Origin of the sequence: uncultured Marivirga sp. (genome assembly GCF_963974845.1) — a bacterium.
Taxonomy (GTDB): domain Bacteria; phylum Bacteroidota; class Bacteroidia; order Cytophagales; family Cyclobacteriaceae; genus Marivirga; species Marivirga harenae.
In genome coordinates this window covers 230686-288356 of the sequence record NZ_CAXBEQ010000004.1, presented here as the reverse complement: position 1 = coordinate 288356, position 57671 = coordinate 230686, and the positions used below count along the sequence as shown (strand labels likewise).

Genomic DNA, 57671 nt, shown 5'->3' with positions numbered 1-57671 from the left:
CCCGCTGATTATTATAGGATTATTAGTAGGCCCAATTTCTACTTTTTTCACTCCTGAAGGCACTAAGCTAATTGATGGTGACAGCATTTTTTCAGGTGATTTGCTATTCTCATTTGTATCCCTATCGGTAGGCGTGATTCTATTTGAAGGGGGATTAACTCTAAATTTGAAAGAAGTACGAACTGTTGCAAGTACAGTAAGAAACCTTTTGATTGTGGGGGTAATTATCACATTTATAGGGGGTACAATAGCAGCTGTGGCAATACTAGACTTAAGTCTATCGATGGCTTTGCTTTTCGGTGGTTTGATAATTGTGTCGGGTCCTACAGTGGTTTTACCCATTTTGAGAAACGTGAGACCAAATGCAAAAATCAATACTATACTTAAATGGGAAGGTATTCTGATCGATCCTTTAGGCGCATTAATTGCAGTCCTGGTTTATGAATTCATCAAAAGCTCGTCCAACGGTGAATACTACACTGTTGAAGCTTTAAAGGATTTCGTTACTACGATTTCAGTAGGTTTCTTTATTGGTGGTTTTGGAGCCGTTTTAATCTGGTATATCATCAGTAAAAATAAAATACCTGATTATTTAAGGAATGTAATAACCTTAGGGACTGTAATTTTGGTTTTTTCACTTTCTGATATGCTACAAAAAGAAGCAGGGCTTCTAGCAACTACCATTATGGGAATTGTTCTTGCCAATTTAAAGCTTGATGACTTTAAGAAAATCTTGTCTTTCAAAGAAGATATCAGTCTAATATTAGTCACTCTGCTTTTTATTTTACTTTCTAGTAGAATCAACATTGATCAAATAGAACAATTAGGAACAAGAAGCCTTGTTCTATTTGCTGTAGTTATTTTCGTGCTCAGACCGTTGGGAGTTTGGTTAAGTTCTATAGGATCTACCCTTCGTTGGCAAGAAAAAATCTTTATTTCATGGATTGGCCCGCGAGGAATCGTTGCGGCAGCTGTAGCTTCATTATTTTCTTTGGATTTACTCAGCTCTGAAACTACTAGCGCTGCGATAAAATCTGAAGCAGAACTGTTGTTACCACTTGTATTTTTAGTAATAGTGGGAACTGTTATAATTCAGGGAACCAGTGCCAAATACGTTGGTAAATGGCTCGGAGTTTTGAGAAAAGAACCGCAGGGAGTATTATTTGTAGGTGCTAACGAAATTGCTAAAAAACTGGCTTTATTTCTAAAAAAGGAAGGTTTTTACGTATTATTAGCAGACACAGCAAAGCATAATGTCAATGAAGCCAGAAAGCTAAACCTTCCCGTCTACGAAGGGAATATTCTTTCTGAAGAAATTTTTGAAGAGGTTGATCTTTCTCAAATTGGAAAAATGATGGCAGTTACTAGTAACTCAGGCATTAACTCTCTAGCCTTGAGCTGGTTCGACAATGAATTAGGAATGGAAAATACATACCGAATTGTAAGTAAGGAAGAAGCTGAAAATGAAAATCTGCCTTTACCAAAGAATGTTCTATTCAAATCAAGATTGGATTACTTAAGTTTAAATCACTTACTAAGACAAAACAGTGAAATCTCAGAGGTAAAGTTCTATGGAGAATCTGAATATGAAGAATTTCTAGAAGAAAAAGGAAAAACCATTATTCCGTTGTTTATTATCACCTCTGAAAAGAAACTACAGATCATCTCTGGGTATCCAGAAGAGGTAGGGAAAGATGATCGATTAATCTTCTTGAAGAATAAGAATTATAATATGGTAAGCAATGAAAACGACTGATTTATAGCTAAATAGGGCCAATCCTTACCGATCATAAAAAATACAGCATCTTTTTTCTTAAATGTTTAGGATTTCTTTTGAAAACTAACCGGTTAGTTTTATATTGATGTTTTTAAACTAAATAATAGGGAAAATTATGCAAACACTAACCAGAGCAGAGGAACAAATCATGCAAAAGCTATGGGAATTAAAAAAAGCTTATGTTAAAGAAGTTTTAGAAACTTTACCTGCGCCAAAACCCGCTTACAACACCGTAAGTACAATTATTCGAATCTTAGAAAGAAAAGGAGTAGTTGGACATGAAAAAACTGGAAAAAGCTATTTGTATTATCCTCTTATAAAAAAGGATGAATACAGAAAATTCAGCATTAAAAAACTTATCCACGGTTACTTTGATGGATCATTTGCTAACATGGCTTCATTTTTCGCTAAAGAAGAAGATCTTAGCGCGGAAGAACTAGATGAAGTTATGAATCATTTGAAAAACAAGTAACTAAAAATGGATACCTTAATTTACATTTTAAAAGCCCATGTATTATTTACGGTTTTAGGTGGAATCTATCATTTTATATTAAAAGATGAGAAAAGCTTTTCCTTTAACCGATTTTACCTCCTAGCAATTTATGGGGTGAGTTTAATCATCCCTTTGCTAGAAATTAAAATCTTCAAAAATGTGACTTTTATCAATCAAGCTTTTTTGTCAAATGAATCAGCAGCAACAGCTTCGGGAGGTAATTCGTCAATGTTGGAAAGTAATTTATTCACATTAGAAACAGGACTACCATTACTTTACGGAATTTTAGTGTTTATATCTATTTTCATATTCATTATTAAATTTATCAAAAGCTATCACAAATTTAAGCTGATACAACGAACTGCATATTTTGATTATAAACAGCAAATATATTGGGTATCTGATGAAATCCCGCCATTTACTTTCTTAAACAAAACGCTTCTACCTAAAAAATTACAAACTGATGATAACAAAGATGTTATCATAAAGCATGAAGAGGTACATAGGAAAACATTACATTTTTTTGACATAATATGGGTTGAAGTTATGTCTTCGCTACTGATATTCAATCCTTTAAATCAGAAAATAAAAAAGCATATTGTCGAAAACCACGAATTTTTAGCTGATGAATATGCTTGCATGGGTGTTGAAAAAACTAGTTATGCAGAGCTCCTAATTCAGCAGACACTCAAGCAAAACCAGTTTCAATTTGTCAGCTATTTTGCTAAACCAACCATCTTAAACAGACTTAACATGTTAACAAGCAATAAAAAATCTACAAAAAAACCATTCCTTGTTGCTTTTCTCTTGATTTTATTCAGCTTTATTTTTTCATGTGATTTAAACCCAGAGGAGGAAATTATTCTTAAACCTAAAAATGAAAATACTACGACTTCTAATATCTCATCAAACGATTTGATTGATGAAAACACCATCTTTAATATTGTAGAGAAGCAAGCTGAACCACCTGGTGGCATTCAAGATTTCTATAATCATTTATCAAAAGATTTGGAAGGAAAGTATCCCCAACAAGCCATCAGAATGGGGATTGAAGGAGTTGTGTATTTACAGTTTGTTATTGAAAGAGATGGTAGCCTCAGTAATATACAACCGGTCAAAGGTATTGGTGCAGGCTGTGATGAACTTGCTGTTAAATTACTTAAAAACCAAGGCAATTGGGTACCTGGCAAACAGAAAGGCAAAACTGTACGAAGTAGACGAGTAATCCCAATTAGATTTGTATTAAACTAAAATTCATTAGAAGGTACCTCCCCTATAAAAAGGATAGATATCAAGGGTAATTTTTCACAAGTTTTAATTATATTTATTAAATAATTGATAAAAGCACATGAATTATTTAGCTATCCTATTTTTTGTATTATCTGTTGGTGTTACAACTGATAATATTGGACAAAGTAAACAGGAAGAAGTTTTACAATCTGTTTTTAATATTGAGGAATTCCAGGAATACCTTGCCTATTCACCTCGTTTTGTAAGTACAAATGCAAAGCAAGAGGTATTAATGATGAAATTTCCTGAGCTAGAAAATCAGACTTTGGAGCTTAACATTCGTAATAAATCGGTTAGGATTGTTTCAGAAAAAGAATTGTCTGAGTTAAAACATAAATTTTTCATCAAGATAGATGAATTTGTAGTAGATGGTTCAAACGCCAAGGTTGTCCTATCCTACCAAAATGCAAGACTATACTATGAAAAAGGTCAAAAAATACTGTTAGAATCTCAACTTGAAAAAACTAAAAATGACCAGTGGCAAGTTTCAAAATACAAACTAAATACTGTGGAAATTAGTACTTCCTATTGAGTATTTCAGCATAAACGATTGCCTTTTTAGCACTTTCAGGATCAGACAAGCCCTCACGAATTTCCTTGGCAAAAAGATTTTCACCCTTCTCCACTTCAAATCCTCTGAATCTGTCACTTTGGGTTGAAACTTCCTCTATATCTACCAACTCATCAATACTTTTTAGCTTCTCCCCTTTTTTGTATAATTCTTTGAGTGTTTCATCGGCATTTTCAAAGTCCTCTTGGCTTATCTCCTGGTGCATCGGCCTTTCCTCAACTTGATCAGAAAGAGGTTTAATATTTTCACTGTCGGTTAGAATTTCATCATCTTTAGATCTCTTGGACCTTTCCTCTGGCTCTTGACTTTCACCACTTAATTCTGCAAGCAGCTCTTCAAAAGATTTTGGCCTTCTCTTTTCATTTGAACTTTGATCTGCCTCCTGAGCATCTGTTCTTTTTCGAGTAACGGGTTTTTTCTTTTTCCCTCTTCCTTTAAATAAGAAGTATAGAATTGACAGAACAATATAGATGAGAATTTTGTAATCTTCCATATAATAAAATTACGAAAACTTTGCAGAATATAGACAACCTTTTAGCAGGAAAAAGAAAATTAAAAGCTATTGAAGCCTAAAGCCGATCAAGAGCACATCATCCGTTTGACTATAACCGCGCTTCCAATCCTCAAATCGTTTCTTCAGGATATGAATTTGGTCATTCATATCTTTCTCAGCAGTCTCTTGGAGGAGTTTACGGAAGTTTCTCACCATAAATTTCTTATCCTTAGGACCTCCAAATTGATCCTGATAACCATCTGAAAATATATAAAAGGTATGATTGGGGTTGTACTCGATCGAATGGGTAGTGAATCCTCCTCCATTTTCAATCTTTCTTTTACCTCCAATAGACATCTTATCTCCTTTGATCACCTCAACTTCTCTATTTTCCTTAACAATAATCAAAGGATTTTTGGCCCCTGCAAAAGTCATTATTTTATTTTGTTCATCTATTATTACGATAGACGCATCCATGCCGTCTTGATTTTCAGTCTGGGACTGCTTTAGGTAGCTATTGACCCCATCATGAAGCCTATTGAGAATTTCCGCAGGATCAATAGTTCCTTCTTGCAGCACAATTTGATTCATATTGGTATCCCCTACTAACGACATAAAAGCACCTGGCACTCCGTGTCCTGTACAATCGATAGCAGCAATCACTTTTTTCCCATCAACTTCAGCCATCCAATAGAAATCTCCGGATACAATATCTCTCGGAATAAACATTACAAATGAATTTGGCAATAGTTGTTTGATATAATCATCGGTAGGAAGCATTGCAGATTGAATTCTTTGTGCATAACGGATACTACCAATTATATCTCTATTCTGCTTTTCAATAAACTCTTTCTGAGATTGCATCGCGTCCCTCTGCGAGAGAATTTCCTCCTTCTGCATCTTTAACTCTTCATTTTGCTCTGAAATTTGGTCACTCTTAAATCGTAAATCTTTTTGAGCTTTAATTAAACTCTGATTTCTTTCTTGTAATTCAAAATGTGCTTCCTGCAGAGCGACCCTGTGCATGAAATTATTTTTCATGATGTAATATCTAAATGCGGCCATCGAAAAAGCTGCAATCCCTACAACTATCAAAATATTGACCCCTTTCATCATGAAATAATCTAGTATTCCTGCGTCACAGAAGAAAGTATGAACTATAATTTGAATCAGAAAAACTGCAAAAAAATTAAGAATGAAATAGAAAGGCCTTAATATAACCAAAACCGCACTCGTAATAAATACGGTAACCATAGATATCATATAAGTCATCCAATCTGCACAATCTACCATATAAGCCGCAGAAGTAAACAAACAGAATGCAATGATTTCAAATAAAAGCTCGTGACTAAACTTAAATTTTTGATGAAGTAAAAACACAACTCCCACTACAACTGATGGACCGTATCTGAATATATACCATAAATTGATATTAGGCTTCTCTATTGCAAGCTCCGGTATTGTACTAAGAGGAAACAAGAAAATAACTAAGAGCGCACCCCATCTTGCATAAAGGTGACCCACCCTCTTGTATTCTTCCTTCCAGGCTTCATTTAAATTGATACCAAAACTTTCTGCAATATTGAATTTCATCTATTTTGAATAAAAAAAGTTATGCGAGATTAACATACTTATGGTAAAAATAAAAATCATTTATCGAAAATGAGGATAAACATGATCCTTCATCAAAGATTGTACTTTTTTACGTAACCATCTACGTCTTATATGTTTAATTTGCTCCTCATAATCTTGTTTTATATCAATTTTGTAATCAGGAATACTTACCCCTGAAGCTTCCTTAACCCAAACGGAATGTATCGTAAATGCAAACTGCAATTCATCGTGATCGAGCTTTGCTATGGGGCCTTTATGTAAATCAGACGCATCAAACACCCATATCTCAGAAAAGTAAGAACTTATCTGATTTATATTATCGTTTTCACCTATTACAGTACATAAAATATAACCATTCAAAGATTCTGGAATATCACTTTTTGGAGATTTTGAAGGTACAAATTGTAGAGACCACATATAAGTAGCCTTCGGAAAACTGTAGTGGTCGATAACTTTCATCGAATCAGTTTCAACAGTCTCTAAAATGAATGGAGCACCTTTTTTTGTAAATTCAAGCATTTGCTCAGCACTGTATACCCTATTTCTGTGTGGATCTTTGTACAATCTGTACATAAAATCAGTGAGTAATTGATCATTTAGTCCATACGCTTGCCAAAAAATATGTTTTATCTCTCCAACATTTTGATCAGGTGATAGCATATCTCGATAAGTATACAAGCCCACTCCCCAGGTATGTGGACCTGGATCTTTCTCGCCCGGATTTCCTTCTAGGTGTAAGAATACCGTTTTATCTTCTAGATTGTCTCTATTTTTTACATCTATAACGATCTTCCCGATTTTACCAATATCCATCTCTCCAACTGCAAGCATTCCTATCTTTTGGGGATCAATAGGCGAACCACTCACTTTACATTCGTCATAATAACGCACCCATTCAGCTGGGCAAGCACTGCAATTGTGTGCCGCATGTAATGTCACGACACCTTCCGGATTATCATAATTAGCAGAAAAGTGAACAGTCTCTAATGGCAATACAACCTTGTGTGCCCTAACTTCTTTAGCATTTGGAACTAAATCTTTTCTATGAACAATATAAAGAGTAGAATAATCATTTTGAGCACCATCCAGCAATTCCCTTAAAAATGAATCAATTTTCTCATTATTAGGAAATGGATTATTCAACATCACATCCAATGTGAATTTGAAATTAGTATCGGCTAAAAGCACATAATCCCGGGTAAATCCGAGTTGGTGCATATTATGTTGAATCTGGATATTTGACCCATTTTCATTCACAATCTTATAAGACTTAGGATTCTTAGAGCCTGTCCACTGCACCAAATAAACAGCATCCTCATTAGAAAAATGTCTTCCAATCAATTTCCAATACCAGCCTTTGAGCTTATCCCAAATTGATTTAGGCTCTTCTTCAGATGCTTCTTCATAAAAGAAATCGTTCACCTCTTTTACCACCTGCTCTTTATCTTCAATTTGTTCCCACCTACTGATTTTTTCTTCTAACCTCTTTTCAATCTCTTCTTCGCTACTAAATATCAAATGGAAAATTTCAGTAGCACTTAAAAGGTTTTTGGTGGTTTTAGTAAAATTCACACTGAATACTTCCTTGGTTTCAGGATCATAAACGGGATGTGCCGAAGTTAACACCATCGGAAAAGGATTATTCAAGAATGGAGGAGTTCCCGCCCGCCAAAACTTATTCTCTCCAATGGGAGTAATCAGTTCCAAACTCTTTGGATCAAACTCAAAAGGTCTACCCGCATCAAAAGTTGCTAATAATCGTGATTGATGATCTCCTGGCTTTTTGAATGGAGTAATAGCAGTATTCAACTGATTTCTGGTACCTAATTTCATTGACATCCTTGCCAAGCCTCTGTTTTTAAAGGCAATATCTGCAAATGGATTACTTGGATTCAACACCGGGCTTGAGGCAATATCCGCATAAAAACAAGGTGTCTTCAATAAACGGGTTCTAAGCTTCACTTTACCAGGATCGGTGAAATCAAAGCGATACATATAACCGTCTCCATTAATCACAGGTGAACCAAATTCCTGATTGAATTCACCATTGGGAAGTTTCCTTTCGTATGGAAGTCCACCACTATTGACGGTTCCTGCACCGGAATTTATAAACACGAACCCAGTTAAATCCTCTGGGATTTTTCCTTCTTTTACTTTAAGTTCTACATCAAGTGGTTCACGAGTTGAGGTCAGCAGATTGGGATGACTCATAGTTTTGGTATAGTTTAATTGATACTTTTACGGACACATAAATAATAAAAATTCAACTAAAAATTGAGTAATTACAATATTATTTACATATAAATCTTTTGCTTGAACAGAATAAGCAAGCTCAAATACATATGGTTGTCAGTAGTTCCTCGATTTTTAAAGAGAACATTCAATTAGATTACCCACTTCTCCAAATAAATTATAAATTTGTTATCCGCTTTTTCTAAGCGTTGATTTTTTTCAGTAAGAAATATGCAGCTAACCAAACTTGAAATAAAAGGATTTAAAAGCTTTGGTGACCGAATGGTCATTAATTTTGACAAAGGTATAACCGGAATTGTCGGTCCAAATGGATGTGGAAAATCCAATGTGGTGGATGCCATAAGGTGGGTTTTAGGAGAACAGAAATCTCGAATGCTTCGCTCTGACAAGATGGAAAATGTTATTTTCAATGGAACAAAAAAGCGTAAACAAAGTAATCTAGCAGAAGTATCTCTTACTTTCAACAATACTAAAAATCTACTACCAACTGAATATTCGAATGTTACAATCACGAGGAGATACTATCGGACGGGTGAAAGTGAATATTTACTGAATGGTGTTAGTTGCCGACTAAAAGATATTACCAACCTATTTATGGATACTGGCATTAGCTCTAACAGCTATGCCATCATTGAATTGAAAATGGTCGATGACATCTTAACTGATAAAGATAATTCTAGACGAGGCTTGTTTGAAGAAGCAGCAGGCATTAGTAAATTCAAAATCAGGAAGAAAGAAACTTTAAAGAAATTAAGCGATACTGATGCTGATTTAGAAAGAGTTGAAGATTTACTATTTGAAATAGAAAAGAATCTCAAATCTTTAGAAAAACAAGCCAAACAAGCTGAAAAATATTATCAATATAAAGGAGAATATAAAGAAAAAAGCATTCTGCTAGCTAAAAAGACCGTGGCTGATAAAAGGGAAGTTTTTCTTAACTTAACAAAGCAAGTTGAGGCTGAAAATGATAAAAAACTAAGCTTAAATCGGCAATTAGCAGAACAAGAGGCTGCCTTGGAAAAAGGAAAATCGGAGTTGCTTCAAAAAGAGAAATTGCTTGCTAGTCGCCAAAAAGCACTTAACGAACACGTCAATAAAATTCGGCAATACGAAAGTGAAAAGAAAATTAAAAATGAAAGATTACGCTTTTTGCAGGATAAAAGTGATAGCCTAAAAAATCAAATTGAACAGGATAAACAAAGTAATGAACGCGCAGGCTTTAGCATCAAAAGTTTAGAACAAGAAAAAACCTCTGCAGAAAAAATATTCTTTGAAACTGAGCAAAGAGTAGAGGTTTTAAAAGCTGAATACGAAGAGCAAAAAAATAAAACTGCCGCTATTCGCGAAGAGGTTAACATCTTAAACCAACAGCAAAAAGGCTTACAGAATGAGGTTTATCAGTTAAACAAATCACTTGAAATTAAGGAAATTCAGCTTTCTTCAATCAAACAAGAATTAGAGAAAAGCAGCACAGACACTACTGAACAGTCTGCCAGTTTGGAGGAGTTTGATACCAAACTGGAAGAATTATCTAAACTTTTAAAAGAGAAAAATGAATACCTTTCGAATCTTAAAAACAAGGAGGATCACCTTAATAAACAAATAGAAGACCATAAAAACACAATAGAATTAATCAGGGAAGAGTTGACACAGTCTTCACGTAAGCTTGATGCACGTGAAAACGAATACAACCTAACAAAGTCATTAGTAGATAACCTGGAAGGATTCCCAGAGGCAATAAAATTCTTAAAAAAGAGTTCAAAATGGGGTAAAAATGCGCCTCTCCTATCAGATGTTTTGACCTGCTCTGAAGATTACCGCATTACAATAGAAAATTTTTTGGAGCCCTACATGAATTACTACATTGTAGAAACTGAGGCTCAAGCTTTTGAAGCAGTAAATTTATTAAGTGACGCAAGCAAAGGTAAAGCTCACTTTTTTATTTTAGATAATTTTGAAAAATTCAAGCCAAGTGATTCAAAGTTATTTGACCAAGCAGTCGCAGCCACAGAAATTGTAGAATATGATGCCAAATACAAAAAATTAATAGGCTTTATTCTTGACAATGTATATGTAGTAAAAGGTGATTACAATTCCATCCCAGAGGATAAGGACAGTATTTTCATCACTCAAAGTGGTAAAGTAACTAAAAGAAAATTTAGTATGTCTGGAGGGTCAGTAGGTCTTTTTGAAGGGAAAAGAATAGGTCGCGCCAAAAACTTGGAAAAACTTCAAGTCGAAATTAAAGACTTGAATAAAAAAATCAGCCAGATCAAAGAGAGCTTGGAAAGCAGGCAAAACGATCTAGACAATCTTAAAGATCATAGTTACAAAGAAAATATAGAGATTTTACAAACAGAAATCAATGAGGTGAACTCTGAATATGTTTCTGTGCGAACTAAACAAGAGCAATTTGCTCAAATGCTTAACTCGGCAGCTAACAAGCGAGAAGGATTAGAACAACAAAGAGAGACTTTGACGGAAGAAATTGAGACTATAAAACCTGACGCAAAAGAGAAATCTGAGAAATTACAAGAAATAGAACAGAGGCTTTCAATTATTAGTGAAGACCTCAGTGTACAGGATGATATTCTAAGTCAGAAATCATCATCTTTCAATCAGGAAAATATAGAATTTCACCAACAGCAAAACAGAGTCAACAGCCTTGAACAGGAAATCGGATACAAAAAAACTGCGTTTGATAGTAGCAAAGAGCGATTAGAAAAAAACCAGCAGGAATTAAAAGACAATGAAGAAGCAATTAAAGGCTTGATAGATACTGCTGAGTCAAGTGATGATGAGCTATTGGGAATGTATGAGGAAAAAGAGCAGATTGAGCTAGGAGTTAATGAAGTGGAAAAAAACTATTATTCAGCTCGTGGTCAGATCGATGAGATTGAAAAAGAGAGCAGAAATATCCAAAGAAATAAAGACCAGGTAGATGAGCTCTTGATGCAGATTCAAAATAATTTGAACGAAACCAAGCTAGAACTTAATAGTGTAAAAGAAAGACTTTCAGTGGAGTTTGATATTGATTTAGATAAAATCATGAATAGTGAAGAGCCGGAAGTCGAGACCAATGAAAGCGCAGACGACTTGCGAACAGACGTAAATAAATTGAAGGAAAGAATGGATCGAATAGGGCCAATTAACCCTATGGCCATGGAAGCATATGAAGAAATAAAGGAAAGAAATGACTTTATCCTGACGCAAAGAGAAGACTTGCGAAATGCCAAAGAATCCTTACTTAATACAATTACTGAAATTGATGAAGTTGCACGAACCAATTTTATTGAAGCATACGAAAAAATAAAAGAGAATTTCCAAAAGGTATTCCGTACATTATTTACGCATGAAGATGAGTGCGATTTACAATTATCTGATCCTGATAATCCGTTGGAATCCAAAATTGAAATTATGGCCAAGCCAAAAGGAAAACGTCCATTGACCATCAATCAATTATCAGGAGGCGAAAAAACATTAACCGCCACTTCCCTTCTCTTTGCTATTTATCTACTTAAACCAGCTCCATTCTGTATTTTTGATGAGGTTGATGCTCCTCTTGACGATGCCAACATTGATAAATTCAACAATATAATTAGAGAATTCTCCAAAGAATCTCAATTTATTATTGTCACCCACAATAAGAGAACCATGTCAAGTACCGATGTAATCTATGGCGTTACTATGGTTGAATTAGGAATTTCAAGAGTTGTTCCTGTGGACCTCAGGGAATTAGAAGATACATTGGAATAATTAAGAACTAGGATATTGAAAAAATATGAATAAAACTTTTCTCCTTAGGATTGGAATCACGGCTTTAGTATTTTGGATTTTGGATGCTACCGTGATGTATTTGATTGAAGAAAATAGCTTCAGTTCTCAAATCCAAGAATCCTTCTTTAAAGCTATTCTATTTTCTATCATATTTGGTTTAATTATGCGGAAGAAGTGGATTAAAAATAAAAATGATTAAAAAAGGCTGCCTCTTGTAGAAATACAAAAGACAGCCCAAAATGAAAAATAATAAATCTAGAAACTAGACCTAATTATTCTATTTAGAAATTCTCTCAATCAGATCCGCAGCTCTGTTTGAATAACCAGCTTCATTGTCATACCAACCAACAACTTTCGCCAATTTCCCTGAAACAGAAGTCAAAGCAGAATCAAAAATACATGAATGAGTATTACCTACAATATCAATTGAAACAATTGGGTCTTCAGTATACTCCAATACACCTTTCATACTTCCTTCAGAAGCTTTTTTCATAGCTGCATTAACTTCTTCTTTTGTTGCTTCTTTTTTCAACTCTAAAGTAAAATCAGTTAATGAACCATCAGGAATTGGAACCCTCATGGCAATACCATCCAATTTTCCTTGTAAATGAGGAAGGACTAATCCTACTGCTTTGGCAGCACCTGTAGAAGTAGGTACAATTGAGTACGCTGCAGCTCTCGCTCTTCTTAAGTCCTTGTGTGGACCATCTTGTAAATTCTGATCAGCAGTATAGGCATGAACAGTAGTGATATAACCTTTTTCGATTCCGAAAGTGTCATCCAATACTTTAGCCATTGGCGCTAAACAATTGGTTGTACAAGAAGCATTTGAAAGGATAGTTTCATCACCTGTCATGGTATCATCATTAACACCTAAAACAACGGTAGGAACATTACCTTTAGCTGGTGCAGAAATCACTACCTTTTTAGCTCCTGCTTTAATATGTTTACCGGCATTTTCTTCATCAACAAAAAGACCAGTAGATTCTAATACAATTTCTACTCCCATTTTTCCCCAAGGAAGATTTGCGGGATCTCTTTCTGCAGACACAGCAATGCTTTTCCCATTTACAATTATTGAATTGTCTGTATGAGAAACCTCTCCAGGAAATTTACCATGAACTGAATCATATTTTAGTAAGTGAGCCAAAGTTTTAGTATCAGTTAGATCATTGATACCTACAACCTCAACATTATTTTTTTGCAGCAAGGCTCTGAAAGTCAATCTTCCAATTCGCCCGAATCCGTTAATTCCAACTTTTACGTTTGACATGTTGATATATTTATTTAGTTAAGTTAAATGAAGAAGCAAATATAAACTTACTTGTCAGGATAATCAAATTAGAAGCCTAAAGGTTTAATCATGAAAATATTTTTACATTTTTTCAGGGCAGAGGTTTGTTATTAAAAAACAGCCTTCTATATTTGCATCTCCATTTGCAAATGGCCCGTTCATCTAGGGGTTAGGATATCAGGTTTTCATCCTGGAAACAGGGGTTCGATTCCCCTACGGGCTACTACAAAGCACTTAATAAAGTCGTTATTAAGTCATTGGTTTTAATTGAATTACCTTTTTTTGATCTACTTTTTTCTAGTAAAAAAGTGAAGGACGGCCCGTTCATCTAGGGGTTAGGATATCAGGTTTTCATCCTGGAAACAGGGGTTCGATTCCCCTACGGGCTACAAAGGTTACCAGAAATGGTAGCCTTTTTTTTTGCAAAAAAGATTTTATAAAGCAGGACAAATTTACTTTTCCTTTTTTTCAGAACGAATGACGCTTCGAAATCTATTTAGAGCATTTTTTAGACTGCACTTTTTAATTATTGATCACTTTAGTTTTCAAAATTAATGGGCTATAACCTCTGTCTCAACATCCTCTACTTTCATCAATCCGTCAGAATTTAATCCAGTCAAGCTAACTTTCTTCAGTTCATTAATCAAAATCGGATCATATTTGGCAACAACTCTAACATAATTATCAGTAAAGCCCTCCATCAAACCATTGTGAATATCATTTTCAAATAACACCACTTCTTCTCTACCTACATTCTCTTCGTAGAAAACTCGTTTCTTCTTTTCTGATAAGCTCCTCAACATTTTGGATCGTTCATTTCTTACTTTCATCGGAACCACATCGCCCATTTCATCAGCATCCGTATTGGGTCTTTCTGAATAGGTAAACACGTGCAAATAAGAAACTGGTAAATCTTTCAGGAAGTGATAGCTATCTAAAAAGTCTTCGTCAGTTTCCCCTGGGAAACCGACAATCACATCCACTCCTATACAACAGTTTGGCATCAATTGCTTTATTTTTGCCACTCGATCTTCATAAAGTTCGCGTAAGTAACGCCTTCTCATTTTTCTCAAGATCTTGTTGCTTCCACTTTGAAGTGGCACATGGAAATGAGGCACAAACCTTTTGGATTGGCTAACAAAATCTATAATCTCATTAGTTAATAAATTGGGCTCTATACTAGAAATCCTAAATCTCTCAATGCCCTCAACCTCGTCCAATTCTTTCACCAAATCAACAAAGCGTTCTTTTCTTTTACCATCCTGAATACCAAAGTCCCCTGTGTTTACTCCAGTTAATACAATTTCTTTGACATCTTCGCTAGCGATCTGTTTAGCGCTTTTTACTATATTTTCAATGGTATCACTTCTACTTTTACCTCTAGCTAAAGGAATAGTGCAAAATGCACAATGGTAATTACAGCCGTCTTGGACTTTTAGGAATGTTCTAGTTCTATCGTTTATTGAAAATGCATTATTAAAGCCTTTAGCTTCTTTAATATCTGAGGCCAAAACCTGCGGCTTGTCCTTCTTAGTAAAGCCGTCCAATTTATCAATTAATTGAAACTTCTCTGCAGCACCTAAAACAGCATCTACTCCTTTGATTTCAGAGATTTCTTTAGGTTTTAGCTGAGCGTAACACCCGATAATCGTCACAAAAGCATCTGGATTGATTTTCTTAGCTTCTTTTACAACCTTCTTACATTTTTTATCAGCATTTTCTGTCACAGAGCACGTATTGATAATGAATATATCAGGATTTGCCTGAAAATCCACTTTTTCATAGCCTCTGTTTTCAAACATCCTCGAAATAGAGGAAGTCTCTGAAAAATTCAGTTTACAACCGAGCGTATAAAATGCTACCTTTTTGTTCATACCGAGTATTTTGCAAAATGAGCTGCAAAGTTAAGGCTAAAATTCCTGAATCTAAATTTTTTTGATAAATAGCAGATGCAAGAATCTAGGAAACATTACTAATTCAATTTCATAAGCTTTCAGCTCCCTAACTCACATATTTACAGACATTTTCGCTATTTCACCTAAAAAAAGAGTGGAAACAAACTAAAAACTAGTATTTGGTTTACATTTTAGGGTCAAAAACAGTGTTTTATACAAACATTACTGCTTTTTAAATAAATTTTAAACCTCAATTCATTTATTTCACAAATATTTACCTAAATTTGGTTCGAATTTAAACCAATATTCATAAAAATGGCTCATTTAAGATTTAATGCCCTTGATATTGTTTCAAAAAGAACAACAGATAGAATCGAGGCACCCTCTAACAAGATTTCAGACTACTTTGCAAAGGATGTATTTACATTGGACGAAATGAAAGCTTCGCTAGCTCCAAATGTGTTTAAAAAAGTTAGCAGCGCCATCGATAAAGGCAAAAAAATTGATATGGAAACAGCAGATCAAATTGCATCTGCAGTAAAATCTTGGGCAATAGAAAAAGGCGTAACCCATTACACACACTGGTTTCAGCCTTTAACTGGATCAACAGCCGAAAAACATGATTCTTTCTTTAATGCACAAAAAGGACTTGAAGTATTCGCAGGCTCTATGTTGGTTCAACAAGAACCAGATGCTTCTTCTTTTCCCAATGGAGGTTTAAGAACTACATTTGAAGCTCGAGGCTATACAGCATGGGATCCATCTTCTCCAATGTTTATTTTCGGAAGAACACTTTGTATCCCAACTATATTTGTAGCCTATACAGGTGAGGCATTAGATCATAAAGCGCCCTTACTTAAAGCTGTAGAAGCTGTTGATCAGGCCGCAACTAAAGTGGTACAATTATTTGACAGAAACGTAAATAGAGTAAACGCATCCTTAGGTTGTGAGCAGGAATATTTTGTAGTAGATAAAGCGCTATTCAATGCAAGACCTGATTTATTAATGTCTGGAAGGACTCTTTTTGGACATAATCCTGCAAGAGGTCAGCAGTTAGACGATCACTACTTTGGTTCTATTCCAAGTAGAATCTATAATTATATGAAAGAATTTGAAATTGAATGCTTAAAACTAGGTATTCCAATTTCAACACGCCACAATGAAGTAGCCCCAAGCCAATTTGAGGCTGCTCCTTTATTTGAAGACATCAATGTAGCGACTGACCACAATAGTTTGATGATGGATGTAATGAGAAGAGTAGCTGCCAGACATGATTTGGAAGTACTTTTCCATGAGAAACCATTCGCAGGATTAAACGGAAGTGGAAAACACAATAACTGGTCGTTAATTACCAATACCGGAGTTAACCTTTTCCAACCAAGCAATAGTGCAAGAGAAAATTTACTATTCTTAGTTTTCTTAGTCAATACAATCAAAGCAGTAGCTGAAAATGGAGAACTTTTAAGAGCCTCCATTGCCTCTGCAAGTAATGATCACAGATTGGGTGCAAATGAAGCACCACCGGCAGTGATGTCCGTTTTTATTGGCTCGCAGCTCACCGCAGTATTAGATGAATTAGAGGAAAAAGGTAATATCAAAATTGATAAAGGGGATAATATGTACATGAAATTGGGCATAGACAAAATCCCTCAAATTATTTTGGATAATACGGATAGAAATAGAACCTCGCCCTTTGCTTTCACAGGAAACAAATTTGAATTCAGAGCAGTAGGTTCAGATCAAAATGTGGCACAGCCAATGTCCATTTTGAATTTGATTATGGCAGAGCAATTGAACGAATTCCATGCTGCAGTTAAAGCTGAAATGGGTAAAGGAACCGACAAGAAAATAGCCATTGTCAATATCCTGAGAAAGTATATCAAGGAATCGAAAAAAGTAAGATTCGAAGGAGATGGCTACTCGGACGATTGGGAAAAAGAAGCAGAGAAAAGAGGTCTTCCTAATGTAAAAAACACACCAAGAGCATTGGAATCTTTTGTTACTGATAAAGCCAAAAAACTTTTTGCTAGGCATAATGTAATGACTCCAGAGGAGCTAGAAGCTAGAAATGAAATCTATTTGGAGAATTACATCATGAAAATCCAAATTGAGTCTAGGTTAATGGGAGATATTGCGTTGAATCAGATCATCCCTACTGCTGTAAAGTATCAAAACACATTGGCACAAAATGCTAAGAACCTAAGCGCTTTAAAATTAGATAATTCTGAAATCTTGAAAAATATTGAATTGATTTCAGGATATACTAAAGATTTGAGAAGCTTAGTACATGAAATGATCGAAAAAAGAAAGGAGCTTAATCAAATCGAAGATACTACTCAAAGAGCTACCAAGTATTGTGACGATGTAAAAGAAGCCTATTTTGATAAAATCAGGTATGCTGCCGACAAATTAGAGCTATATGTAGACGATGAGCTATGGCCGTTACCAAAATATAGAGAATTGTTATTTTTGAGATAGTATATTAACCTAAACAACTATTCACTAGAAAGCCGTTCTGTAAAAACAGAGCGGTTTTTTTATGCACTCATTTGTTTAGTTTTCAAAAAAGGCATCCACTTCTCATCTATTTGTCCAGAAAAATCTCGAATAAACATCACGTAATTAGGTTTGAAGGGCGGCCTTTTCAATTTCAATTCGCTTTCTTCTGGGGTATTATTTCCCTTTCTGGCATTACATCGCTTACAAGCAGTCACCAAATTAGTCCATTTAGATTTACCTCCTTTCGAGCGTGGAATCAAATGATCTAAAGTAAGATCTTTAGATGTACCGCAATATTGGCATTCATGGCCATCTCTTTTAAAAACATTTTGACGGGTTAACATAACGCCTTTATAGGGCATATTTACGTAATTGGTTAAGCGAATTACGGACGGAAAAGGAAAAGAGCGATCGACTGAACGAAGTTGGTGTTTTTCGTCCTTTTCAATCAGTTCAGCTTTTTGCAAAAACAACAATAAAAAAGCCTTAGGAATACTACAAACTGTTATAGGACTATAATCCTGATTTAAAACTAATGCGCGCTTGGAACCAATCTTCATGCTTTTCAAAGTTTGAATAAAGCATGAAAAGCATTTAATCAGTTTTTCATGCTAAAACCATATTTCTTTTTATAGAATAATATGTACATCCTTTTTGTTCAGCGTTGAAGATACCAATTTCATGGAGAAAATCAATTTTTACTTGTGATGAAAAATATATAAGCATCTGATTTTCAATTAAAACCTATCCTTTTCAACTAAGAATACTCATTTAAAGCCATCCTCATTTCCAAATGATCGGCAGGTGCTAAATAATTCATACATAAGATAGACTGCTATTTTGTAGATTGGTCATAAAAATTATTATACAATGATTCAACCAACCATTTTTCAGGAATAAAAAAAACAAGCAAAAAAAAACCGGCAAGCTTGCCGGTTTAAAATTGTTTAAATATAATACTCTTAGTTGGTAGGAGTTCCCGTAACGGTCATTGTTATATCTAAAGTTAGGTCATATCTCACAGGCGCGCCAAACGATTCAATAGTCCATTGAATGATAGCCTCTGGATTATCTAACAAGTATTGTTCGTATATCGGAGCTAGCGCATCAGAAATATCTAGTAAACCTATGGTTCTTCCTTCGTCTTCCTTAATAACTGTATTGGTAAATGTAAAAGGATCCATCCCTGAATCTTTTAAGCCAAATGTAACCTTCAAAGGCCATTCCTCTGGATTCTCTATTTTATCATAGGTAATATTTAACGCATTAAGTTCTACTTCCGAGATGTCAATACCTTTATAGGTAGTACTAAAACTTTCTTCTTTTACATAAATTAATTCATCACCCTCTTCTAATATAAAAGAATAGGATTTTGATTGTTCAATTGGGCCTTCGATTTTTAATAATTCATCGATTTGATCATCATCTAAAGGACAAGCAGTCAACAAAAACACTGATGACAAAATCGAAAGGAATGCAAATAACTTGGTTTTCATAATAATTGTTTTAGTGAATATTTTAAGGATAGATTTATCTACTTCTTTTCTATCTTATACAAAGTTAGCATTAATTCATTCGGTTATAGCAAAAAAAAAACCTTATTCGTTGAACCTTTAAATTCTGGACCCTAATGACAATATTTATTCTATGAAGTATATTTTTTCTGAGATAAATAACATATTATTATGTCCTTCTTGGTTTTCCAGATGGTATTTTCAGCCCAAAGGCTTAAGCTATTACCCTACGTATATCCGTTAAATAATGAGTATAGCCTTTTTGTTCTGCATTGAAAATTCCATTTTCATCTAAAAAATCAATTTTCACTTTGCCCGAAGCATGGATAATCTCTTGATTTTCAAGTAAAATGCCCACGTGTGTTACCTTTTTATGCTCATTTCTAAAAAAAGCTAAATCTCCAGGCAGCGCATCTTCCAATTTTTCCACAGTTTTTCCTTGCTCCACTTGTTGAGATGAATCACGTTTCAAACTATATCCACATATTTTAAAAACCATTTGCGTAAAACCAGAACAATCGATACCGAAAGGTGACTTCCCTCCCCATAAATAGGGTGCATTTAAATATCTTTTTGCAATGCCATTAAGAAATTCAAAGTCTCTCCTCGCACTTAAAGATTTGGACTCTCCGTTAAAACCAAGATGTTCCTCCACTTTAAAAATCTCATTAGTGGAAATAGGGATAATCGCGCCCATTGTGACAGGCAATAAATTTTTATGATATAAAATCGATGCGGTTAAATCAGTGCAGATCTTATAATCAGAATTATTGATTTGTTCAAAATATTCATCGGTAATGTAGTGAAACTGCTTCGCATCGATCCAACCTTGATAACCGTCAAAATAGACCTCTATTTTAATCCACTTAGACTCTTTTTTTACATCTAAGACTGTATAATGATCTCCAAACAATAATTGGTCAATCAATTCCGATGAATCAGAAGCTTCCGCCCGTACCGGAACAATGCTTAACCTACTAATACCTTTATCCCCTATTGATATCATGGATTAAAATTTCATTTTTGATAGTTCACGCTTCATATCTTTATCCTTGATACTATCTCTTTTGTCGTGTATTTTTTTACCTTTTGCCAAGGCTATTTCTAATTTAGCTAATCCTCTATTATTAATAAAAAGTTTGGTCGGAATAAGCGTTAAGCCCTTTTCTTCCATCCTTTTCCTTATTTTTCCAATCTCTTGCTTCTTCAAAAGCAATTTCCGTTCTCGCTTTTCCTCATGGTTATAGTGAGTTCCTAACTCATAATGACCAATATGCATTCCTTTTACAAAAACCTCTCCTCTGTGAATATAGCAATATGCTTCCTGCAAACTTACTTTATGCAAGCGAATAGCTTTTATTTCAGTTCCTTGTAAAACGATGCCTGTCAGGTAGGTATCCAACCATTCATACTCAAATCGAGCTTTCTTATTCTTGACGGTAACCGAAGTACTAAACTCTTTTTTATCACTCATATTTCACAATTCTAACAAAAATTAATACTTTATTTTGAAAGTTGATCGAAAATCTTGGCTAATTTTTCCTTTTGGAGGATTTTTTGACCCGTTGTGCCTTTCGCAACTATTCTATCTCCTACTTTAACCTCAAACTCACAAATTATTTCCCTTTCTTCTATACCGGCATATTCCGCTACAATAATAACCTCATCTCCTAGTAAAGCAGGAGACAAATGTTCAATTGTTAAATGTGTTCCGATTCCCTCCTCTCCTTCTTCTAACATATCCAAAACAAATAAACGAGAAGCCCATTCAATTTCTCTAGCTAAAGTAAAGGTAGCGCATACATCGTGTACGGCTTGTTGTTCAAAATGTGCCACATCTTGAACTTTAACTTGGAAAGGATGTTCCTTTTTATCTCCTATTTTGAAAAACTCCCTCATTTATTTTTATCAGCTGAAAATTTCATTCGTGGTATTGGCGCTGCATCCATACCTAAAAACTCTTGATTCTGATATTTAAAATGTGCTGTCATCGCAATCATGCCTGCGTTATCTGTACAATATTCAAACTTAGGAATATAGGTATTCCACATGAACTCTTCTCCTGTTTCGGCTAACATTTTTCTTAAATAGGAATTTGCAGAAACCCCTCCCGCAATCGCTATTTCTTTTATTCCAGTATGATTTGAAGCTTTTTTTAATTTCTGCAACAAAGTCATAATCAATCGATGCTGAACACTAGCACAAATATCATCCAGATTATCCGCAACGAAATTAGCATCTTTTTGACTATTGTTTTGCAAAAAATACAATACCGCTGTTTTAATTCCGCTAAAAGAATAATTAAAGCCTGGCATTTCAGTTTCAGGAAATTGATATGCATCCTGATTACCATTTTTAGCATGCTTGTCGATCATTGGCCCACCTGGATAAGGCAATCCGATTATTTTAGCAATTTTATCAAATGCCTCTCCTACCGCATCATCTTTAGTTTCACCTAAAATCTCCATATCCAAATAGTCATTTACTTTCACGATTTGGGTATGACCGCCACTTACCGTCAAACACAAAAACGGAAATTTGGGCTTTGGTTCTTCAATAAAGTGTGCTAAAATATGAGCTTGCATGTGATTGACACCAATTAATGGTATTTTCAAAGCAGAAGATAAAGACTTCGCAAAACTGCTACCCACTAATAATGCTCCCAAAAGTCCGGGTCCTTGAGTAAAAGCTACTGCTTTTAAATCCTTCTTGCTTATATTTGCATCGGAAAGTGCTTGTTCTACTACTGGTACTATATGCTGTTGATGTGCACGGGAAGCCAATTCGGGAACTACGCCTCCATATTTCTCGTGAACAGATTGAGTAGCAATAATATTATTAAGTACTTTCCCGTTTTGAACTACTGCTGCTGATGTTTCATCACAAGAAGACTCGATGGCTAAAATATTGATATCCATAAAATTTGAAAGAAGAGCAAAATATAACGCAAGGTATTAAAAAAGGTATTGCAAAAGCAATTTTATGGCTTTTCCTTATCCTATTTTTTTCACTAAGTGTTATTGTTTTAGCAATGCAATCTTCTTCCATCCAAACTAAAGTAGCACAATATGGCAGTGAATATTTCAGCAAAAAATTAGGATTCCATATCACCATCGAGAAAATCAATATTGAATGGTTTGATCAAATAATGTTATCCGGACTGTATGTTCAAAATAAAGATAGTAGCACCTTTATCGATATTAAATCTCTGCTGGTCAATTATGATATAAAACAGCTCATCAATGATGAAAGTGTCCTTTTCGATAACCTCAAATTGGAAGACGGAAGAGTGATGCTGATCCGAGATAAAGGTGATAACTATTTCAACATTGATTATTTGGTTGAAGCTATACGGAATTTATCTTCTCCAAGCACTGACACTTCCGTTAGAACTGCCAAAAATTTACTAATTAGAAAAGCCTCCCTTTCAAATATTATTTTGGGTGTTGCAAATTTGGATACAGACAGTATTAAAGAAGGATTTAATTACAATCAGTTTGTCTTACATGATTTGAATGCAGACCTAGAGAATTTCAGGAGTCGTGCAGACACCATTCAAATGCAGGTTCAACAGCTATCTGCTGTTGATTCAGTTACTGGTATGAAAATACATAAATTGAAATCATTATTTGAAATCTCTCAAACAAGGCTTTCTTTAACTGACCTCAATTTGGAAGTGAATAAAAGCACAATCGCAGATTCAATTGTCTTTAATTATAATAGCATTAGCGACCTGTCTTACATCATCGATTCAGTAAACATCAATGCGAACTTTAAAAACTCCATCATTTTTACCGAAGATCTAGCGTTATTTGCGCCCTATGTCGGTAATTATGAAGACAAAATAAATGTATCCGGCAACTTTAACGGAAAAATAAAGCGCTTTAAAGCCAATAATTTAAACTTAAAATTTGGCGCTTCTAGTTTCATTAATGGGGACATAAAAATTGATGGGCTTCCTTATTTCCAAGAATCATTTATAAATCTCGACTTAACTAATTCTTCCTTATTGCCCTCTGATTTAAAGCAATACATAAATGACAGCATTGCTTTTGAAAGAATTCAAAATTTTGGTGTCACTACTTTTACAGGCAGTTTCATAGGTTTCCCCACTGACTTTGTTGCAGATGGAGTATTTACTTCCCCGCTTGGAAGAGTTGAATCTGACTTAAATCTAAAAATTGCAAAGAATTCAAGATTATCGACCTATAAAGGCAGTCTTTCAACTTATAATTTTGATTTAGGTAAATTCTTGGATGCAGATTCTATTTTTCAAAAGGTTCAAATGACGGGAAATATTCAAGGCAGCGGCTTTACACTTCAAAACGCAAAACTTAATTTGAATGCCAATATTAGCTTTCTCGGTTTAAATGGATATGAATATCAAAACATTACAACTAATGCGGAATTGGCATCAGAGTTTTTTAACGGTAAACTCAAAATAAACGACCCATTATTAAAATTTCAAATGGATGGTTCAATTGACCTACGAAATAATAAAAACTTAATAAATATTGAGGCAGATTTAGATACAATCAATTTTAAAGACTTAAATATTACCAAGGAAGATTTTATTTTAACAGCAAAAGGTAAATTGAATGGAAAAGGTATTGTGCTAGATAGTATTGAGGGCAGTACTTCATTGCAAAAAATTTATGCTGCTTACCATGGAAACTCTCTACAATTAGATTCATTGGTAATTAACACTTCAAAGAATAATAATTTTAGAAAATTAAGCATCAACTCTGATTTATTTAGAGCTTCAATTGATGGAGATTACGTTTTCTCTCAACTGCAAAAAGACTTATTTAGAACTGCTAAAGAGTATCAGCTTAATATTGAAAATGATAAGAGTAAAATAGAAGATTATTACAGCAATATTGATTCAACAGCCAATTTGGATAACTATTTAGTAGATTTCAACTTTCGCATAAAGGAGATTAACCCACTGATAAGTTTATTCATACCTAAACTCTATGTAAAAAAAGGTGCTATCATCAAGGGTCAGTATCAAAATGGTAAAAATAGTAATATATATATTGAATCTATTTTTGACTCAGTCAACTATGACAATCATGCGTTTTCAAAAAATAAAATAGATTTTAATTTCAGTAAATATCATCTAAGTCAAGATGTTTTGGGCATTGGCTTTATCAATTCCGAAAATCAAAAACTTGATAACAATATTCAAAGTGAGAATCTGAGGCTAGAGCTGTATTGGACTGGTAGAGAAGTAAACTTTAGTACCGAAATTGACCAAGTTGAAAGTGAAAATCATGTTAATATCAGCGGGAATTTAAAGTTTTTAGAAGATAGTCTCAGTCTTAATATTGAAAGATCGGATATCAAATTTTTATCAAAAAACTGGAACTTCGTTGACAATAATAATTTAAGAATCAGCAATCAAACCTATGAATTTAAAAATTTCGGGATTTTCGCTGACGATGAACGCATCACAGCCAATGGAGAAATATCTCAGGATTCTACCAAATCCTTACTGATTGAAATCGATAGTTTCAATATTGAAAACATCAATGAATTAGTAGAAGAACATGATTTTAAAGGAGCGGCCAATGGCTTTGTTGAAATTCAAAATTTCGATAATGAATTTATCTTGAATACAGAACTCAGTATTTATCAGTTTTATCTTGATGAATTCCTAATTGGAAACATCAATGGTTATTCTAATTGGCAACCTAATGATAGAAAGTTGATGATGGATTACATCGTTACTAGAAAAAACCAAGACATCATAGAATTAGATGGTAGCTATACACCAGCAAGCGAAGAGAATTCATTAGATCTTAGTGCTAGTCTAAGTAAAACCAATTTAGTGATTGTAGAGCCTTTTATTAACGACATATTCTCAGAAATGAAAGGTGAGGTAGACGGAGTATTTCAAATTACTGGAAATTTAAACAGGCCTGTGGTAAACGGAACTGGTACAATTTCTAATGGTGGCATTAAGGTCAATTACTTAAACACCTATTACGATTATACCGGAAACATAAAATTTGATCAAGATAAAGTTACTTTTAATAACATCCAATTAATTGATGATCAAGGCAATAACGGATACCTCAACGGTGACCTATTACATGACGGCTTTACCGATCTTAGATTAGATTTGTATGGCAGAATGAATGAATTTAAAGTACTCAATACTTCCGCAAAAGACAATGAATTGTATTATGGAACAGCATTTGTCAGCGGAACCGTAGCATTCACAGGTAGTGTAGGAAACTTAACTATAGATGCTCAGGCAAAATCGGAAAAAGGCACTAGGATTTTCATACCAGTGGAAAGCACTTCTTCTGTACAGCAGGAAGAATATATCCACTTTATAAATATCAAAGACACTGCGAATAATAAGACCATTAATGTTGGTAAAGTGAAGGGAGTTGATATTAAAGGAGTAACAATGAATTTTGACTTAGAACTAACTCCTGATGCTTATGCTGAAATAATATTTGATATTAAATCAGGAGATATAATTAGAGGAAGGGGAAATGGAAAGCTTAGCATGAACATTGATACTAATGGAGCTTTCTCTATGATTGGAGATTATACACTCACAGAAGGTGGATACAATTTCACTCTTTATAATATCATCAATAAAGAATTTAGCATCCAGGCTGGAAGTCAAATTACATGGGACGGAGATCCATACGGAGCAAATCTTGACATTCAGGCAGTTTATGAACAAAATGTTTCATTATTGCCTATCGTAGATATTGGGCAAGATTCAACACTTGCTAATGCACCTGAGCTAAAAAGAAGATATCCTGCAAAAGTCTTATTGGACTTAAAGGGAGATTTGATGCAACCGGAGGTTGACTTTGATATTACTTTTATTAATTATCCTGATCAGATCTACACTGAATCAAGAGTAAGTTTCCCATTAAGAACAAGTGTTACTGCGTTTGAAGCAGAATTGGATGCAGATGAACAAGAATTAAAACGTCAGGTATTTAGCTTGATTATCTTACGGAGACTATCTCCACGTGCCTCATTTGCTGTAAGTGGTTCCGTTGGCAATTCCGTAAGCGAATTTCTATCTAATCAATTAAGCTATTGGGTCACACAGATTGACGAAAACCTTGAAATCGATGTTGATTTAGGTTCATTTGATGAAGACCAATTCAATACCTTTCAATTAAGATTATCTTACAGCTTTTTAGGTGGAAGACTTAGAGTAACTCGTGACGGTGGTTTTACTCAAGGTGAAACAGATGATGTAAACCAAGAAATTCTCGGGATACTTGGAGACTGGTCAGTAGAATATCTATTGACACCAGATGGAAAATTGAGAGCCAAAATATATAATAGGACTAACTTCAATACATTCGACAGAATAAATAATACAGCCTCTACAAGTACTGGTGTCAGCCTAGTGCATGTCACCAGTTTTGACCAATTAAAAGAAATTTTTCAAAGAAAGAAGAAACAGAATAAGGAAGATGAAAAAGAAAAAAATACCGCCCCCGAAGAAATCAATTCTGACGCGGTGAGAAGAGAAGAGGATGAAAATTCAAAGTAAACAAAACTAATCATTATTTGATTGGTTAACTTTCCAAAACAATATTGCTGTGGATAAAATTTCAATTTTTTGGTTCCGGAGAGATTTAAGGTTATATGATAATACCGCATTGTATTACTCACTTCAAGAAGAGTATCCTGTACTACCCATATTTATATTCGATTCTGAAATACTAGATGACTTAAAGGATAAGTCAGATGCAAGGGTAAGTTTTATTCATGACGAACTAACGAAAATCAATCAACAACTCGAAAAGATTGGTTCTGGTGTTTTAATAAAGCACGGTACGCCTGAAGAAGTCTTTAAATCATTAATTGATCAATATGATATTGACGCTGTGTTTACCAACCGAGATTATGAACCGTACGCTCTAGCGAGAGACCAGAAAATTGACAACATATTAAGAAATCAAGGTATTGGATTTTATGATTTCAAAGACCATGTGATCTTCGAAAAAGATGAAATTCTGACGGGGGATAATCAACCATATAAGGTCTTCACTCCGTTCAAAAATAAATGGCTCGAAAAACTGGAAACGGGACATACTTATCCTTTCAAAATAAGTTTAGAAAAAGAGAGCTTTTACCAATTTAAACCAGAAATACCTAGTCTTAACGAAATCGGTTTTAAGAAATCAGATGTTCCTATTCCTGAAAAAAACTATAATGAAGATAAAATTGAGAACTATGATCAAGATCGTGATTTCCCTGCCAAGAATGGAACAAGCAGATTAGGAATTCATTTGAGATTTGGGACTGTCAGCATTAGAGAAGCCGTAAGCCATGCGCAAAAACTTAATGATACCTGGCTCAACGAATTGATCTGGAGGGATTTCTATAGCATGATCTTAGCTAATTATCCGCATGTTGTTAATAACGCATTCAAACCAAAATATGAAGCCATCCCTTGGAGAAACAGCAAAGAGGATTTTCAAAAATGGTGTGAAGGCAAAACAGGCTACCCAATTGTAGATGCTGGAATGAGGGAACTCAACAAAACTGGATATATGCACAACCGGGTTAGAATGATTACTGCCAGTTTTTTGACAAAACATTTGCTGATTGATTGGCGATGGGGAGAAGCCTATTTTGCCGAAAAGCTACTCGATTACGAACTAGCCTCTAACAATGGAGGGTGGCAGTGGGCTGCTGGAACTGGAACTGATGCTCAACCCTATTTCCGAATTTTTAATCCTTACAGCCAAACCGATAAATTCGATAATAATAAAAGCTATATTAAAAAATGGGTACCAGAATACAACACGGCCAAGTACCCAGAACCTATTGTAGATCATAAAAAGGCACGGCAAAGAGCTTTGGACACTTATAAATCTGCTTTAGACAATGTTTAACAGCTAAATATCTTTAATTTTGAATGATGAGGATATTTCTATTTGTCTTTTTAATTCAATGTAGTTTTCAAACGCACGGTCAAGCTCAAAATCAAGAAGATAGCATTAACACAAATAAAATACGAAAGATAATTTTAACTGAAAGCGCAGTTTACACTGCAGGGATGACAGGCTTAGGTTTGCTTTGGTATAAGGATACGGAAGCGCAATCGTTTCAATTTTTCAATGACAATAAGCAATGGCTTCAAATGGATAAAATTGGGCATGCTTATACCGCTTTTCATCTCACTAATATCAATTATCAGTTATTTAAAGCATCAGGAATGACACCTCAAAAAGCTATGCTTTACAGTAGTTTAAGTTCTACAGCCATGATGCTTCCCATCGAAATATTTGATGGTTTCTCTGCAGCTTATGGGGCATCTTGGGGAGATGCCCTAAGCAATACAATTGGAGCATTTCTTCCCTATCAGCAATTTCTGTTTGATCAAACATATATTTATCCTAAATTCTCATTTTCAGCAAGCCCTTACGCTCACTTGAGGCCTAATACACTAGGAAGTAACTTTATAGAACAAGTTATAAAAGATTACAATGGGCAAACTTATTGGTTGAGCACTGATTTCAATATTTTAAGTAAAAAAAATAAATTCCCCGCTTGGTTACAGTTCTCAATAGGTTACAGCGGAAATGAGATGGTTTATGGCAGTCCTATAGACAATTCAAAAAATGGCTTTGAAGCAAATAGACAATGGCTTCTAAGTTTAGATATAAATACCAGCAAAATTGAGGTGGAGCAAAGATGGTTAGAAATAATGCTCAGAATAATCAATAAGGTTAAAATTCCGTTCCCAACGATAGAATGGCAAGGAAAAAATGTAGTTTTGCATCCATTATATTTTTAAAATAGTATAAAATGAAAATTGGCGACAGAGTAAGATTAATGAAAGGCACTGAAGAAGGCATTGTGGTCAGGATGCTGGATAAATCTTTAGTAGAAGTCGAAATAGAAGATGGTTTCGCTATCCCTGTTTTACAATCTGAATTGGTAGTAGTATCTTCTGATGAAAGCACAGCATTTGACACACCAAAATACGAAAGCCAAAAGCCTTCAAAACAAAAGACTATACATGAACAACCAAACAAGCTAAAAGGCTTCCATTTGGCCATTATTCCATTAAATGACCAACTTCTTAGCATTTATTTCTTAAACCCGTCCAGTGAAGATATCCTTTTAATGGCAAATGAATTAAATGGAAAAAGCGAAGAAAAAACCATACTATCTGAGAAAATATTTGCAGAAAAGTTCAGCAAAATAACTGAACGAAACATGGATCATCTCAACACCTGGCCTTCACTATCATTTACAATTTTAATTGAAAATACTAAATGGTCAATTCCAATTCGACCAGAGAAAATCACAGTAAAAATTAAATCAAAACATTTTCAAAAGGATAAAACTGAGATTCCTCTACTGCAGAAAAAAGGTTATCTAATCCCATTGAATCAATCTTCCAAAGAAACTATAGAACCGGAAAAAATTGATCCCGAAAAGTTAAGAAATAGTTTTTTTAAAGGGGAAGAAGAAGGGACAGCGATTAAGAATACTATTAGGAACAATTCTCAGATCCCCGAAATTGATTTACATATAGAAAGCATAGATTCCAACTATGAAAAATTACCGAAAGAAGATATTCTACGAATTCAATTGGCCATGTTTGAAAAGAAACTAAATGAGGCTTTAGTAGCAGGCCTTGATGAGTTGATTTTTATTCATGGAGTTGGTAATGGAGTTTTGAGAAATCATATTCATAAGCAATTATCGCAACATGAAAACGTACAGTTTTTCAAAGATACTCATAAAGAAAAATTTGGATATGGAGCAACATTGGTAAAGATTAAATAAAATTTTATCTAAATTTTATGCAATAATTTACTAAATTTGTTATTATATGCATTTCCTTCATTAAGGAATCATAAAATATAACTAAGAAAACTTTATAATGATTGTCTTATGAATTTTAATGAATTTATGGAATCATACGCCAATGAAATAGGCGGGCAATTTCAAGAGTATGACACAAATAAATCTGTAGTCATTTATCCATTGGGTGGAAATAGATATCAAGCTGTTTTAGGTACGTTAAAAAAGAGCGACATTACGAACAAACCAAGTATTGAATTCACGTCTAAAGTTTGTGAATTTAGTACCTCCATTAACTTAGAAAACCTTATTCGAGCTAATGCAACTTTTTGTTCAGCTAGATTTGTATTGGTTGATGATTACATAAGAGTTGAAGCTGCTATACTGGAAGAAAGTGCAACAGAAGCAGTTTTAAAAGATATTATTGAAGAAGTAGCAACGGTTGCTGATGCATGGGAGCATAAATTAACAGGTCAGGACGTACATTAAATCTAAGCTCTCAACTTATTTATTTCAACTTAAAGCCTTCGTACCCTCCTAAATCCATATTTTGGTCTTATTTTTGTTTTAAGAAATTTATAAAAGATTGCAAGCTGTCCTATCGCTTCCTGTTTTTGACAGGGGGAGGAAAGTCCGGGCAACAAAGAGCACCGAACCTTGAGAAACCAAGGGGCTTAATGTAAAAGTTAAGAACAGATAGTGCCACAGAAAATAGGTAGCCTTGATGAATTTGCTTGTCAAGTTCTTCAGGGTCATAGTGAAAAGGTGGGGTAAGAGCCCACCGTATCGAACAGTAATGCTCGATTGCACGGTAAACCTTTCGGGTTGTAAGGTCACATACATTTTTGCTCCCGAAGTTTTCGAACTTCGGGATAAGGGCTGCTCGTCCGAAAATCCTATCAAGGATGGCGAAAAGGGGTAGACTGCGTTAGATAAATGATAGGAACTTGTCCTAGGACAGGAACAGAACCCGGCTTATAGGCTTGCAATTTTTTATTTTAGATTGATGATTTTCAAAAAAAATAAATATGTCAAAAATATTATTGATTGATGATGAAGCCAGTATAAGACAAACTTTAAAAGAGATACTGGAATATGAAAAATATCAAGTAGAGGAAGTTGGTAATGGTGCCGATGGTTTAAAAAAAATTGAAAGCGAACATTTCGATCTTGTACTTTGTGATATCAAAATGCCCAAAATGGATGGCATGGAACTGCTTAATGCCGTATTTGATAAAGGAATTGAGATTCCGTTTATTATGATTTCAGCCCATGGAACCATCGACAACGCAGTGGAAGCCACCAAAAAAGGTGCTTTTGACTTTATCTCCAAGCCACCAGATTTGAACCGCTTATTGGTTTCAGTAAGAAATGCCTTGGACAAATCCAGTTTAATGGCCGAGACGAAGACACTTAGAAAAAAGGTATCCAAAAAGTATGAGATGATTGGCTCATCAAAACAGTTGGAAGAGGTTAAAGATACGATTTCTAAAGTTGCACAAACCGATGCACGAGTACTGATCATTGGAGAAAACGGAACGGGAAAAGAGTTAGTAGCTCGTCAAATTCATGAGCAGAGTGAAAGAGCTAAAGCACCAATGATAGAAGTCAATTGCGCAGCTATTCCTTCCGAACTGATTGAAAGCGAACTATTCGGTCACGAAAAAGGAGCATTTACCTCTGCCATTAAGCAACGAATAGGAAAATTTGAGCAAGCTAACGGGGGTACTTTATTTCTAGATGAAATTGGTGATATGCCTTTAGCCGCTCAGGCAAAAGTATTACGTGCTTTACAAGAAAACAGAATTAACAGAGTAGGTGGTGATAAGGACATCAAAGTTGATGTGAGGATCATTGCTGCAACTAATAAAAATTTAAAGGAAGCAATTGAAAACAATGACTTCCGGGAAGATTTATTTCACAGGCTTAGTGTAATAAGAATAAATGTTCCACCATTAAAGGATAGAAAGGACGATATTCCGGAATTAGTAGAGAAGTTTTTGGGTGATATTGCTGAAGAGCAAGGCGCAAAGAAGAAGTCTATTGATAAAGATGCCTTAAATCAACTAGAAGAGTACAATTGGAGTGGAAATATTCGTGAGTTAAGAAATGTAGTAGAAAGATTGATAATCTTGGGAGCTGAGAAAATAAGTGCTCAAGATGTGAAGAAATATATTGATTAATGCTTTTTTAAAATCAAACAGTCTGTTCTTCCAGGACGGTTTCTTGGTCTGTATTCAAATCATTAAATGAATATGTTGGACAAGTTTTTTGGGCACACGCTCCAATAAATAATGCAGAAATAATAACCAATAAAAATCTTTTCATGTCGAAAGCGTTTAAATATCTTACATTCAAATATAACTGCATTAATCTAAAATTTAAAATCTATTATTAAATTAATTACATTATTAGATAAAATTTAAACTATTTCTTCTAAAATAAATCATAAATACAACTATAAAGAACCTGCCAGAACCGCTTAAAAGGGGTATTTAGATAAATTGTCTGATAGTAAAAATTATTTAACTCAGACTAAAAAAACACATATAGCATTAACTTCAATCTGTATAATTTTGCTTAATTTGACGCTTAATGTAACTCGAAATATGCTTAAGAAAGCAATACACCTTCTTTTATATCTACAATTTTCAACCCTAATCCTTCAGGCGCAACCCCCTACATTGTCTTCTGAATGGGAATGGTTTAATACTTTTGAAGACTCTTTATCTTCAAGAAATGCAGAGGAGCTACTTGAAAATAAACAAGAGGCATTGCAAGCAGCAATTGATATTGAAAGGCCTGATGTGGAAAGTAAGATTTCAAAAGAATTGGCCTTCATTCACATTAGCAAAACTAATGACTTGGAAAAGGCAATGTCATATCTCATAAGGTCCTTAGAAATTGATGAGAAGTCAGGAAACGAAGCAGGACTAATCTTCACATATATTGGGTTCTACCAACTTTTTGAAAAAATTGAGGACTATTACTACGGAAAAGAGTTTTTAGAAAAAGCTTCTACCATTTTGAGAAATTATGACCTCCCTCCTATTAGGGTATATCTCAATAAGGAATTGGGCCAAACTTACTGGCTGACTGGCGAATTAGGTAAATCAATTGAAAAATATCAAAATATTTTGACATACGCTACTGCTGAGAGAATTCCAAAACTAGAAGCTGAAACTCATACAGATTTGGCAGAAATCTATAAAAATGAGAACGAATTGGAAAGGGCATTGAATCACTATGAAAATGCACTGAAAATATTCAGAAGAATAGAATCACCACTATTAACAGCCGAATGTTTAAATGCCATCGGTAATATCTATTTGATACGAAGCAATTCAGAGAGGGCCTATGAGAATTACTTGGCTGCTCTTGAAGTTTTAAGACAACTAAATGGAGCAGAAGCTCAATTGGCTACATTGTATAATTCAGTTGCCCAGTACTATTTTAAGGAGGGTAATGCCGAAAGGGCTTTGGCTAATTTAAGGCTGGCTAATCCATTAGCTCAAAAGTCACAAAATCAGGAGCTTATTCAAGATACCTATGGACTATTAAGCAAAGCTTATAAAGAGCTGGGAGATTATCAAAAAGCATTGGAGTATAGCGAGCTTTTTAAAGCTTTAGAAGACTTTCTTCAAAAAGAAAAGGTTGATAGAAGTATTCTAAAAATGCAAAGCAGACATACGATCAATCAAAAACAAAGCTTAATTGACCAGCTAGAATTAAATAGGATTCAGAAAGACTTTGAACTGGAAAAGGAAAAAAGATTTAAAGACTTCCTAATCATAATGGTTACATTAATTGCTATTATTTTGATTTTGATCTTTACTCTTTTCATCCTGCAGAAAAAGAATAATAAAAAATTAAAAGTAGCTAATTTGCGAGTAAATGCGCAAAATGATGAATTGGAGGATCTAAATGCGACTAAAGATAAATTCTTTTCTATTATCAGTCATGATTTGAAAGGGCCTTTAAATTCTCTAACCTCCTTCTCTGGACTGTTAATGAATCACACTAGCAGCTTGAGCACAGAAGAAATTCAAATGCTAGCAAAGGACTTGGATAAATCGCTGAAAAACCTTTTTGCTTTACTGGAAAATCTTTTGCAGTGGTCTAGATCTCAGACAGGCAATATAGAGTTTACAGCTGAAGAATTTGATTTAACTGAAATGTTAAATGAGAATAAAAGACTTCTAGATAAGCAAGCTGAAAATAAAAATATTCAAATAGAAGTGAAAAACACTAAGTCGATTACCGTTCAAGCACACCCCAATTCTATAACCACCGTTATACGAAATTTACTTTCCAATGCCATTAAATTTACAGATGAAGGTGGACAAATTAAAATGGGTGTAGTTAATGAAAAACATGAATATGTGGTAAAAATTGCAGATAATGGTGTTGGTATGCCAAAAGATGTTGCTAATAAGATATTTAGAATAGACACCAAACATTCTACACAAGGAACTGCTAAAGAAAAAGGCACTGGACTTGGACTCATTTTATGTAAAGAATTCGTAGAAAAAAATGGCGGCAAGATTTGGGTAAAAAGTGAAGAAGGAAAAGGCACTATTTTCTCCTTTTCAATTCCTAAATAAGCAATTAATTCAATTGTAAGTTATATTCTCAGTCATTTGCCTGACTGGAAAAAGTATTTCTATGGTGGTTCCACCGCCACTCTCACTTTTCAGATTTAGCTCACCATTCAATCGAGTAATTACCTTCTTTGCCATGTACAAACCCATCCCTACATTAATATCACTTCTCTTTCCTTTAAAAAACACCTCAAACACTTTTTTATGTAATTCTTCCGGGATACCGATTCCGTCATCTTCAAAATAAATTTTATAGTGCGTGGAATTATACTTCTCATACGTTATTTTTAATTGAGTATCGTAGTAACTGTTGTGTTCAAATACGTTCTCCATTAGTTGATAAAACAACCGCTTCAAGAGTGCTCGATCCGAAGTGATGAATTTAGACTCACTCAATAATTCAAAATCAATTTTCGCCCTCTTAATATCTTTATTTCTCTTTAAAAAAATTGCTATCGATACTTCTTCAACCAATTCCTTAACATCAAAAGTGGTAATATTCAAATCACCATGCAGTATAAAACTGACTTCCCTAAAATCATTGAAAATATGTTCCAACTTGTGCACGCTCTTTTCAATCATGCTAAAATAACTTAGAATCTCTTTATCATTTGTTGTTAAGTTACCTAAATTCACTAATCCTAGGACATTTGCAATGGGGCCTCGCACATCATGAGAGGTTTTGTACATGAAATTAGCTAATTCGGCATTTAGATCTTTCAAATTAAGATTTGCTTCCTTCAAAGGAGTTATGTCTCTCAAAAACTGTTTGAACCCGACTATTTTGTTATTAATATCGTAGAGCAAAGAAGTGCTACTATCCATCCAGACAGGGACGTTTGAACTTGTCTTAAATTCATATTCAGCATCTAAAAACGAAAATTCATTATTTAATAAAATGCTTTTTATCTCTTTATCTTTTACTACTGAATTAGCAGATAGTAGCTGATGGATATTTACACCATTTAACTCATTCTCATCAAAGCCCAAAATAGAGTAAAACAATTTAGGAGCCTGAATAATGCTCTGCTCCAAATTTATTTCCACTAGCATGACCGAAGTAAAAGCCTCCATTTTACTTCTCAAGTTCTCACTCTCCCTGAGCTCCCATTCCGCTTCAGTCCTATTTTGAATTTCCCTTTTAATCAACTGTGACTTCTTTCTAACTGATTTCTGTAAAGAATAAATATAGACTAACGTCATGACAGCCAGCAGAAAAAAAACAGCTACTATTATAATAACAATCTCTTTATTTTCTTCCCACCATCCTTTTTTGGGTGTCAACCATTTTTGGTACAAGGCGTCATATTCTCCTGAAGCTTTCACTAATCTTAGTCCCCAATTCAAGGAATCAAGTAAAGCAGACTCTTTTTTATTCACCACAAAGCAATACTCCGCAATAAATACTGGATCACTAGAAGACTGGATATTACTAATATTCTCAGCTTCCATTTTATAATTAGTGGTCATAAATGAAGTAATGGCACAATCTGCTTCCCCTCGGACCACTGCATCGATAGCAGCAGATTCAGAGGTATAGGTTTGCAGCTGTTCTAAGTCCAAAAAACCTAATTGATTAAAGTACTCTTCCACGATAGTAACTTCCTGTATTGCCACTTTTTTCCCAGAGAGACTAAATAAATCTTCAACAGGATTTTTGTCCGAACGAGTGAAAATGGAATAGTAAACCAAGCTTATAGGACGCGAAAATAAAATACTATCTTCGCGAGCCGCAGTTTTGAAATAGGCCGAAGCATCAAGTTCGTTAGTCACTTCTAACTTATACCTTACTATTCTCCAGTCATAAGGGTAAATCGATATTTCCCAATTCAACTCTTTTGCAATTGCTTGGACTATGTCAACATTAAAACCTTCAGCTTCACCATCTTTATTTACAAACTCGTAAGGCTCATAGGTTTTATCTATTCCATAATTAATTGATTTTTCAGGGAAAGTATTATTACTTTTAGACTGCCCAAACAGACCAAGGGGGATAAATATTGATAAAAGTAAGGTTCTGGAAAGCTTCACTGAATTTAAAATTAAATTTAATACTTAGTTAATGTTAGTATAATTTATACAAAATAGCGTTAAAATACAAAAACCATTCACTTGATTATAGAATATAAATATTACAATATATATTATTAGATATTAAAACTTAATAATGGAGGAACAAGCCAATACCAACGCAAAATGGAAAGTAAAAGCCTTTAATATTATTTTTAAGGCTGACACTCCTGGTGGTAAATTATTTGATGCCATTCTATTGGTAGCTATTTTTTTTAGTGTTTTAGCAGTAATTCTGGAGAGTGTTGGATGGATTCGATTGCTTTACGGAACCTACTTTTTATGGGCTGAATGGATTTTTACTGCATTTTTCTTAATCGAATATATTATTAGAATCATAATTGTCAAAAAGCCATGGCACTATATCAAAAGCTTCTTTGGTATAGTAGATCTTCTTTCCATTTTACCTTCACTTTTGGCCTTTTTCTTTGTCGGAGCTCAATCCCTAATGATCATTAGAGGATTAAGGCTTCTACGAATATTTAGAATATTTAAATTAACTCAATATTTAGGAGAAGCATCCCAACTTTCCTCAGCTCTATTGGCCAGCAGGAAAAAAATCACTTTGTTTATTGGAACGGTATTGATTTTAGTATCCATTTTAGGTGCCATTATGTATTTAATTGAACCACCTGAAAGTGGTTTTACTAATATTCCTAAAGGCATCTATTGGTCAATAGTAACTTTGACCACTGTTGGCTACGGAGATATTGCTCCAATCACAGCGCTTGGCCAAATTGTGGCTTCTCTAATTATGATAATGGGATATGGTATAATTGCTGTTCCTACAGGCATTGTGACCTCAGAGATGAACAAAAACCGATTTAAGATGGATAATAGGAGCTGCCAAAGCTGCGGAGCAACACAACATGGGGATTTCGCGAAATTTTGTCATAATTGTGGCAAAAAATTACCCATAGCTGAATAAATCTAAGCTCATTTTTGTCAACATAATGAAGCTGATAATCGTTGTACCTACATGGATAATTCAGGAATCAAAAAAATAGAAAAATTAAGCTTCCCATGGCAAACACAAGACCCCTTTTTATTTTGTGTCCATCATGAAGATTTTTTTCCTAAAGGGAATAAAGATTTAGGACCTGCAGCCTCATTGGATGGCAGAATGATTGGTCAAGATTTCACTATCAAAGATGGATGGAGAATGTATCATGGTAGTAAAGTCCCGGGCTTTCCTGCACATCCTCATTGTGGCTTTGAAACGGTTACGGCTGTTAGAAAAGGTTTGGTAGACCACTCCGACTCTTTAGGTGCTGCTGGTAGATTTGGTGATGGTGATGTCCAATGGATGACGGCTGGGAAAGGAGTTCAGCATTCTGAAATGTTTCCTTTACTAAAAGAAAATGAGGAAAACCCGCTGGAACTTTTCCAGATATGGCTGAATCTACCTCGAGACCATAAAAAGGTAGACCCTCATTTTGCCATGCTATGGAAGGATACGATTCCTGTTTTTAAACATACTGATAAAAATGACCGGAAAACTGAGGTTGAAGTTATGGCAGGCAATATAGGAGGTAAAACAGCCCCAAAGCCAGCACCAAATTCTTGGGCTGCAAAGTCTGAAAATGAAGTGGCTATTTGGCATATAAAAATGGAGGCTGGTGCAGAATTTACTTTACCAACTTCCGAAAATAACATAAATAGGAATCTGTATTTTTTTACAGGGAAAAATTTAGCACTAAACGGGACCGATTTACCCCATTACCATGGAGCATATTTAGATGCAAGAGCTGATATAACCATAAAAAATGGTGAAGAAGAAGCCAGATTATTACTACTTCAAGGTAAACCTATTAACGAACCTGTAGTACAACATGGTCCTTTTGTTTTAAACTATCCTGCAGAGGTTAGAGAAACCATCATGGAGTTTCAAAAAACTGAATTCGGTGGGTGGCCATGGCCTACTTATGAAAATGTTCATGATAAAAATAAAGGGAGATTTGCAATTCATGCAGATGGTAGAGAAGAAATTAAAGACTGATGGAAGAAGGCTTTTTAGATAATTTATACCAAGAACATCAAACTGCATTGGGCTGTCCTTCTCCTAGCAGCATAATTGCCTTTTATGAATCATTAGTGGGTTTCCTTTTCCCAGATTATGGAAACGAAAAAATCACGACTAGAAATGAACTGAAAAACAGATTTGGGGATTTAAGAAAAGATTGGCATCTACTTTTACAGAAAAGATGTAAAAGCCTTCAAAAAAAGTATCCGGGGGATGAGGATGTTCTTTTCAAGGACTTAACAAAAATTAAATCAACTTTAGAGAATGACATTACTGCTATTTATGAAGGGGATCCGGCAGCCCAGAGTCGCTTAGAAGTGATTAAAACATACCCAGGTTTTAAAGCTATCGCTGCTTATAGAATTGCAAATAGTATTTACAATTCAGGTTATCAATTGATTGCACGAATGATTAGTGAACATGCACACAGCAGAACCGGGGTTGATATTCACCCTGCAGCAAAAATCGGATCCCATTTTTGCATAGACCATGGTACAGGAATCGTGATTGGAGAAACAACAGATATTGGTGATCATGTCAAAATTTATCAAGGGGTAACGCTTGGAGCAACAAGTGTGAAAAAGGAAAATGCAAGCCAAAAAAGACATCCAACAATTGGTAATAATGTGGTGATTTATGCAAATGCTACAATTCTTGGAGGCAAAACACATATAGGAGATCATTGTGTAATTGGTGGTAATAGTTGGATAACCAGAAGTCTGGAGTCAAATTCAAGACTTTACTATGATTCAGAAAACAAACACTTATTGAAAAGCAATCTAGAGTAGAAGGGCAAATTAAAGCTTCATTTCTAGTTTACAAATTCACTTACTACTTCATTTTAGAACCAGCCCAAATTCTGTTATTTAGATTTAGATCCTCAACAATTCCAGTGACTAATTTCAGCATGTCAAAATATTCGAAAATTACATCTTTATTAACATTTGTTCTAAAAATTCTAGGTTCAAATAAATTCTTTGTCTCATAAATTGCAACAAAAATACTATTATCCACAAAGGAAATATAGATCGGCAAGCTTCTCTTCTTACCAAACTCAGTCAGTCTCTGCATCAGCGATGTAGATAATATATACCTCGCCTCTACTTGGTCCTCTCCATATACTGCAAAATACTTTTCAAATTCTGGATCTTCTAATTTCACTAGTGGTGGTCTGCCAACGTTTAAACTCTGCAATTTCTTACCAATAAAGCCCAGTGATCTTTCTAGATAATCTGGTAAAATAAACGTCTTTGTCTTAAAATCCTTATTAAAATCAGCTTCAAAAAAAATACCATCAAAGATAGTGTGCCATTGAGTTTTGCGGTTCTTTCCTGAGCCGCTTGTAGATTTATATTCCGATTTTATTTCAGAGAAGCAAATGGGAGTTTGACCTATTGTACCTTGAACTAAATCTTCTGCTTTATACCTATCAGGTCTTTTCTTAAAAAGCTCGCTTCGTAAGTATTGAGATTTTGAAAATCCACTAGTAGGACTGTATGACAAACCATCATCAATAAAATGGATCATTTTTTTGATAACGTTATTCTTATAAACCAGTGCGAACTTTCTCCTAAACGACTGAAAAAAGAAAATGTACGGAACTATTAAAAGAATTCCACAGAACACGTATGCGATAAAAAAATTTTGATCTTCATTCTGCAAATAAATGTTCTCCATGCAGACAACAATAATTGCGTAAATAATATATCCTATCAATAAAGCAGTTAAGAATTTCCTTTTATACTTCTTTCGTTGGTCTTCTTGCTTCTCAATTTCAGGGATAAGCTTTTTTTCATAGAATTGATCAAAAGTTAATTTGCTTTGCATTCACCTAAAATTAAGCCTTGAATAAATCTTTAGCACTTATATTCTTTCTTTCGTTATCTGGTATTTCAAACCAGTCTTTCTTTTTGTAGTTCATCATAGAAGCTAAAATATTGGTCGGAATCATTTGTACTGCATTATTATAATCCGTCACCGAGCTATTGTAAGCTCGTCTAGCTGCTGAAATTTGTTCTTCGGATTCAGTCCATGCTCCCTGTAACTGTAAAAAATTAGAATTACTCTTTAGATCCGGATAATTTTCAACGGCTACCATTATACCGCCCATTTTTCCTGATATTCTATTTTCAACATCAATTTTTTCGCTATCACTTAAATTACCAGAAACAGCTTTGGTTCTCAATTCTGTAATTTCAGATAGTAAATCCTTTTCATGCTTCATAAAGGCTTTCACAGTATTGACCAAATTAGGTATTAAATCATACCTTTTCTTTAACATGGCATCAATAGTAGAAAAACTATTTTCCACTTGGTTCTTCTTGTTCACCAAGCTGTTATACATCAATATAATAATCAATAAGAGGACTCCAGCAACTATTCCAATCGCTAACATATTTTAAATAGATTAAGTAGATAAATAATTTTAAAGCACAATCTATATATATAAAGTAATAATTCCAATATTTAATGTTACTAAAATAATAAACAATTCCTTACAGTAAGTTAAACAGTTCAGCTATGATTACGTTTGAAATATCATTATTTAACATATCAGTTCAACAATTATAAAGAAATGTTTGTAGAAGATTTAGTGGGCAATACCCCAATTGTAGAATTAAAAAATATTCCAACCAATAAAAATGTTAAGATCTATTGTAAACTAGAGGGGCAAAACCCTGGTGGTAGTGTAAAAGATCGGGCTGCTTTGGGAATGATTAGTGCTGCCCTTGAGAGGGGAGAAATAAAAGCCGGAGATAAGTTAGTAGAAGCTACAAGTGGCAATACTGGAATTGCATTAGCAATGATAGCCAAAGTGAAGGGCTTGCATATGACCTTGATCATGCCCGAAAACTCTACAGCAGAAAGAATTCAAACAATGGAAGCCTATGGAGCTAAAGTAATTCTAACAAGTGCAAAAGGTACCATTGAATATTCACGAACAGTAGCCGAGGAAATGGCTGCTAGTGGTGAATATTTTATGCTTAATCAATTCGGAAATGCAGATAATTATTTACAGCATTATAAAACCACTGGGCCCGAAATTTGGAGAGATACAGCGGGAAAAATTACACATTTTGTTTCTGCGATGGGAACCACAGGTACAATTATGGGTGTATCAAGATATTTGAAGGAACAAAATCCTGAAATACAGATTGTAGGAACACAGCCGACAGACGGCTCAAGAATTCCAGGAATCAGAAGATGGTCTCCCGAATTTTTACCTAAGATATTTGAGGCTAATCGAGTGGATAGAACTATAGACGTTAGCGAAACCAACGCGACCAATATGACACAAAGAATGGCTAAAGAAGAAGGTATTTTGGCGGGAATGAGCAGTGGTGGAGCATTGTCTGCAGCATTGGAAATTGCCAATGAAATTGAATCTGGTATTATTGTTTGCATTACGTGTGATCGTGGTGATCGTTACTTGAGCTCTGGTCTATTTAAGATCTAAAGCTTACAGCCTTCACTCTCAAACCAGAAGCAGCAGCACTTAATTTTTGAAAAGTTGGTAAATTTCCTTCTAGCGCATTTGAAATATCTTGCAAGGAAATTTCCTTTCTACCCAGTCGTATTAATGCTCCCATCATTAAGCGAATTTGGTAACGCATAAAGCCTTTCCCTCTTATCTTAAAAATAAAACTTTCGTTTGGAAAGAAGCTTGCAGATAACTCTGAATTTTTCTCTATACTACACTCTTCAATTTTCCTGATAGTGTTTTTCTTTTCCGCATCTCCTGTGATAAAAAACTGGAAATCGTTTTCCCCTTCAAATAGTTTTGCTCCCCTGCTCATCATTTCAACATCTAAAGGCTCTCGAATACAATTCATAAAAGGCGATGCAAACGGATATTTTTCCTCCACAGAAGCAAAATAATAATGATAGATTTTTTCTCTCACATCCTGAATGATATTAAATTCTTTATCAACAGTTTGTATATCTACTACCTGAATATCAGCTGGAAGATTATCATCTAATGTGTGCTGAAACCTGTTAACGTCCAATTCTTCATTGGTGAATAATTCAAAATAAGCAGACTCCGCTGAAACCATTGCGTCCGTCCGCCCTGCGCCCAATATTTTAAATTTCTCACCAGCAAAAAGAAAATTTAAAGTTTTTTCTAAAGTACCCTGTAATGTTTTCAATCCTGGTTGGAACTGCCATCCATGATATCGAAAACCCAGATATTGAATCTCAATTAGATAAAAAAACTCGAAACGAACAGCCATTCGACACTATTTACAAACTTCTGAGGTTAGCTCGGTGTGGCCTCTTTCAGCCTTGCAAGTCCATGCCGTTTTAATATCCATTACTTGCCAGATGCTTCCTCCTAACTTTAACTCGATTCTATAATATTCATCGTCAATCGAATCATCTTGAAGATTTTGTTTTTCAATCATTACTACGGTATGAGTAATCAATTCATTGCCAGACATGCTTTTAGCTAAAACTTTAACTTGAGGGCTAATCATTTGTTGACCAGCTACCCTTATAGCAATTGTGATCGGACTATAAGCCCAACTTAAACGCATGGTGGTTGCTTTTTCAATAGCACTGTTTATTTCCTCAATTTCAATATCTTCACCTTTTTCAAAAACTTGTTGTTCCAATTCCCAAAGTGGATCACTATTTTTTCCTTTTTCACCATCTTGACCACACGCAAACAGGAAGCAAGAAACAATTACAATTAAAAAATTTAGTCTCATAGATTGAATTAATAAAATATCTTCAATTTTAGGAATTTCTTTTCACCTTCCAAAAGGAATTTTGCTTCCTTATATTTTGGAGCACTAAATGTATTGACAGCGTCATTGCTTGCACCATAACCTTCTGTGGGTGCTCCTACAAAATTCGTGTCCATTTTTTCATTTCCATTTTCATCATGTAAGAATACAACTGCATATTCACCAGCAGAAAGTCCGTCAATCAAGATTGTGTGCTTTTTTTGGGTGACCTTAACTTTCTTATTCACAATCGCATTCTGTTCATTTGAGGGGAAGTCCTCAGAATTATCAAATACAGATACTAGCACATGACCCTTCATATTTCTAAATTCCCCAATCTCAAGCTCAAGGGTAGAAGTCTTGGGTTGCATAAATAAAGTAAACAGAATTAATAGGTATTGATACATTATCATCTTGGTTTTATTGTAAGTAACATCTTGTCCATGTCAATGTTTACTTTACCGAAACGTTCCAATACTTCAAAACTAATGACCACGGATCGTGAGATTTCATCAGAAATAACGGTTCTCAAATTAGTTAATTGCTCTTCTCCCAGAGCTAAAGAATTTAAGTTAAAAACATGTGGCGGTTCAAAAGCTTTTTTATCATCAATGAATTTGTAGTAATTTCCTTCCTTCCATTCTTTATAACCAAGCGTTTTGGTCTGAATTAAAGTTCTAGCTATATCTTTAGATACAACGACTTCATTTGATGTTTTTTCAAGTCCTACGAATATTTTTAGCACATCATTAACCATAACGGGAATTTCCACCGAACCTGAATCACTCAACTGAATCGGAATTGATATTTCCTCACGTTTGAAGGCTTGATCCATAAACACCTCATCCATATCAGTGGGCTCTTCGGCTCTCTCAGGATAAATCATTTTAAACTCATCTATCGACCAGTCCGACCAGTACAGAATGAATTTTTTGTTCCCAAAAACAACTTTAATATCTTCCAAGTTAGGCTTGGTTGGTTTGCCGGCATTCCACCGCCCTTCGTACATCTCTTCCGATTTGGCAATCATTCCCTTCAAATCACCATAAATCCAATTTTCCAATCCACCTTCTAAATACACCAACTTATAAACATCATTGTCTTTAGCTAATGCAATGGAATAAGACCTACTGTCCCCTGACAAAGAATAAACGCCTTCGATAGCTTCTTTACCCACATTTTCCCACTTTTTCTTAAGGCTGTCCAATTCAAATTGCGCTAGGGAAAGAAAGGGAAGACAGACTATGGTCAGTATTATTATAAATATTTGCTTCATGGTTCTATAAGGATAATTTCAAGATCTGTTCAAAGATAGACCCAAATCCGCAAAATAAGAAAATATGTAAATGTAAATGTCTTTTCTTGAGCATATAACTGTTGAACCCGTCCAAAATCCTTTAGCCTTATCATTTCTCAATGCCAATCATAAAAACTGTCGATTGAAATCGATTATGTTATGTAATTTTTCTTAGTTTTGTCACCATTCACAAAAAAATTGACTTATTGAACACTAAGCTCTATGCAAGAAGTAAATAATTTCCTCATTTTTATTGACAGTTTTATAGGGAGTGCCACTTGGTTTCCATACGCTTTATTGGGAACTGGTTTATTCTTTACAATTTATTTAAAATTCCCACAAATACGATTTTTTAAACATGCTGTTAAAATTGTTAGCGGAAAGTTTGATAAAAAAGATTTGCCTGGTGATACCTCCCACTTTCAAGCCTTAGCAACAGCACTTTCAGGAACAGTAGGTACGGGAAACATTGCAGGAGTTGCGTTTGCTATCCACTTAGGAGGGCCAGCAGCCTTGTTCTGGATGTTAGTTACTGCTGCAATTGGGATGTGTACAAAATTTGTCGAAGTGTCTTTATCACATAAATACAGGACTAAACTTGACGATGGTACTATGGCTGGAGGCCCAATGTACTATATGAAAAATGCTAACTTCACTTTTAATGGTAAAAAAGTGAATTTGAAATGGCTAGCAGCCATATTTGCATTTGCTACAGTACTTTCTTCATTTGGTACTGGAAGTTTACCTCAAATCAATAGTATTTCAAGTACTTTATTAGCCACTTTTGGAATTGATCAGGTGGTAACGGGCGCAGTTTTAGCTGTGCTTTTAGCTTTAGTAATTATTGGTGGAATCAAGAGAATTGCAGCAGTTACATCAAAACTGGTTCCGGCAATGGCCATCATATACTTCATAGGGGCTTTCGCTGTTATCCTTTTCAATTACGAGAACATTATTCCTTCATTGATTGCTATTTTTGGTGATGTATTTACTGGCTCAGCAGCAACTGGCGGTTTCATAGGAGCTAATATCGCTTATGCATTTAACAGGGGGGTAAATCGAGGCCTATTTTCCAATGAAGCGGGTCAAGGGTCTGCTCCTATCGCTCACGCTTCAGCCAAAGCAAACGAACCGCTTTCCGAAGGTATGGTTGCCATCTTAGAACCTTTCATTGATACCATTATCATTTGTACAGTTACGGGTTTGGTTCTGCTATCTTCAGGAGCTTGGAATGAAAAACATAGCAATAAATTTGAGTATTCTGAAATCGAGATTTTAGATAAGCAATACGTAGAATCCAATGAGGAGCATAAAAACAAAATATACCTCCATATCAATGATGAAGAAAAACTTCCTACTTATTCTGGTGAATTAAAAGTTGTTGACGGAAAAATTCAAAATGATGATTTCACATTTATCCACAGTAGAAGTTTTGCTGATAACATTATGGTCTATAAAGATGAAGGTCTATTAACTGATGAAGTATTTACTGGATCTGTTAAAATTACAAATGGTAAAGTTTCGGATGATAGACCAATCAAATTCATAGGAGAATCATTGGTTCATAGTGCACCATTAACTGCATTAGCATTCAAAAGAGGTTTCTTTGGTGATTGGGGACAATATATTGTATCAATAGGATTGCTACTATTTGCTTTTAGTACTGCTATTAGCTGGTCATATTACGGTGACAGAGCCATGACATACTTATTTGGGCCAAAGTCTGTAATTTATTATAGAATTGTTTACGTAGTCGCATTCTTCTTTGCTGCTTTCCAGGACACTACAATTATCTGGACATTGTCGGCCATAACGATAGCCTTAATGACTTTACCAAACTTGTTGGGCATTTTATGGCTAAGGAAAGATATGAAGAAAACGATTGGTGAGTATGGTGATTTCTTTGAAGAGAATTTTCCTGGAGAAGATCATCCGAAGTTTAAATAATTATACTTGCACTGAAGGAAAAAATAAAGGCTGTCCTTGTTCAAGGCAGCCTTTTTTATAGATATTCCATAAAATTCGAATTTAAAGTTGGGTTCTATTTTAGAATACTTTGTAGAAGCTTTTTCCTCCAGAAGACATAATGAAATCTGCCTTTGTCAATAATCTTGTTAAAAAAGCATTACTTTCATCTTCCAATTGATGGCTTCCTTGATAAACAATTTCATCATCTTGGCCTAAGACAATAATGATTTCACTGTTTTCACATTCTAGAACTCCCTCTTTTCGCATTTCAGATTCGAATAAATCATAGTCATCTTCTAACTCCAACAAATTGATCATCTCTTCATCCGAATAAAACGGATTCGCATGCGGTTCAATTGAACTCGCAATGGAATTTACATTGATTGCTAATCCCATTACTAATGTTAGTGCAATCATTTTGGCGGTGGTCTTAATAGTTTTCATTTTTTTAGATTTTTTGTTAAAATATTATTTTGTTATTGTTTCTATAGCTAAGACGCTGCCAAATTTCGAATAGTTGCAGATAGGCGTTTAAATCAAAATAAAGGGGTTTTTAAATCTCAGGACTCGGAGAAGTGTTCATTAATGAACATATAAAATTCCAACTACGGACACTTATCTTACATATTGATAAAGATTATTCATAACTGAACCGAGGTATCCAGTTCCAAATATATTCAAATGCACTAGTTGTGGGTAAATATTGTAGAGAGGAATCCTTTCAGCAAATCCTGCTTCTAAAGGAAAATGCTGATTGTAGGCTTCATAAAACTTTGAATCAAAGCCGCCAAAGAGATAGGTGAAAGCAAGATCGCTTTCTCTATAATTATAATGAATTGATGGATCTATTAGGTACGGAATGCCAACTTCATCAATCATAAAATTTCCACTCCACAAATCGCCATGCACTAATGAAGGTTTTGTATCAGGAAGGATTTCAGGAAGCTTCTGAAATAAAACGTCAAAGAGATTTAATTGCTTAGAAGAAAAATATGAATTCTGATGAGCTAATTGAATTTGAGGCCTTAACCTTTGATTAATGAAAAACGATGGAAAGTTATCAGTCTGTTCATTAGATTGAGGTAGACTACCGATAAAATTATTTTGATGCCAACCATAATAAGGGACAGGTACTGAATGCATTTCAGCTAATTGTTCACCGAAAGCCTCCCATGCTCTAGAAGTTTTTATTCCTTCTTTTATAAATGGTAATACCAAAAGCTCGTAACTCTCAACTTTTTGAAAAGCTATCACTTTTGGCGTGGAAATACAATTCAATTTTGAAATTGCTTTCAGTCCGTCCACTTCTTTCTCAATTATTCCTTCGACCTCCTGATTAAATTTCAGAAAAAACTGCTCCTTTCCAGCATAGTAGCGAAAAGCATTATTAATACTCCCGCCAGGAACGGATGAGAATCCGCTAATCTTATGATTGTGTAGCGAATAGACAAATTGCTTAATTACTTCGGGAATCATAGATGGAGGTCATTTATTAGCTAATCAACTAATTTTCGAGGAAACCACCAAAACAGATTTATTCTTAAAAACACTTATTGAAGCTTTTCATTAGTTATTTGTGCTTTAATTACTAGCCGACCGGCTTGCTATGATATAATGCTTTTAACCCTCTCTAGCTCTACTAAGTATATTTTTCTGCACTGAAGTAGCAAAATGCGAAAAATTATATCGTTAAATCATATTTGTTTTAGTATAACATTATGATATTTGTTTAAATTTTTCAATTGAAGATTGGAGCTTTGAAAGCTAAAATACTTAGAAGGATTGACTCTATTGGTACTCCAAACCATTAAAAAAAATAAAAATTACATTAAAATGAAAATATCGATGATTGTGGCAAAAGCTAATGATAATGCCATCGGAAAGAATAATGATATGATTTGGCATCTACCGGATGACTTGAAATATTTTAAGGATAAAACACGTAATCACCACATTTTAATGGGAAGAAAGAATTTTGATTCCTTAGGTGAACAATATCAGCCGCTACCGAAAAGAGTGAACATAGTAATTACACGAAATAAAGACTGGCAACATGATGGAGTAAAAGTATTTCATGATATTGAAGACGGAATTGCTTTTGCAAAGAAAAACAATGAAGAAGAATTATTTATAATAGGAGGTGGACAGATATATGAGGCCTGTTTGCCGATGGCCGATTGCCTGTATATAACTGAAGTCAAGGCTGAATTCCCTGATGCTGAAGCCTATTTTCCAGAATTTGATAAATCATTATGGAAAGAGGTTAACCGTGAACATCATCCTAAAGATGAAAAACATCAATTTGAATTTGATTATGTAACCTACCACCGAAATTAAATTTAGCCTCCCTAACTCTGAAATACCATTGATTAAAACAGTAGTTTTTATTATATTGAGAAATTGTTACTATATATGCAATTAGTTCAGTTTTAACATTTCAAAATGCGCCAGCAACTCCCCTCAGGCATACTAGACTTAATGGAATTGTCCGATGATTTGGTTTTTGTACTAAATGAGGATTTTGATTTTATTAAGGTAAATAGATTTAGCCAGCCCCACCTTGGCTATCCACCTAAGTTACTCGAGGGGACAAATCTCTTTGATTTTATACCATCAAAAAAGAATAAGAAATTTCGTGAAAATCTACTTAATAGAACCCCAATTCATGATTTTCCCTGTACTTTCATTCATAAAAATCAAGACCAAATTCCGTTTTCTTGGTCAATTAAATTCAATGCAGATGCGGGTTTCTATATCGGTACTGGAAAATACCAAGAACCAGAAAATGTATTGAATGGAGAACGAAAAAAGATTATTCAATCTTCACGATACCTCATCAATGGCACACAAAATCTAATTTGGAGTGTAGACAAGAATTACTTGTTGTTAGCAGCTAATGAGGCGATGGTAGCAAGCTTCAAAAAACAATTAGACTTTACTTTGCATGTAGGACAAAATATGCTTGAAATCCCAATCGTAAACGATGCCTATCTTAATAAATGGAAAGCATTATATGATCAAGGACTTAGCGGTCAAACGATTTCAGTTGAAATTGGTCCAACTGAGAACAAAGATGTAGATCCTGGTTGGATTAGTGCTAATATCGCACCAATATATGAAAATTCTGAACTTGTTGGCTTGGTTTGCCATAGTACTGACATTACAGAGAAGAAAAATATTGAACTACAATTGCAAAAGCAAAATGAACTTGTACAAAATATTTTGCAGCACATCCCCATGGGAGTTGCTGTTAATGATATTAGTACGGGCAAGCAAGTTTTAATTAATCAGGAATTTAGTAAAGCTTACGGTTGGCCAGATAGTGAACTTACCGATGTATCATCATTTTTCGAAAAAGTGTATCCTGATCCGAAATATCGAAAAGAAATTCAAGGATTGATCAATGCTGGAATTGAAACTGGGGATATGGGAAAAATGCGTTGGAATGAGATAAAAATTACTACTAAAGAAGGTGAAACAAAGTATGTAGATGCCAAAAATATTCCGCTACCCAGTCAAGATTTAATGATTTCCACGGTAATGGATGTCACTCAAAAAGTCCGTAATAAAAAAGGAATTGCAAATGCCCTAAAGGAAAAGCATAATATACTGGAAAGCATTTCTGATGCATTTTATGCTTTAGATCGAAGTTTTAATTTCACTTATGTGAACGAAAGCGCGCTAAAAACGATGCGGAAATCACAAAACGACCTCATAGGTAAAAATTTATTTGAAGAATTTCCGCAAATTGGTAAAACTGTATTTAAGGATTATTTGGATCATGTAAAGAAAACCACAGAGCCGGTGCAATTTGAATTCTATTTCGAATATTTTGATTTGTGGTTCGATGAAAGCATCTACCCTAGCCAAGATGGTTACTCTATTTATTACAAGGACATCACTAAAAGAAAGCTTATAACACAGGCATTGGAGGAGGCTTATGAAAATGAAAGTGAAATATTAGAAAGCATTTCAGATGCTTTTGTAGCCGTAGATCGAGAATTCAACTTTACTTACTTTAATAAAAAAGCGGAGAAGCTTTTACGTGTTTCCAAAGAAGATGCTTTGGGAAAAAACCAATGGGATTTATTTGATTATGCCAAAGGTAGCGTTGCAGAACAAGAATACAACAAATCCATACAAAACAAGGAAACACGAACTTTCGATTACTATGATGAGCCTTTAAACATTTGGCTGAACGTCAGAAGTTTCCCTTCAAAAAATGGGCTCTCTATCTATTTCAGAGATATAACACAAGAGAAAAACCAGCAAGAGGAATTAAAAAATTTAAACCTAGAATTGAAGGATTACACTCAAAAGCTAGAGAATAGTAATAAGGAACTAGAGCAATTTGCTTATATCGCCTCCCATGATTTACAAGAACCACTTAGAATGGTGTCTAGTTTCATGACCCAATTGAAAATTAAATATGAAGATCAATTGGACGATAAAGCCCAAACTTACATCAATTTTGCGGTTGATGGTGCAAAACGCATGCGCCAAATAATAGTAGATCTATTGGAATATTCCAGAGCGGGTACTCAACAAGAAAAGCTAGAGAAATTAGATTTGAATAATGAAATAGCGGAGGTTTTAAGCCTTCTTCATTCAAGCGTTAGCAAGAAAAATATTGACTTAGAAATTGAGGAACTACCAGAGGTGTACTACTCCAGGACTGCCATTAAGCAGCTATTCCACAATTTAATTGGTAATGCCATCAAATATTCTAAATTAGACAGTCAGCCAAAAATTGAAATAAAATGTAAGGAATGTAAACTTCATTATGAATTTGAAATAAAAGATAATGGAATAGGGATTGACCCAAAAAATAATGAAAAAATATTTCAAATATTCCAAAGGCTTCACTCAAAATCCGAATACCCTGGAACAGGTTTAGGGTTGGCTATTTGCAAGAAGTTAGTGGAAAAATATGGAGGCAAGCTATGGGTCGAATCGCTATTAGGAATTGGAAGTAGTTTTTCCTTTACTGTACCCAAGAACTTTAAAACATGAATACAGCAAAAATCCCTTTAATCGTTCTTGCAATCTCCTTCAATAGCAATAAGGCATTGAAGTCATATCTTCAGAAAATAAATTTGAAGTCAGGCTATGCTTACATAATTATCCAAGAGCAGGAAAATACTACAGGAGCGTTAATAAATGAACTTTCAGAGATAAGTGATCATATACCGATAAGAACTATCAAAGAGGGAATGAGCTTGGAGAGAGGCAAAGTTTACATAAATTCGGAAAAAACCATTTATACTATTTCCTCTAACAGGTTTTCTTCTAAAAAGAATTTTTGGGATTCAAATCTAACAGAAATGATTTCTTATTTCATTAATTCACTAGCTGACGAAAACAAGGAAGGACTAGCAATTATCTTCTTTACTGACCAAGGACAAGTGGGCCAAGCTCTAGAAACGGTTACGGAACCTGTAAAGCAGCTTTTTTTCGAAAATCAAAATTACCGCCTACTTTCCATTGCTGAGCAAACTAAAAATTCAATTATCACAACTGATATTGAAGGGAAAACCACATATGTCAATGACTCATTTTTGAGATTGACCGGTTATGATGCAGATTTTGTTTTGGGCAAAAAACCAGGACATTTTTTACAGGGAGAGGAAACAGATTCAGCTACTGTAAAAATAATGAGTGATGCTTTGGCGAATGGTAAAGGTTTTGAAGTTGATATTGTAAATTACACCAAGGCAGGGGAAAAATACTGGACCAATATCAATTGTGAACCTCTCTTGGATGCAAATAATAAAATCAATGGATTCTTCTCCTTCCAATATGTGATTAGTCAGCAAAAAGAATATGAAGAAAAAATAGAATCTTTAAATGAAATACTACAGTCTAGAAACAAGAAGTTAACAGAACTCAATAAATCATTAGAAGAATTTGCTTACGTAGCTTCTCATGATTTAAAAGAACCCGCCCGAAATATTAAAGGTCTCTTAGAACTAATATTAAAAAAATCTAACGGTCAGCTGAACCATAATACAGAGAAATATATAAATATGGCCATTAAGTCTGGTGATAAAATGTATCAGCTCATCAATTCTCTATTGGAGTTTTCAAGGTCAGGCATCCTAAATGAAAATCTGCAAACAATAAAAGTGAAAGATGTAATGGAGGAAGTGAAGTTTTCTCTTGGTGCCCTAATCGAAGAAAATAATGTTGAAATCATAGTTAAAGACCGAATTAAAGAGTTTCAAGCCTACCCAATTTTATTTACTAGATTGCTGCAAAACCTTGTTCAAAATTCCATAAAATATCGTGCTAGTGAAAGACCAAAAATCATCATAATGGCAAGGGAAAGTAGATTTTCTTATCTTTTTAGTGTTGAAGACAACGGTATCGGTATTTCTGAAAAAAATTTCCAACGGATATTTAAGGTGTTTCAAAAGGTAGACGATAAAGATTCACAGAGCCATGGGATTGGATTAGCGGTATGTAAAAAAATTGTTGAAACTCATTTTGGAGAGATAGATATAGAAAGTCAAGTGGGTCAGGGTACCATTTTTCATTTTAGTATTAGCAAACAACTTTTATAGGGTAAGTTTCAAGCGATGATTGATTTTTATCAGCGTAGAAAAAGTCCGAGCTTGCATCATAATCAAATGATGTCTTTCTGGAGTAAGACATAAAAATAATAGCTATTACCCAATGAGTTTCAATAGTACCATCAGCCTTAAAATTTTATTAGTAGAAGATAATCTTGGAGACCAGTTTCTTGTAAGACAATATTTAATGGAGGAATTTCCAAAATTAAGCTTAGATATTGCTGCAAATTTCAGGGATTCAAAAACTTTGCTATCTAAATCAACCCAACCATACAAAGTAATTTTACTGGATTTAAGCCTTCCTGATGTTGACGTGGAGACATTACTAAAGGAAACAACTCGACTAGCACCAAGAACTCCTATCATCATCTTAACTGGTCAGGAGGACGTAAGAACTGCTATCCAAGCACTAACTTTAGGTTGTGCAGATTACCTTTTAAAAGACGAAATCACTAGCAAAGCATTAAGGAAAAGCATTACGTATGCCTTTGAAAGAAAGCATATTGACAGACAGTTAGAGAGCTCAGTAAAAAAATATCAGCAACTTTTCCAATTAAATCCGCAGCCGACTTGGGTGATAAATAACAAGACAGGAAACTTTTTAGAAGTCAATAATGCCGCAATTAACACCTACGGATACAGCAAAGAAGAATTTCTGCACATGCTAATAAATGATATTGATAAGGATTTTTGTACACTAGATCTAAAGAAATATCTTACCGAAAGAAAAACCCTAAAAAATACTCCTCTTCATAACCATCAATTAAAAAATGGTAAAACCCTCCAGGTAAAGCTCTATGTCAACCCTATTAATTATCAGGGCATTGAAGCAACGCTGTTAATGTCCATTGACTTAACTGAAACGGAATCATATATCCGAAAAATAGAGGAGCAAAATCAGCAACTTATGGATATTGCTTGGGAACAATCCCATTTGGTTCGCGCTCCTCTAACCAGAATGATGGGAATCATCAATCGATTAGAAGAAAAACATATGGATCATATTATGGAAGAGGATAAAGAGTGTGCATTATTACTGAAAAATGCACTAAGCTCAGCGCATGAAATTGATGATGTGATTAGAAGTATTGTGAAAAGATCTAGTTCCAGTAATAAATAAATCCACTTATAAAATTTTGCTAACTATCCTTCATTAGTTTTAGTAGTATTGCAAGTAATGAAAACGTATATTCTATTAATCATATTAGGCTTTCTATTATTGGGATTCCAGCAAAATATCACAGCCCAAAACCAAGCACAGGAAACCCAATATAACCTTCAAAAAACCAAAGAAAATATTGTACTTGATGGGGAGCTGAATGAAACAGTTTGGCAAATCTCTGAAGTTGCCACAAATTTCCAAATGAATATTCCATATGACGACCGTCCAGCCGCTATGGAATCGGAGGTAAGAATGACCTATGATGAAAAAAATTTCTACTTTGCCATTATATGTTTCGATGGCCAAGATGGCTACGTAGTGCAATCATTACGTAGAGATTGGGACTGGCCCCTAAATGAAAATTTCTCAATCTACTTAGATCCTTATAACGATTTCACCAATGGCTTTTCATTTGGCATTACACCCTATGGCGTGCAAAGAGAGGGCACAATAGATGAAGGAACAAATGTCAATGAGGATTGGGACAACAAATGGTATTCTCAGGTCAAAAGATACGATGATAAATGGGTGGCCGAAATAGCTATACCTTTTAAGTCCATTAGGTACAGCAATGAAAATAAGGTTTGGAATATGCAATTTTTCAGGAACCACTTGAAGAGGAACGAAAGAAGCACGTGGATAGCGGTGCCACAGCAATACATACCCTCTGCGCTTACTTTCTCAGGCCAAATAAAATGGCCGGAAAATCCGCCTCCTGCTGGCACAAATATTTCTTTCATTCCTTATGCGCTCGGTAATTACGATAAAAATTTTGTTGATCCTCAACAAGAAAAAGGATTGAATGCGAATGCAGGCTTTGATGCAAAAATAGGACTATCTCCCTCCTTAAATTTAGATTTAACTGTAAATCCTGATTTTTCTCAGGTAGAGGTTGATCGTCAAGTCATCAACCTAAGTCGATTTGAAGTGCAGTTTCCTGAACGAAGGCAGTTCTTTCTTGAAAATGCAGATTTATTTAGCAAATTTGGTTTCCCTCAGTCTAGGGCATTTTTCTCAAGAAGAATTGGTATTACTACTGATACCTTAGGTCGTTCTGAACAAGTGCCTATTATTGGAGGCGCACGGATGAGCGGTAAACTGAATGAGAAATTAAGGATAGGGGTATTGAATATGTTGACAGATAGAAGAGAGGATTTACAACTTCCTTATCAAAATTACAGTGTTTTAGCACTTCAGCAGAATATCTTTAAAAGATCTAATGTGGCATTTGTATTTGCAAATAAAGAAAATCTGGGAGTGGAAAAAGGAAAGGATATCAGCGAATATAATCCACAAGTAGCTAGAAGAGAAATCCAAGGAACAGATACTGTAACTAACTACAAACTTTACAATAGAGTCTTAGGAGCAGAATTCAACCTGTTTACAGAAGACACGCGCTGGGCCGGAGACTTTTACTATCAACGCTCTTTTGATGATTGGAATCAAAATGGAACTTATAATCATGGAGCATTCATCCGTTATCAGCGTAGAAACTATTCCTTGAGATGGGTCCATACTGCGATTGGAGATGGTTTTAATGCTGAAATGGGATTTGTTCCAAGAGTTGGTTATAATCAAGGCTCTTTCAGTCCTTCCTATATATTCTATCCGGAAAATGAAAAAATCATCAATCACAGCATCAGTTTCGATCTATCTTATACCTCAAATTCTGATTTTAGCAGAATAACTGATCGATCATTTAGCCTGTCTCATAATTTCAATTTCACCAATACTTCTTCTGCCTCAATAAATTTAAGTAGGAATTATGAGTATATGTTTTTCGATTTCAGTCCAATAGCTCCATTTAACGATAGCTTATTACTACGGGGGACCGATTATGAATGGAATGTCATTCAAGCTAATTATATATCTGACAGAAGGCCACTTTTCAATTATGATGTAAGTACTAGTTTCGGTGGCTTCTATAATGGAATGAGGTTTAATCTCAACGGAAATATTGGTTACCGTTTCCAGCCCTACGGATCTTTTTCAGTTCGCTATGATTTCAATTCTATACAATTAGCAGAGGGATTTGGCAGTGCCAATTTTTATCTTTTAGGTCCAAGGTTAGACCTGACCATGACCGATGCTATATTCTTCACTGGCTTTGCACAGTATAATAATCGGTTTGATAATGTTAATTACAACCTACGATTTCAATGGAGGTTCGCTCCTGCTTCTGATATTTTTCTTGTCTATACTGAAAACTTTGCACCAAATGGGCCAGTCGATTTCATACCAGGGGATAACACCAAAAATAGAGCCCTTGTGTTGAAGTTGACTTATTGGTTAAATCTATAATATGCTGACCAAATCATGAGGTTAGCGAAATCACTTTGAACTGTGTTCTGCTATGATGAAAATTATACGATTCAAAAGTCTTAGGTTAAAATTTTATTAAAACATAACCATCTGCTACGTTCTTAGTAATGGTGGTAAGGGCAGATGTGGCCACTTGAGTATTTTCCCAAATCTCGTCCCTACCTAATTCTCGTGCTATTAAGGATTGTCCACAAATGATTACCTCTGCACCTGCATTACTTAAAGCTTCCCAAATAGGAATATTAGGATTCTTTGGAATTCTGTACTTTTCAAAATAATTACCATTCGACAATAAATCGAAAACTGCAGAACCATGCACAATAATTTTCACTTGTAAATCCTCCGCAGAGACTCCTTCAATACCGTGGAGATTCATTAGTCGTGCAATATTATTCACCCAAAAAGAATGCTTCTCAGGCGTTTCATTACCAGAAACTACTTCAACTATAACTTTGACTTTTTCACCCTCCTGCAGCTCTTCTACCACATCCTGAATTTTATAGATTCCTCCATAACCTTCTACAATAGGGAACTGAGCCTCTTGTGCAAATGCAGTTGAACTAATAAGTATAGACACAAACAGTATATTAAAATAAAATTTCATCTTTTTACATTTTAAATTGCCACAACTAAATACCTCTAAA

At 34.6% G+C, this 57671-nt stretch carries 45 protein-coding genes, 2 tRNA genes and 1 other RNA gene (1 of these 48 running past the window's edge); 27 read left to right on the top strand and 21 right to left on the bottom strand.

Features of this window, described 5'->3' with window-relative positions:
- From AAC601_RS11205 to AAC601_RS11190, 4 genes are all read left to right on the top strand, one after another.
- A protein-coding gene (locus tag AAC601_RS11205) for a sodium:proton antiporter (protein ID WP_303269892.1) crosses the window boundary here: on the top strand, positions 1-1756 show its 3' portion. The gene continues 80 nt to the left of window position 1, outside the view; only the last 1756 of its 1836 coding nucleotides appear in the window; the start codon falls outside the window, past its left edge; it ends in the stop codon at positions 1754-1756.
- 136 nt (positions 1757-1892) lie between these two features.
- Positions 1893-2249 carry a BlaI/MecI/CopY family transcriptional regulator gene (locus tag AAC601_RS11200; protein WP_303269893.1) on the top strand — a complete coding sequence of 119 codons (357 nt, stop codon included), beginning with the start codon at positions 1893-1895 and terminating at the stop codon, positions 2247-2249.
- 6 nt (positions 2250-2255) lie between these two features.
- Complete coding sequence (locus tag AAC601_RS11195; RefSeq protein WP_340153309.1) at positions 2256-3521, top strand: M56 family metallopeptidase; 1266 nt, start codon at positions 2256-2258, stop codon at positions 3519-3521.
- 97 nt (positions 3522-3618) lie between these two features.
- A complete protein-coding gene (locus AAC601_RS11190) occupies positions 3619-4092 on the top strand; it encodes a hypothetical protein (protein WP_303269895.1) in 474 nt (157 codons plus the stop codon).
- Here the strand turns inward: AAC601_RS11190 and AAC601_RS11185 are convergent.
- From AAC601_RS11185 to AAC601_RS11175, 3 genes are all read right to left on the bottom strand, one after another.
- Complete coding sequence (locus AAC601_RS11185; protein ID WP_303269896.1) at positions 4076-4624, bottom strand: hypothetical protein; 549 nt, start codon at positions 4622-4624, stop codon at positions 4076-4078. The two genes, AAC601_RS11190 and AAC601_RS11185, sit on opposite strands and share 17 nt — an antisense overlap.
- Before the next feature lie 66 nt (positions 4625-4690).
- The gene (locus tag AAC601_RS11180; RefSeq protein ID WP_303269897.1) at positions 4691-6217 is read right to left on the bottom strand and encodes a SpoIIE family protein phosphatase; all 1527 of its coding nucleotides are present in this window, start codon (positions 6215-6217) and stop codon (positions 4691-4693) included.
- 60 nt (positions 6218-6277) lie between these two features.
- Positions 6278-8449: a carotenoid oxygenase family protein gene (locus AAC601_RS11175; protein ID WP_303269898.1), complete on the bottom strand. Its 2172-nt coding sequence runs from the start codon at positions 8447-8449 to the stop codon at positions 6278-6280.
- Positions 8450-8701: 252 nt separating this feature from the next.
- Here AAC601_RS11175 and smc point away from each other — a divergent pair, with 252 nt between their 5' ends.
- Positions 8702-12247 (top strand): chromosome segregation protein SMC, encoded by a 3546-nt coding sequence (gene smc, locus AAC601_RS11170; RefSeq protein ID WP_303269899.1) that lies wholly within the window; start codon positions 8702-8704, stop codon positions 12245-12247.
- A 25-nt stretch (positions 12248-12272) separates the two neighbouring features.
- Positions 12273-12467 (top strand): hypothetical protein, encoded by a 195-nt coding sequence (locus AAC601_RS11165; protein WP_303269900.1) that lies wholly within the window; start codon positions 12273-12275, stop codon positions 12465-12467.
- Positions 12468-12545: 78 nt separating this feature from the next.
- Here AAC601_RS11165 and gap read toward each other — a convergent pair whose 3' ends face one another.
- Entirely contained in the window at positions 12546-13541 is a 996-nt protein-coding gene (gene gap / locus AAC601_RS11160) for a type I glyceraldehyde-3-phosphate dehydrogenase (RefSeq protein ID WP_303269901.1), read from the bottom strand.
- A gap of 172 nt (positions 13542-13713) precedes the next feature.
- Here gap and AAC601_RS11155 point away from each other — a divergent pair.
- Together AAC601_RS11155 and AAC601_RS11150 are read left to right on the top strand one after the other, a co-directional pair.
- A tRNA-Glu gene (locus AAC601_RS11155) sits at positions 13714-13785 on the top strand.
- 94 nt (positions 13786-13879) lie between these two features.
- Positions 13880-13951 (top strand) — tRNA-Glu (locus AAC601_RS11150).
- Positions 13952-14113: 162 nt separating this feature from the next.
- On the opposite strand, the gene mtaB is transcribed toward AAC601_RS11150, so the two are convergent.
- Complete coding sequence (gene mtaB / locus AAC601_RS11145; RefSeq protein WP_340153308.1) at positions 14114-15436, bottom strand: tRNA (N(6)-L-threonylcarbamoyladenosine(37)-C(2))-methylthiotransferase MtaB; 1323 nt, start codon at positions 15434-15436, stop codon at positions 14114-14116.
- Positions 15437-15772: 336 nt separating this feature from the next.
- Between mtaB and AAC601_RS11140 the strand changes: the two genes are divergently transcribed.
- On the top strand, positions 15773-17935 hold the full coding sequence (locus tag AAC601_RS11140) for a glutamine synthetase III (protein WP_340153307.1): 2163 nt from the start codon (positions 15773-15775) through the stop codon (positions 17933-17935).
- A 59-nt stretch (positions 17936-17994) separates the two neighbouring features.
- Here the strand turns inward: AAC601_RS11140 and AAC601_RS11135 are convergent, their stop codons facing one another.
- The 6 genes from AAC601_RS11135 to tsaD form a co-directional block, all read right to left on the bottom strand.
- Positions 17995-18516 (bottom strand): HNH endonuclease, encoded by a 522-nt coding sequence (locus AAC601_RS11135; protein WP_303269904.1) that lies wholly within the window; start codon positions 18514-18516, stop codon positions 17995-17997.
- A gap of 402 nt (positions 18517-18918) precedes the next feature.
- Positions 18919-19452 carry a hypothetical protein gene (locus tag AAC601_RS11130; protein WP_340153306.1) on the bottom strand — a complete coding sequence of 178 codons (534 nt, stop codon included), beginning with the start codon at positions 19450-19452 and terminating at the stop codon, positions 18919-18921.
- Positions 19453-19684: 232 nt separating this feature from the next.
- Positions 19685-20476, bottom strand: coding sequence for a C40 family peptidase (locus tag AAC601_RS11125; RefSeq protein WP_340153305.1), 792 nt, complete (start codon positions 20474-20476; stop codon positions 19685-19687).
- Between the two features lie 3 nt (positions 20477-20479).
- Positions 20480-20944: an SsrA-binding protein gene (gene smpB / locus AAC601_RS11120; RefSeq protein WP_303269907.1), complete on the bottom strand. Its 465-nt coding sequence runs from the start codon at positions 20942-20944 to the stop codon at positions 20480-20482.
- Between the two features lie 29 nt (positions 20945-20973).
- Positions 20974-21369, bottom strand: coding sequence for a hypothetical protein (locus AAC601_RS11115; protein ID WP_303269908.1), 396 nt, complete (start codon positions 21367-21369; stop codon positions 20974-20976).
- The gene (gene tsaD, locus AAC601_RS11110) at positions 21366-22388 is read right to left on the bottom strand and encodes a tRNA (adenosine(37)-N6)-threonylcarbamoyltransferase complex transferase subunit TsaD (RefSeq protein ID WP_340153304.1); all 1023 of its coding nucleotides are present in this window, start codon (positions 22386-22388) and stop codon (positions 21366-21368) included. The genes AAC601_RS11115 and tsaD overlap by 4 nt, the downstream gene beginning before the upstream one ends.
- 5 nt (positions 22389-22393) lie before the next feature.
- Here tsaD and AAC601_RS11105 point away from each other — a divergent pair, with 5 nt between their 5' ends.
- The 8 genes from AAC601_RS11105 (at position 22394) to AAC601_RS11070 (ending at position 34889) form a co-directional block, all read left to right on the top strand.
- Entirely contained in the window at positions 22394-27010 is a 4617-nt protein-coding gene (locus AAC601_RS11105) for a translocation/assembly module TamB domain-containing protein (RefSeq protein WP_340153303.1), read from the top strand.
- Between the two features lie 49 nt (positions 27011-27059).
- Positions 27060-28361, top strand: a complete 1302-nt coding sequence (locus tag AAC601_RS11100) for a deoxyribodipyrimidine photo-lyase (protein ID WP_340153302.1) — start codon at positions 27060-27062, stop codon at positions 28359-28361.
- Positions 28362-28384: 23 nt separating this feature from the next.
- Positions 28385-29266, top strand: a complete 882-nt coding sequence (locus AAC601_RS11095; RefSeq protein WP_340153301.1) for a DUF2279 domain-containing protein — start codon at positions 28385-28387, stop codon at positions 29264-29266.
- 11 nt (positions 29267-29277) lie between these two features.
- Positions 29278-30267: a Smr/MutS family protein gene (locus AAC601_RS11090; RefSeq protein WP_340153300.1), complete on the top strand. Its 990-nt coding sequence runs from the start codon at positions 29278-29280 to the stop codon at positions 30265-30267.
- Between the two features lie 108 nt (positions 30268-30375).
- Complete coding sequence (locus tag AAC601_RS11085) at positions 30376-30774, top strand: hypothetical protein (RefSeq protein ID WP_303269914.1); 399 nt, start codon at positions 30376-30378, stop codon at positions 30772-30774.
- A gap of 96 nt (positions 30775-30870) precedes the next feature.
- Positions 30871-31279: RNase P RNA component class A (gene rnpB / locus AAC601_RS11080), an RNA gene on the top strand.
- Positions 31280-31313: 34 nt separating this feature from the next.
- Positions 31314-32468, top strand: a complete 1155-nt coding sequence (locus AAC601_RS11075; protein WP_340153299.1) for a sigma-54 dependent transcriptional regulator — start codon at positions 31314-31316, stop codon at positions 32466-32468.
- Between the two features lie 426 nt (positions 32469-32894).
- Positions 32895-34889 (top strand): tetratricopeptide repeat-containing sensor histidine kinase, encoded by a 1995-nt coding sequence (locus AAC601_RS11070; protein ID WP_340153298.1) that lies wholly within the window; start codon positions 32895-32897, stop codon positions 34887-34889.
- Positions 34890-34898: 9 nt separating this feature from the next.
- Here the strand turns inward: AAC601_RS11070 and AAC601_RS11065 are convergent, their stop codons facing one another.
- Positions 34899-36917, bottom strand: a complete 2019-nt coding sequence (locus AAC601_RS11065; RefSeq protein WP_340153297.1) for a transporter substrate-binding domain-containing protein — start codon at positions 36915-36917, stop codon at positions 34899-34901.
- A 136-nt stretch (positions 36918-37053) separates the two neighbouring features.
- Between AAC601_RS11065 and AAC601_RS11060 the strand changes: the two genes are divergently transcribed.
- From AAC601_RS11060 to epsC, 3 genes are read left to right on the top strand one after another with little or no spacing between them, the layout of a single operon-like run.
- Complete coding sequence (locus tag AAC601_RS11060) at positions 37054-37884, top strand: ion transporter (RefSeq protein WP_303269918.1); 831 nt, start codon at positions 37054-37056, stop codon at positions 37882-37884.
- 51 nt (positions 37885-37935) lie between these two features.
- Positions 37936-38955, top strand: coding sequence for a pirin family protein (locus tag AAC601_RS11055; RefSeq protein ID WP_303269919.1), 1020 nt, complete (start codon positions 37936-37938; stop codon positions 38953-38955).
- Complete coding sequence (gene epsC / locus AAC601_RS11050) at positions 38955-39767, top strand: serine O-acetyltransferase EpsC (protein ID WP_303269920.1); 813 nt, start codon at positions 38955-38957, stop codon at positions 39765-39767. Before AAC601_RS11055 ends, epsC begins: the two co-directional genes overlap by 1 nt.
- Positions 39768-39810: 43 nt before the next feature.
- Here the strand turns inward: epsC and AAC601_RS11045 are convergent, their stop codons facing one another.
- Together AAC601_RS11045 and AAC601_RS11040 are read right to left on the bottom strand one after the other, a co-directional pair.
- Positions 39811-40806 (bottom strand): DUF3137 domain-containing protein, encoded by a 996-nt coding sequence (locus tag AAC601_RS11045; RefSeq protein WP_340153296.1) that lies wholly within the window; start codon positions 40804-40806, stop codon positions 39811-39813.
- Between the two features lie 10 nt (positions 40807-40816).
- Positions 40817-41374 (bottom strand): LemA family protein, encoded by a 558-nt coding sequence (locus AAC601_RS11040; protein WP_340153295.1) that lies wholly within the window; start codon positions 41372-41374, stop codon positions 40817-40819.
- Positions 41375-41554: 180 nt separating this feature from the next.
- On the opposite strand from AAC601_RS11040, the gene cysM reads away from it, so the two are divergent.
- Complete coding sequence (cysM, locus tag AAC601_RS11035; RefSeq protein WP_340153294.1) at positions 41555-42436, top strand: cysteine synthase CysM; 882 nt, start codon at positions 41555-41557, stop codon at positions 42434-42436.
- On the opposite strand, the gene truA is transcribed toward cysM, so the two are convergent.
- The 4 genes from truA to AAC601_RS11015 are packed head-to-tail and all read right to left on the bottom strand — an operon-like array spanning position 42426 to position 44982.
- The gene (gene truA, locus AAC601_RS11030; RefSeq protein ID WP_340153293.1) at positions 42426-43211 is read right to left on the bottom strand and encodes a tRNA pseudouridine(38-40) synthase TruA; all 786 of its coding nucleotides are present in this window, start codon (positions 43209-43211) and stop codon (positions 42426-42428) included. The genes cysM and truA overlap by 11 nt on opposite strands.
- A 6-nt stretch (positions 43212-43217) precedes the next feature.
- Positions 43218-43688, bottom strand: a complete 471-nt coding sequence (locus AAC601_RS11025; protein ID WP_340153292.1) for a hypothetical protein — start codon at positions 43686-43688, stop codon at positions 43218-43220.
- A gap of 8 nt (positions 43689-43696) precedes the next feature.
- Positions 43697-44113 (bottom strand): DUF2141 domain-containing protein, encoded by a 417-nt coding sequence (locus tag AAC601_RS11020; protein WP_303269926.1) that lies wholly within the window; start codon positions 44111-44113, stop codon positions 43697-43699.
- Positions 44114-44115: 2 nt separating this feature from the next.
- A complete protein-coding gene (locus tag AAC601_RS11015) occupies positions 44116-44982 on the bottom strand; it encodes a hypothetical protein (RefSeq protein ID WP_340153291.1) in 867 nt (288 codons plus the stop codon).
- Positions 44983-45225: 243 nt separating this feature from the next.
- On the opposite strand from AAC601_RS11015, the gene AAC601_RS11010 reads away from it, so the two are divergent.
- Complete coding sequence (locus AAC601_RS11010) at positions 45226-46950, top strand: amino acid carrier protein (protein ID WP_340153290.1); 1725 nt, start codon at positions 45226-45228, stop codon at positions 46948-46950.
- A 99-nt stretch (positions 46951-47049) separates the two neighbouring features.
- Here AAC601_RS11010 and AAC601_RS11005 read toward each other — a convergent pair whose 3' ends face one another.
- Together AAC601_RS11005 and AAC601_RS11000 are read right to left on the bottom strand one after the other, a co-directional pair.
- Complete coding sequence (locus AAC601_RS11005; protein ID WP_303269929.1) at positions 47050-47415, bottom strand: hypothetical protein; 366 nt, start codon at positions 47413-47415, stop codon at positions 47050-47052.
- 171 nt (positions 47416-47586) lie between these two features.
- Complete coding sequence (locus AAC601_RS11000; RefSeq protein WP_340153289.1) at positions 47587-48447, bottom strand: fructosamine kinase family protein; 861 nt, start codon at positions 48445-48447, stop codon at positions 47587-47589.
- Positions 48448-48804: 357 nt separating this feature from the next.
- Between AAC601_RS11000 and AAC601_RS10995 the strand changes: the two genes are divergently transcribed.
- The 5 genes from AAC601_RS10995 (at position 48805) to AAC601_RS10975 (ending at position 57006) form a co-directional block, all read left to right on the top strand.
- The gene (locus AAC601_RS10995) at positions 48805-49308 is read left to right on the top strand and encodes a dihydrofolate reductase (RefSeq protein ID WP_340153288.1); all 504 of its coding nucleotides are present in this window, start codon (positions 48805-48807) and stop codon (positions 49306-49308) included.
- Positions 49309-49413: 105 nt separating this feature from the next.
- On the top strand, positions 49414-51984 hold the full coding sequence (locus tag AAC601_RS10990; RefSeq protein ID WP_340153287.1) for a PAS domain S-box protein: 2571 nt from the start codon (positions 49414-49416) through the stop codon (positions 51982-51984).
- Positions 51981-53534 carry an ATP-binding protein gene (locus tag AAC601_RS10985; RefSeq protein WP_340153286.1) on the top strand — a complete coding sequence of 518 codons (1554 nt, stop codon included), beginning with the start codon at positions 51981-51983 and terminating at the stop codon, positions 53532-53534. The genes AAC601_RS10990 and AAC601_RS10985 overlap by 4 nt, the downstream gene beginning before the upstream one ends.
- A 112-nt stretch (positions 53535-53646) precedes the next feature.
- Entirely contained in the window at positions 53647-54663 is a 1017-nt protein-coding gene (locus AAC601_RS10980; protein ID WP_340153285.1) for a response regulator, read from the top strand.
- Between the two features lie 57 nt (positions 54664-54720).
- Complete coding sequence (locus AAC601_RS10975) at positions 54721-57006, top strand: DUF5916 domain-containing protein (RefSeq protein ID WP_340153284.1); 2286 nt, start codon at positions 54721-54723, stop codon at positions 57004-57006.
- Positions 57007-57091: 85 nt separating this feature from the next.
- Here the strand turns inward: AAC601_RS10975 and AAC601_RS10970 are convergent, their stop codons facing one another.
- Positions 57092-57631, bottom strand: coding sequence for a DsrE family protein (locus AAC601_RS10970; protein ID WP_340153283.1), 540 nt, complete (start codon positions 57629-57631; stop codon positions 57092-57094).
- Between the last annotated feature and the right edge of the window lie 40 nt (positions 57632-57671).

Bases quoted from the DNA above. Each gene is read 5' to 3' on its own strand.
- AAC601_RS10990 (WP_340153287.1), top strand. From the start codon at position 49,414: ATGCGCCAGCAACTCCCCTCAGGCATACTAGACTTAATGGAATTGTCC.
- smpB (WP_303269907.1), bottom strand. From the start codon at position 20,944: ATGAGTGATAAAAAAGAGTTTAGTACTTCGGTTACCGTCAAGAATAAG.
- AAC601_RS11040 (WP_340153295.1), bottom strand. From the start codon at position 41,374: ATGTTAGCGATTGGAATAGTTGCTGGAGTCCTCTTATTGATTATTATA.
- cysM (WP_340153294.1), top strand. From the start codon at position 41,555: ATGTTTGTAGAAGATTTAGTGGGCAATACCCCAATTGTAGAATTAAAA.
- AAC601_RS11025 (WP_340153292.1), bottom strand. From the start codon at position 43,688: ATGAGACTAAATTTTTTAATTGTAATTGTTTCTTGCTTCCTGTTTGCG.
- AAC601_RS11060 (WP_303269918.1), top strand. From the start codon at position 37,054: ATGGAGGAACAAGCCAATACCAACGCAAAATGGAAAGTAAAAGCCTTT.
- AAC601_RS11165 (WP_303269900.1), top strand. From the start codon at position 12,273: ATGAATAAAACTTTTCTCCTTAGGATTGGAATCACGGCTTTAGTATTT.
- AAC601_RS11195 (WP_340153309.1), top strand. From the start codon at position 2,256: ATGGATACCTTAATTTACATTTTAAAAGCCCATGTATTATTTACGGTT.
- AAC601_RS10970 (WP_340153283.1), bottom strand. From the start codon at position 57,631: ATGAAATTTTATTTTAATATACTGTTTGTGTCTATACTTATTAGTTCA.
- AAC601_RS10985 (WP_340153286.1), top strand. From the start codon at position 51,981: ATGAATACAGCAAAAATCCCTTTAATCGTTCTTGCAATCTCCTTCAAT.
- AAC601_RS11175 (WP_303269898.1), bottom strand. From the start codon at position 8,449: ATGAGTCATCCCAATCTGCTGACCTCAACTCGTGAACCACTTGATGTA.
- smc (WP_303269899.1), top strand. From the start codon at position 8,702: ATGCAGCTAACCAAACTTGAAATAAAAGGATTTAAAAGCTTTGGTGAC.
- epsC (WP_303269920.1), top strand. From the start codon at position 38,955: ATGGAAGAAGGCTTTTTAGATAATTTATACCAAGAACATCAAACTGCA.
- AAC601_RS11135 (WP_303269904.1), bottom strand. From the start codon at position 18,516: ATGAAGATTGGTTCCAAGCGCGCATTAGTTTTAAATCAGGATTATAGT.
- AAC601_RS11055 (WP_303269919.1), top strand. From the start codon at position 37,936: ATGGATAATTCAGGAATCAAAAAAATAGAAAAATTAAGCTTCCCATGG.
- AAC601_RS11190 (WP_303269895.1), top strand. From the start codon at position 3,619: ATGAATTATTTAGCTATCCTATTTTTTGTATTATCTGTTGGTGTTACA.
- AAC601_RS11070 (WP_340153298.1), top strand. From the start codon at position 32,895: ATGCTTAAGAAAGCAATACACCTTCTTTTATATCTACAATTTTCAACC.
- AAC601_RS11115 (WP_303269908.1), bottom strand. From the start codon at position 21,369: ATGAGGGAGTTTTTCAAAATAGGAGATAAAAAGGAACATCCTTTCCAA.
- AAC601_RS11090 (WP_340153300.1), top strand. From the start codon at position 29,278: ATGAAAATTGGCGACAGAGTAAGATTAATGAAAGGCACTGAAGAAGGC.
- AAC601_RS11180 (WP_303269897.1), bottom strand. From the start codon at position 6,217: ATGAAATTCAATATTGCAGAAAGTTTTGGTATCAATTTAAATGAAGCC.
- AAC601_RS11185 (WP_303269896.1), bottom strand. From the start codon at position 4,624: ATGGAAGATTACAAAATTCTCATCTATATTGTTCTGTCAATTCTATAC.
- AAC601_RS10975 (WP_340153284.1), top strand. From the start codon at position 54,721: ATGAAAACGTATATTCTATTAATCATATTAGGCTTTCTATTATTGGGA.
- AAC601_RS11000 (WP_340153289.1), bottom strand. From the start codon at position 48,447: ATGATTCCCGAAGTAATTAAGCAATTTGTCTATTCGCTACACAATCAT.
- AAC601_RS11010 (WP_340153290.1), top strand. From the start codon at position 45,226: ATGCAAGAAGTAAATAATTTCCTCATTTTTATTGACAGTTTTATAGGG.
- AAC601_RS11085 (WP_303269914.1), top strand. From the start codon at position 30,376: ATGAATTTTAATGAATTTATGGAATCATACGCCAATGAAATAGGCGGG.
- AAC601_RS11200 (WP_303269893.1), top strand. From the start codon at position 1,893: ATGCAAACACTAACCAGAGCAGAGGAACAAATCATGCAAAAGCTATGG.
- AAC601_RS10995 (WP_340153288.1), top strand. From the start codon at position 48,805: ATGAAAATATCGATGATTGTGGCAAAAGCTAATGATAATGCCATCGGA.
- AAC601_RS11020 (WP_303269926.1), bottom strand. From the start codon at position 44,113: ATGTATCAATACCTATTAATTCTGTTTACTTTATTTATGCAACCCAAG.
- AAC601_RS10980 (WP_340153285.1), top strand. From the start codon at position 53,647: ATGAGTTTCAATAGTACCATCAGCCTTAAAATTTTATTAGTAGAAGAT.
- AAC601_RS11005 (WP_303269929.1), bottom strand. From the start codon at position 47,415: ATGAAAACTATTAAGACCACCGCCAAAATGATTGCACTAACATTAGTA.
- AAC601_RS11045 (WP_340153296.1), bottom strand. From the start codon at position 40,806: ATGCAAAGCAAATTAACTTTTGATCAATTCTATGAAAAAAAGCTTATC.
- AAC601_RS11130 (WP_340153306.1), bottom strand. From the start codon at position 19,452: ATGAAAACCAAGTTATTTGCATTCCTTTCGATTTTGTCATCAGTGTTT.
- mtaB (WP_340153308.1), bottom strand. From the start codon at position 15,436: ATGAACAAAAAGGTAGCATTTTATACGCTCGGTTGTAAACTGAATTTT.
- AAC601_RS11075 (WP_340153299.1), top strand. From the start codon at position 31,314: ATGTCAAAAATATTATTGATTGATGATGAAGCCAGTATAAGACAAACT.
- AAC601_RS11140 (WP_340153307.1), top strand. From the start codon at position 15,773: ATGGCTCATTTAAGATTTAATGCCCTTGATATTGTTTCAAAAAGAACA.
- AAC601_RS11095 (WP_340153301.1), top strand. From the start codon at position 28,385: ATGATGAGGATATTTCTATTTGTCTTTTTAATTCAATGTAGTTTTCAA.
- truA (WP_340153293.1), bottom strand. From the start codon at position 43,211: ATGGCTGTTCGTTTCGAGTTTTTTTATCTAATTGAGATTCAATATCTG.
- AAC601_RS11015 (WP_340153291.1), bottom strand. From the start codon at position 44,982: ATGAAGCAAATATTTATAATAATACTGACCATAGTCTGTCTTCCCTTT.
- AAC601_RS11125 (WP_340153305.1), bottom strand. From the start codon at position 20,476: ATGATATCAATAGGGGATAAAGGTATTAGTAGGTTAAGCATTGTTCCG.
- gap (WP_303269901.1), bottom strand. From the start codon at position 13,541: ATGTCAAACGTAAAAGTTGGAATTAACGGATTCGGGCGAATTGGAAGA.
- tsaD (WP_340153304.1), bottom strand. From the start codon at position 22,388: ATGGATATCAATATTTTAGCCATCGAGTCTTCTTGTGATGAAACATCA.